The organism is Rhizobium sp. WYCCWR 11146, from assembly GCF_013591995.1.
GTDB classification, from domain to species: Bacteria; Pseudomonadota; Alphaproteobacteria; order Rhizobiales; family Rhizobiaceae; genus Rhizobium; species Rhizobium indicum.
The window spans coordinates 1-57,671 of record NZ_JACCEY010000023.1; the positions used below are offsets into that span (position 1 = coordinate 1).

42 protein-coding genes and 4 pseudogenes (1 of these 46 running past the window's edge) are annotated in these 57,671 nt (G+C 60.2%); 18 read left to right on the plus strand and 28 right to left on the minus strand.

Annotated features, from left to right (window positions below; genetic code table 11):
- Positions 1–28 precede the first annotated feature (28 nt).
- Positions 29–1,927 carry an ABC transporter ATP-binding protein gene (locus tag HX899_RS17580; RefSeq protein ID WP_171598153.1) on the minus strand — a complete coding sequence of 633 codons (1,899 nt, stop codon included), beginning with the start codon at positions 1,925–1,927 and terminating at the stop codon, positions 29–31.
- Between the two features lie 92 nt (positions 1,928–2,019).
- Positions 2,020–3,981, minus strand: a complete 1,962-nt coding sequence (locus HX899_RS17585; protein WP_181292959.1) for an ABC transporter ATP-binding protein — start codon at positions 3,979–3,981, stop codon at positions 2,020–2,022.
- A 122-nt stretch (positions 3,982–4,103) separates the two neighbouring features.
- Between HX899_RS17585 and HX899_RS17590 the strand changes: the two genes are divergently transcribed.
- From HX899_RS17590 to HX899_RS17600, 3 genes are all read left to right on the plus strand, one after another.
- Positions 4,104–4,721, plus strand: a complete 618-nt coding sequence (locus HX899_RS17590; protein WP_138389800.1) for a flavodoxin family protein — start codon at positions 4,104–4,106, stop codon at positions 4,719–4,721.
- Positions 4,722–5,073: 352 nt separating this feature from the next.
- A complete protein-coding gene (locus HX899_RS17595) occupies positions 5,074–6,480 on the plus strand; it encodes an FAD/NAD(P)-binding protein (protein ID WP_181292960.1) in 1,407 nt (468 codons plus the stop codon).
- Between the two features lie 68 nt (positions 6,481–6,548).
- Positions 6,549–8,477 carry a PAS domain-containing sensor histidine kinase gene (locus tag HX899_RS17600; protein WP_181292961.1) on the plus strand — a complete coding sequence of 643 codons (1,929 nt, stop codon included), beginning with the start codon at positions 6,549–6,551 and terminating at the stop codon, positions 8,475–8,477.
- Here the strand turns inward: HX899_RS17600 and HX899_RS17605 are convergent.
- The 5 genes and pseudogenes from HX899_RS17605 to cyoA form a co-directional block, all read right to left on the minus strand.
- Positions 8,472–9,295, minus strand: a pseudogene (locus tag HX899_RS17605) (SURF1 family protein). The gene HX899_RS17600 and the pseudogene HX899_RS17605 overlap by 6 nt on opposite strands.
- Positions 9,292–9,693, minus strand: a complete 402-nt coding sequence (gene cyoD, locus HX899_RS17610) for a cytochrome o ubiquinol oxidase subunit IV (RefSeq protein ID WP_129419331.1) — start codon at positions 9,691–9,693, stop codon at positions 9,292–9,294. Before cyoD ends, HX899_RS17605 begins: the two are co-directional and overlap by 4 nt.
- Positions 9,690–10,310, minus strand: coding sequence for a cytochrome o ubiquinol oxidase subunit III (cyoC, locus tag HX899_RS17615; RefSeq protein ID WP_028756183.1), 621 nt, complete (start codon positions 10,308–10,310; stop codon positions 9,690–9,692). Before cyoC ends, cyoD begins: the two co-directional genes overlap by 4 nt.
- A gap of 6 nt (positions 10,311–10,316) precedes the next feature.
- A complete protein-coding gene (gene cyoB / locus HX899_RS17620) occupies positions 10,317–12,320 on the minus strand; it encodes a cytochrome o ubiquinol oxidase subunit I (RefSeq protein ID WP_138331564.1) in 2,004 nt (667 codons plus the stop codon).
- Positions 12,321–12,362: 42 nt separating this feature from the next.
- Entirely contained in the window at positions 12,363–13,529 is a 1,167-nt protein-coding gene (cyoA, locus tag HX899_RS17625; RefSeq protein WP_181292963.1) for a ubiquinol oxidase subunit II, read from the minus strand.
- Positions 13,530–13,908: 379 nt separating this feature from the next.
- Between cyoA and HX899_RS17630 the strand changes: the two genes are divergently transcribed.
- Positions 13,909–15,240 carry an MFS transporter gene (locus HX899_RS17630; protein ID WP_138389793.1) on the plus strand — a complete coding sequence of 444 codons (1,332 nt, stop codon included), beginning with the start codon at positions 13,909–13,911 and terminating at the stop codon, positions 15,238–15,240.
- Between the two features lie 38 nt (positions 15,241–15,278).
- Positions 15,279–15,473 (plus strand): annotated as a pseudogene (locus HX899_RS17635) (hypothetical protein); the annotation flags it as partial.
- Positions 15,474–15,508: 35 nt separating this feature from the next.
- Here HX899_RS17635 and HX899_RS17640 read toward each other — a convergent pair.
- The 10 genes from HX899_RS17640 to HX899_RS17685 form a co-directional block, all read right to left on the minus strand.
- On the minus strand, positions 15,509–15,976 hold the full coding sequence (locus HX899_RS17640) for a cyclic nucleotide-binding domain-containing protein (protein ID WP_029872144.1): 468 nt from the start codon (positions 15,974–15,976) through the stop codon (positions 15,509–15,511).
- A 102-nt stretch (positions 15,977–16,078) separates the two neighbouring features.
- Positions 16,079–18,793 carry an ABC transporter transmembrane domain-containing protein gene (locus HX899_RS17645; protein ID WP_138331567.1) on the minus strand — a complete coding sequence of 905 codons (2,715 nt, stop codon included), beginning with the start codon at positions 18,791–18,793 and terminating at the stop codon, positions 16,079–16,081.
- 182 nt (positions 18,794–18,975) lie between these two features.
- Positions 18,976–20,121, minus strand: coding sequence for a glycosyltransferase family protein (locus HX899_RS17650; protein ID WP_246697131.1), 1,146 nt, complete (start codon positions 20,119–20,121; stop codon positions 18,976–18,978).
- Positions 20,118–21,365 (minus strand): glycosyltransferase, encoded by a 1,248-nt coding sequence (locus tag HX899_RS17655; RefSeq protein ID WP_181292965.1) that lies wholly within the window; start codon positions 21,363–21,365, stop codon positions 20,118–20,120. The genes HX899_RS17650 and HX899_RS17655 overlap by 4 nt, the downstream gene beginning before the upstream one ends.
- 9 nt (positions 21,366–21,374) lie before the next feature.
- Entirely contained in the window at positions 21,375–22,583 is a 1,209-nt protein-coding gene (locus HX899_RS17660; RefSeq protein WP_138389790.1) for a glycosyltransferase family protein, read from the minus strand.
- 96 nt (positions 22,584–22,679) lie between these two features.
- A complete protein-coding gene (locus HX899_RS17665; RefSeq protein WP_164067319.1) occupies positions 22,680–23,852 on the minus strand; it encodes an ABC transporter permease in 1,173 nt (390 codons plus the stop codon).
- Positions 23,852–24,850 carry an ABC transporter permease gene (locus tag HX899_RS17670; protein WP_003548391.1) on the minus strand — a complete coding sequence of 333 codons (999 nt, stop codon included), beginning with the start codon at positions 24,848–24,850 and terminating at the stop codon, positions 23,852–23,854. The genes HX899_RS17665 and HX899_RS17670 overlap by 1 nt, the downstream gene beginning before the upstream one ends.
- A gap of 3 nt (positions 24,851–24,853) precedes the next feature.
- Complete coding sequence (locus HX899_RS17675) at positions 24,854–26,761, minus strand: ABC transporter substrate-binding protein (protein ID WP_138331572.1); 1,908 nt, start codon at positions 26,759–26,761, stop codon at positions 24,854–24,856.
- Positions 26,761–28,650: an ABC transporter ATP-binding protein gene (locus HX899_RS17680; protein WP_181292966.1), complete on the minus strand. Its 1,890-nt coding sequence runs from the start codon at positions 28,648–28,650 to the stop codon at positions 26,761–26,763. The genes HX899_RS17675 and HX899_RS17680 overlap by 1 nt, the downstream gene beginning before the upstream one ends.
- A gap of 152 nt (positions 28,651–28,802) precedes the next feature.
- On the minus strand, positions 28,803–30,146 hold the full coding sequence (locus tag HX899_RS17685) for an adenylate/guanylate cyclase domain-containing protein (RefSeq protein ID WP_181292967.1): 1,344 nt from the start codon (positions 30,144–30,146) through the stop codon (positions 28,803–28,805).
- Positions 30,147–30,691: 545 nt separating this feature from the next.
- On the opposite strand from HX899_RS17685, the gene HX899_RS17690 reads away from it, so the two are divergent.
- Positions 30,692–32,029 (plus strand): nucleotide sugar dehydrogenase, encoded by a 1,338-nt coding sequence (locus HX899_RS17690; RefSeq protein ID WP_181292968.1) that lies wholly within the window; start codon positions 30,692–30,694, stop codon positions 32,027–32,029.
- Here HX899_RS17690 and HX899_RS17695 read toward each other — a convergent pair.
- A complete protein-coding gene (locus HX899_RS17695) occupies positions 32,019–33,245 on the minus strand; it encodes a DUF3095 domain-containing protein (RefSeq protein WP_181292969.1) in 1,227 nt (408 codons plus the stop codon). The genes HX899_RS17690 and HX899_RS17695 overlap by 11 nt on opposite strands.
- 173 nt (positions 33,246–33,418) lie before the next feature.
- Here HX899_RS17695 and HX899_RS17700 point away from each other — a divergent pair, with 173 nt between their 5' ends.
- Positions 33,419–33,898 (plus strand): class I SAM-dependent methyltransferase, encoded by a 480-nt coding sequence (locus HX899_RS17700; RefSeq protein WP_181292970.1) that lies wholly within the window; start codon positions 33,419–33,421, stop codon positions 33,896–33,898.
- A gap of 253 nt (positions 33,899–34,151) precedes the next feature.
- Here the strand turns inward: HX899_RS17700 and HX899_RS17705 are convergent, their stop codons facing one another.
- Together HX899_RS17705 and HX899_RS17710 are read right to left on the minus strand one after the other, a co-directional pair.
- The gene (locus HX899_RS17705; RefSeq protein ID WP_181292971.1) at positions 34,152–38,585 is read right to left on the minus strand and encodes an ATP-binding protein; all 4,434 of its coding nucleotides are present in this window, start codon (positions 38,583–38,585) and stop codon (positions 34,152–34,154) included.
- A gap of 7 nt (positions 38,586–38,592) precedes the next feature.
- Entirely contained in the window at positions 38,593–38,826 is a 234-nt protein-coding gene (locus HX899_RS17710; protein WP_181292972.1) for a hypothetical protein, read from the minus strand.
- 328 nt (positions 38,827–39,154) lie between these two features.
- Here HX899_RS17710 and HX899_RS17715 point away from each other — a divergent pair.
- Positions 39,155–39,313 (plus strand): annotated as a pseudogene (locus HX899_RS17715) (class I SAM-dependent methyltransferase); the annotation flags it as partial.
- 128 nt (positions 39,314–39,441) lie between these two features.
- Here HX899_RS17715 and HX899_RS17720 read toward each other — a convergent pair.
- Together HX899_RS17720 and HX899_RS17725 are read right to left on the minus strand one after the other, a co-directional pair.
- Positions 39,442–41,232: an ABC transporter ATP-binding protein gene (locus tag HX899_RS17720; RefSeq protein ID WP_181292973.1), complete on the minus strand. Its 1,791-nt coding sequence runs from the start codon at positions 41,230–41,232 to the stop codon at positions 39,442–39,444.
- A gap of 345 nt (positions 41,233–41,577) precedes the next feature.
- On the minus strand, positions 41,578–42,033 hold the full coding sequence (locus tag HX899_RS17725) for an Rrf2 family transcriptional regulator (RefSeq protein WP_168310369.1): 456 nt from the start codon (positions 42,031–42,033) through the stop codon (positions 41,578–41,580).
- A gap of 131 nt (positions 42,034–42,164) precedes the next feature.
- On the opposite strand from HX899_RS17725, the pseudogene HX899_RS17730 reads away from it, so the two are divergent.
- The 3 genes and pseudogenes from HX899_RS17730 to HX899_RS17740 form a co-directional block, all read left to right on the plus strand.
- Positions 42,165–43,067, plus strand: a pseudogene (locus HX899_RS17730) (NAD(P)/FAD-dependent oxidoreductase); the annotation flags it as partial.
- A gap of 250 nt (positions 43,068–43,317) precedes the next feature.
- Complete coding sequence (locus HX899_RS17735) at positions 43,318–43,761, plus strand: DUF805 domain-containing protein (protein WP_138389882.1); 444 nt, start codon at positions 43,318–43,320, stop codon at positions 43,759–43,761.
- Positions 43,762–43,947: 186 nt separating this feature from the next.
- Positions 43,948–44,280, plus strand: coding sequence for a hypothetical protein (locus HX899_RS17740; RefSeq protein ID WP_138389785.1), 333 nt, complete (start codon positions 43,948–43,950; stop codon positions 44,278–44,280).
- Positions 44,281–44,434: 154 nt separating this feature from the next.
- Here the strand turns inward: HX899_RS17740 and HX899_RS17745 are convergent, their stop codons facing one another.
- Complete coding sequence (locus HX899_RS17745) at positions 44,435–45,313, minus strand: FkbM family methyltransferase (RefSeq protein ID WP_181292974.1); 879 nt, start codon at positions 45,311–45,313, stop codon at positions 44,435–44,437.
- A complete protein-coding gene (locus tag HX899_RS17750) occupies positions 45,313–47,031 on the minus strand; it encodes an adenylate/guanylate cyclase domain-containing protein (protein ID WP_138389783.1) in 1,719 nt (572 codons plus the stop codon). Before HX899_RS17750 ends, HX899_RS17745 begins: the two co-directional genes overlap by 1 nt.
- Positions 47,032–47,210: 179 nt before the next feature.
- Here HX899_RS17750 and HX899_RS17755 point away from each other — a divergent pair, with 179 nt between their 5' ends.
- Both HX899_RS17755 and HX899_RS17760 read left to right on the plus strand, forming a co-directional pair.
- Positions 47,211–48,299: a glycosyltransferase family 4 protein gene (locus tag HX899_RS17755; RefSeq protein ID WP_138389782.1), complete on the plus strand. Its 1,089-nt coding sequence runs from the start codon at positions 47,211–47,213 to the stop codon at positions 48,297–48,299.
- On the plus strand, positions 48,299–49,051 hold the full coding sequence (locus tag HX899_RS17760; RefSeq protein WP_181292975.1) for a polysaccharide deacetylase family protein: 753 nt from the start codon (positions 48,299–48,301) through the stop codon (positions 49,049–49,051). The genes HX899_RS17755 and HX899_RS17760 overlap by 1 nt, the downstream gene beginning before the upstream one ends.
- Positions 49,052–49,061: 10 nt before the next feature.
- Here the strand turns inward: HX899_RS17760 and HX899_RS17765 are convergent, their stop codons facing one another.
- From HX899_RS17765 to HX899_RS17775, 3 genes are all read right to left on the minus strand, one after another.
- On the minus strand, positions 49,062–49,931 hold the full coding sequence (locus HX899_RS17765; RefSeq protein ID WP_171598137.1) for an alpha/beta fold hydrolase: 870 nt from the start codon (positions 49,929–49,931) through the stop codon (positions 49,062–49,064).
- A 24-nt stretch (positions 49,932–49,955) separates the two neighbouring features.
- Complete coding sequence (locus HX899_RS17770) at positions 49,956–50,330, minus strand: GFA family protein (protein ID WP_131713100.1); 375 nt, start codon at positions 50,328–50,330, stop codon at positions 49,956–49,958.
- Positions 50,331–50,587: 257 nt separating this feature from the next.
- Positions 50,588–51,418, minus strand: a complete 831-nt coding sequence (locus HX899_RS17775; RefSeq protein ID WP_171598136.1) for an MBL fold metallo-hydrolase — start codon at positions 51,416–51,418, stop codon at positions 50,588–50,590.
- 498 nt (positions 51,419–51,916) lie between these two features.
- Here HX899_RS17775 and HX899_RS17780 point away from each other — a divergent pair, with 498 nt between their 5' ends.
- The gene (locus HX899_RS17780; protein ID WP_029872168.1) at positions 51,917–52,585 is read left to right on the plus strand and encodes a GntR family transcriptional regulator; all 669 of its coding nucleotides are present in this window, start codon (positions 51,917–51,919) and stop codon (positions 52,583–52,585) included.
- A gap of 73 nt (positions 52,586–52,658) precedes the next feature.
- On the plus strand, positions 52,659–53,333 hold the full coding sequence (locus HX899_RS17785) for a GntR family transcriptional regulator (RefSeq protein ID WP_138331591.1): 675 nt from the start codon (positions 52,659–52,661) through the stop codon (positions 53,331–53,333).
- Between the two features lie 107 nt (positions 53,334–53,440).
- Here HX899_RS17785 and HX899_RS17790 read toward each other — a convergent pair whose 3' ends face one another.
- On the minus strand, positions 53,441–55,336 hold the full coding sequence (locus HX899_RS17790) for a bifunctional sugar phosphate isomerase/epimerase/4-hydroxyphenylpyruvate dioxygenase family protein (RefSeq protein WP_164026769.1): 1,896 nt from the start codon (positions 55,334–55,336) through the stop codon (positions 53,441–53,443).
- A 247-nt stretch (positions 55,337–55,583) separates the two neighbouring features.
- Here HX899_RS17790 and HX899_RS17795 point away from each other — a divergent pair, with 247 nt between their 5' ends.
- The 3 genes from HX899_RS17795 to HX899_RS17805 form a co-directional block, all read left to right on the plus strand.
- Positions 55,584–56,414 carry a transporter substrate-binding domain-containing protein gene (locus HX899_RS17795; RefSeq protein ID WP_062940503.1) on the plus strand — a complete coding sequence of 277 codons (831 nt, stop codon included), beginning with the start codon at positions 55,584–55,586 and terminating at the stop codon, positions 56,412–56,414.
- Between the two features lie 231 nt (positions 56,415–56,645).
- Positions 56,646–57,089, plus strand: coding sequence for a type II 3-dehydroquinate dehydratase (locus HX899_RS17800; RefSeq protein WP_138331593.1), 444 nt, complete (start codon positions 56,646–56,648; stop codon positions 57,087–57,089).
- A 31-nt stretch (positions 57,090–57,120) separates the two neighbouring features.
- Positions 57,121–57,671, plus strand: partial view of an amino acid ABC transporter permease gene (locus HX899_RS17805; protein WP_017991876.1) — the 5' portion only. The gene runs 118 nt beyond the window's last position; 551 of the gene's 669 nt are visible here — the first part of the coding sequence; its start codon is at positions 57,121–57,123; the stop codon falls past the right edge of the window.

Here is a 57,671-nt window from a genome sequence, read left to right on the forward strand (position 1 = left end):
GGATTCGATTTTCGGAAAGCACGATGCGCTAGGTCGCCGACTCCGCTGTCGTCGTCTCTTCCAGCACGTCTTCGGGAATGTCGTCGAAGGAGGAGTAGTTCAAATTGTAGAGCTTGGAATAGAGCTTGCCATTCTTCATCAGCTGGCGGTGGTCGCCGCTTTCGATGATTTCGCCGTTCTGCAGCACGATGATGCGGTCCGCCTCACGGATCGTCGCGAGGCGATGGGCGATGACGAGGCCGGTGCGGTTTTCGAGTAGCTTCACCAGCGCCTTCTGGATCAGCATCTCGGTATAGCTGTCGATATTGGCCGTCGCCTCGTCGAGCACGAGGATCTTCGCATCCGCCACCAAGGCACGGGCAAAGCTCAAAAGCTGGCGCTGGCCGAGCGAAAGGTTGCCGCCGCGCTCGCCGAGGACACTATCGTAACCATCGGGCAGGCGCATCACGAAATCATGCGCGCCGACCGCTTTGGCGGCCTCGATCACCTGTTCGCGCGTCGCCTCCAGCTTGTGGTAGCGGATGTTTTCGAAGACGGTGCCGGTGAAGAGGAAGGGTTCCTGCAGCACCATGGCGATCTGCGCTCCGAGCGAATCCTGCGTCAGATCACGCACATCGTCGCCGCCGACCAGCACCTGGCCCTGCTGCACGTCGTAGAAGCGATGGATCAGCGACATGCAGCTCGATTTGCCGGACCCAGTCGGCCCGACCAGCGCTACCGTCTCGCCGGGATTGACCTTGAAGCTGACGTGCTTCAGCACCGGGTGTTTCGGATTGTAGCCGAAGACGACGTCCTTGAATTCCACCGATCCGTCCATGTCGCGCGACAAGGCTTTGGCGTCGGGCGCGTCCTTGATGTCGACAGGCACGTCGAGCACTTCGGTCAGCCGCTGGCCGGACGCCATGGCGCGCTGCATCACCGAATATTGCAGGGTCAGCGAACGGATCGGGTCGAAGAAGCGCTGGATGTAGAACAGGAAGGCGACGAGCACGCCGACATCGAGCGCCTGATTGAGAACGCGGGCGCCGCCGACGACGATGACGAGCGCCATCGCCACGCCGGTCAGGCTGTCGACGATCGGCACCATCACCTGCGCATAGCGCGCCGCCGTCAGATGCGTCTTGAGGTTGGCATGCGCCTTGTCGTCGTAGAGCGTGAAGTTGACGCCCTGCCTGTCCATGCTCTGGACGGCGCGCACGCCATGGATCGCTTCTGCAAGCGCACCGTTCGCGACCGAATTGGTCTCGTGCGCGGCCATGAAGGATTTGCGGGCCAGCGGCAGCCAGAACAGCCGGACGATGAACAGCACCGGCAGCACCGAGAGCGTCAGCAGCCCCAATTTGAAATCGAGATAGAGCATCACGAAGACGATGCCGAAGAGCAGCACGATGTCGCCGACTGACAGCACCGAGGTTTCGAGGAATTCCTGCATCGAGTTGACGTCGCCCTGCAGGCGCGACATCAACCGGCCGACTTCGGTCTTGTCCATGAAGGACAGCGAGACGCGCTGGAGATGCGAAAACATCGCCTTGCGGATATCGAAGAGCACGTCCTCGGCCACGCCGCCGACCAGCGTCTCCTGCGCATAGCTTGCCGCATAGTTGATGAGGATGGCAATCGTGAAGGCGACGATCGACCACACCAGGGCCGAATGGTTGCCGCCCGGCGACATGCCGTGGTCGATGGCATAGCGGATGATCAGCGGGATGGTGAGCTGCATCATCGTGAAGGTCAGAACGGCGACGACTGACCACAGGACCTGGCGGCGATAGGGGTGAACGAAAACCCAGATGCGCTTGACGATATTGCCGTCGAAGGCCTTGCCAAACATCTCCTCCTCGACGCGATGCGAACCGACCACCGCCCGCGGCGGGCGGCGTCCATCCTCGCGAACGTCGGGACGCTCGGTTTCCAGTTCCTCGGCCATGCCATTCCTCCCGCGGCCATCACGTCCGGTGGCCTGCATAGTCATTGCTTGTCCGCTCTTCTCCCTGGTGGGCAGAAGAACGGAATTCATTGCTAGGCGCTCAAGACCTCGTCGCCCGGCCGCACCTGCAGGTCGTAGAGCGCCTTGTAGCGCCCGCCGAGCGAAAGCAGCGCTTCATGCGTTCCGCGCTCGACGATCCGGCCGTCTTCGACGAACAGGATCTGGTCGGCATGCATCAGCGAGCTCAGGCGGTGGGCGACGATGATTGTCACCCGGTCGGCGGCATAGCGGCGCATGGCGCCGCGGATGCGCTGTTCGGTGGCGGCGTCGATAGCCGCTGTCGAATCGTCGAACACCATCACCGCCGGTTTCAACATCAGCGCGCGGGCGATCGAAAGACGCTGCCGCTGGCCGCCGGACAGCGAAACGCCGCGCTCGCCGACGACGGTGCCGTAACCTGTGGGAAGGCCGAGCACGTAATTGTGAAGTTGGGCGCTTTCACTGGCGCGCTCGATGCGGCCTTCCTTCGCCCATGGGTCGCCATAGGCGATGTTGTTTTCGATCGTCGTCGTGAACAGGAAGGAATCCTGCTGCACGACGGCAACCGCCCGGCGCAGCGATTGCAGCGTCGCCTTGCGGATGTCCTGACCGTCGATCGTGATCTTGCCGCCGCTGACGTCGTAGAAGCGGGGAATGAGATGGGCGATCGTCGACTTGCCGCTGCCGGGCGGGCCGACGATGCCGATCGTCTGGCCACGCCTGGCTTCGAAGGAGACATCGTCGAGCACGGTGCGCTTTTCCGAACCGGGATAGGCGAAGCTGACATTCTCGAAGCGCAGCACGCCGTCCGTGACGTTCAGCTCTGTCGCATCCGGCGCATCCTTGATCGCGACGTCGAGGTCGAGAAGGGCAAAGAGGCGCGAGCCGCAGGTGGAGGCGCGGGCAAAGGCATTGACCATCAGGCCGAGCTGGCGCACCGGCATCTGCAGGATGGTCATGAAGGTCAGGAACGAGGCCAGCGTGCCGACGGTGATTTCACCCGACATTACCTTGCCGCCGCCGACCCAGAGCACCAGACCCATCGCAGCGAAGAAGGAGAAGGTCATGGCGCTGGTGTTGGTGACGCGGATGCCGACGCGCTGATGCGCGAGCGCCAGCGCGCTCTTCGACGCCGCCTCGAATTTCGAAATCTCGTGTTCGTGGGCGGCAAAGGCGCGCACGACGCGAATGCCGCCGAGATTTTCCTCCATGATGCGGGTCAGCACCGAAAGCCGCTCCTGCAGGTCGAGCCAGGTGGCGCGTAGCCTGAGCTGCGTCACCGATGAGCGCCAGCCGACGAAGGGCACGAAACTCAGCGCCAGGAGGCCGAGCACGACATCGGTCGACAGCAGCATATAGGCGCCGATGCCGATCAGGGTCGACAGCAGGATCATCCGGACGAGTGCGGTGGAAAAATACATGCGCACGCCTTCGAGATCGAGCAGGCCGACGGTGATCAGGTCGCCGGAATGAACGGTGTCATGAAAGCTGAAGGAGAGCCGCTGGATCTTCTCGTAGCAGGCCAGCCGCAACTCATATCCGATGTGATGGCCGACGGCTTCGCTGTAATAGTTCTGGACCATGGTGAAGAGGCCGCGCAGCACGCTGGCGCCAAGCAGCAACAATGCCGTGGTCAAAAGCGCGTCCTGTGCCAGCAGACCCGCCGCACCACCGCTCATCGCCATCTGCGTATGGTCGACGGCCTGGCCGAGAAGGCGCGGGATCATCAGCTGGAAGGTGGAGGCCACAAGCGTGGCGCCGATTGCAAAGCCGGATTGCCAGGGGTGGCGGAAGGCCATCATGGTGATGCGCACCAATGTGAAGAGGCCTCGGCCCCAGCCTGCCGCAGTTGCAAGCGCCATCGAAGCCGAAGGCTTCGTCGCGCGTGTTAACACATCGCTGCTCACGGTATTTTTTCCAATAGATGTGTGGTCGGACGCTGGCCCGAAAAGACGGCAAATCCATGAAGGGATTGATTGCACCTTCACTTTTGCCGATTCCATTTGGGGGTTCAAGTAAAGAATTCACCAGTTGGTTATTTTTACGTGAGGTCTCCTCGCATCCCGGCGGGAACAATCTGTGGGCGAAGGGGTTGCAGCAGGCGAATGCCAACCGCCGACCGGTGCCGGAGAGACCCATGCCGCTGAAAGCCCTCGCCCTCAACGCCACGCTGAAGAGCAGCGACGCCAAGGAGGCGTCCTCGACCGACCGGATGATCGGTCTTATCGACAAGGCAATGTCCGCACACGGCGTTGTGACCGAAGTGCTCCGCCTTGCCGATTTCAACGTCAAGCCGGGCGTAACCTCCGACGAAGGCCCCGGCGATGATTGGCCTGATATCCGCGCCAAGGTGCTCTCCGCCGATATCCTGCTGATGGCGACGCCGATCTGGCTCGGCCAGCCGTCCAGTGTCTGCAAGCGGGCGCTGGAGCGCATGGACGCCTTCCTCGAGGAAACGGACGAAGATGGCCGTATGGTTTCCTATGGCAGGGTCGCGGCTGTTGCCGTCGTGGGCAATGAGGACGGCGCCCATCATGTATCGGCCGAGCTCTTTCAGGCGCTGAACGACGTCGGCTTCACCATTCCGGCGAATGCGGTCGCCTATTGGGTTGGCGAGGCGATGGGTTCCACCAATTTCGTCGATCTCGACAAGGTGCCGAAGGTCGTGACGAAAGCCGTCGACATGCTGGCGCGCAACACGGCGCATCTGGCGGGCCTGCTGAAGGCAAAACAATATCCGGGCGAGGGCCGCTGAGGTCGCCGGCGATCTGACATTTGCAACGATCAGTTCGCAGTTCGGGGTGCAAAACTCGCCAGACTTCCACAGGAGAGTTCTAAATTCTAATATATTTCAATATCTTGAAGTGATTTAACAACAAACCTCTTGCCACCTGCGCCATTTAGCGCTTTCATACACTACTAGTTTGATAGACTATGGATGAGCGTGATTGCTCACCTAGTTCTCTTGCGGGGCCGCTGGTTCGGACCCGGATGCCGCGGCAGGTGTTTTGAATGGCCGCATGAACCTCATCAACGCGTGAACCGCTGTTTTATGCGTTGAAACCTCGATCGACCCACGGTGCGGATGAAGCCGCAAAGGAGTTGTGATGACGGTTCAGGGACTTTTTTCCGCCAGAGCCAATGCGGCGGCGCAGATATCAGCCGTACCGCGCATTGCGATCGTCGGGCGCGGCTTTTCCGGCATGATGACGGCTATCGCGCTGATGAAGACGGTGCGCGCGCCCTTCCACCTGCAGCTGTTCGATCCGAATTCGTCGGTCAGCGGTGGGCAGGCGCTGGCCTCAGTCCGTTCCTCGACGATCCTCAACACCCGCGTCCGCGATCTCTCGGTTTCGGTCGGCGACAACGACGATTTCAACGACTGGCTCTGCAGCAATGCCGCCTTCCGCGCCGCCGTGCCGGCCGCCATCCCCGGATTTCGGCAGATCTTCGTGCCGAAGGAGATCTTCAGCGATTATGTCTATCAGCGCTTTTCGGAGGCGCTCGCCGCGCGCAGGGACATCACCGTCCAGGTCTGCAACGATCCGGTGGTGGCGATCCGCAGGAGCCACGGCAACCGCTTCCTGCTCGAAAGCGCCAATCCCGCCAATCCGCTGTTCGATACCGTCATCCTCGCCACCGGCTACGGCCTGACCGCGCCGGATGCCGGCGGTGAGGACGCTTCGCCGGTCCGGGCCCAGCGCCTCGTTGCGCGGCCGCATGCGGTGCTGCTCGGCAGCGGCATCCGCGTCGTCGACCAGCTGCTGCAGCTGCGCGATTCCGGTTATGCCGGCCAGGTGACGATCATTTCCCGGCGCGGCTTCCTGCCCCAGAGCCATACGCCGAATTCCGCCGATCCGGTCTTCCCCGCCGAAGCGCTGCCACAGAGCCTGCCGGAGATCGTCCGCTTCATCCGTGAAGCCTGTCGCGAGGCCGAGGACGCGGGACGAAGCTGGCAATCGGTGATGAACGGCCTCAGAAAACATGCCCGCTCGCTCTGGCGCTCGCTGCCGGCGCGCGACAAGCATCAGTTCAACCGCCATCTCAGGGCGATCTATGACAGCCATCGCAACCGCCTGCCGGAAGCCATGCACCTGCGCCTGGGACGCGAACTCGCCGAAGGCCGCACGGTGCTGCGCCGCGGCCGGGCCGGCCGCCGGGGCCTGAGCGGCCTGTTCTTCACGCCGGCCGGTTCCGCTGCCGAGGAAGTCATCCATGCCGAGCGCATCATCGATTGCCGCTGTCAGGCGCCGGATCTTTCAGCGCCCTTGATGCAGAGCCTGCTTTCCGCCGGCCTTTCCATGCCGGACGAGCTCTCGCTGGGGCTCGCGGTCAACGCGCGCGGCGAGCCCTTCCTGGAGGATGGTTCGACAGTCGCCGGGCTCTTTGCCGTCGGTCCCCTCGGCCTCGGCAGTCTCCCCGATATCGATCTCGTGCCGGAGATCGTCTCGCAGGCCTATGCCGCCGCCGAACGTGTCGGCGAGCGGTTCTACCCGCAGGTCAAGGCCGTCTGAAATTCGGGCCGTTTCGGAACCATCCGCCCCCTGCTGCGTTATAAAGCGCTGGTGAATCCGAGGGGCCGATGGAAGTGCTGAATCGACATGACACGTCTCTTGACGAAGAGGGACGCTTTCGCCTTCTGGTCGATGCCATCACCGACTACGCTATCTATATGCTGAGCCCCGAAGGCATCGTCACCAGCTGGAATACTGGCGCCCAGCGCTTTAAAGGTTACAAGCCTTCTGAAATTCTCGGCGAGCATTTTTCCCGTTTCTATCTGGAAGAGGACCGCGCTGCGGGAATGCCAGCGCGCGCGCTCGCCACGGCGGCGGAGCAGGGCCGGTTCGAGGGGGAAGGCTGGCGCCAGCGCAAGGATGGAAGCCGCTTCTGGGCGCATGTGATCATCGATCCGATCCGTCGTCCCTCCGGCGAGCTCATCGGCTATGCCAAGATCACCCGCGACCTGACCGAACGCAGAGCAGCTGAACAGACTATCCGCCAGAGCGAGGAACAGTTCCGCCGGCTCGTTCAGGGCGTCTCGGACTATGCGATCTACATGCTCGATCCCCACGGCCATGTCAGCAGTTGGAATTTCGGCGCCGAGCGTATCAAGGGCTATCGACCGCAAGAAATCATCGGCCGGCATTTCTCGACCTTCTATACCCCCGAGGACCGCGAAGCCGGCGTGCCGGAGACCGCGCTCGGCATTGCGCGCGCCGAGGGCCGGTTCGAAAGGGAAGGCTGGCGCGTCCGCAAGGACGGCACCCGTTTTTGGGCCAGCATCGTCATCGACGTCATTCGGGGCGACGACGGCGATGTGCTCGGTTTCGCGAAGATCACCCGCGATATCACCGAGAAGATGGAGACCCAGCGGGCACTGGAGCAGGCGCGCGAAGAGCTCTTCCAGTCGCAGAAGATGGAGGCGATCGGTCAATTGACCGGCGGTATCGCCCATGATTTCAACAATCTTTTGATGGCTGTCCTCGGCAGTCTCGAAATCCTGAAGAAACGCATGCCGCAGGATCTCTCGCTGACATCGCTTGTTGATAATGCCATGCAGGGTGCCCAGCGAGGCGCGGCGTTGACGCAGCGAATGCTGGCCTTTTCCCGTCGGCAGGAACTGCACATGGAGCCGATCGACGTCTCCGGCCTGGTCCGTGGCATGATGGATATGCTCAGCCGTTCGCTCGGCCCGCTGACCGTGATCGAGACCTCTTTCCCCGTCAGGCTGCCGACGATCCTTACCGATCCGAACCAACTGGAGATGGCGATCCTGAACCTCGTCGTCAACGCCCGCGATGCGATGCCATCCGGCGGCCGGATCGCGCTTCGCGCTTCCGAGGAATCGGTGCCGTCAGGCAAGAGTCCGCTGCCGCCCGGCCGCTATGTGCGCATCGCGGTGGTCGATGAAGGCGAAGGCATGGATGCAAAGACGGTGGAGCAAGCAATCACGCCGTTCTTCACCACCAAGGGTATCGGCAAAGGCACCGGTCTCGGCCTTTCCATGGTTCAGGGCCTTGCGTCCCAGTCCGGCGGCCGCCTCATCCTGAAGAGCAGCCTCGGCCAAGGCACGACGGCCGAATTGTGGTTCCCGGTCGTCATTGCCGAGCAGGTGACCGCGGTAGCTGCAGACCTGCCGCAACGCGAGGAAAACGCGCCGCGTCGGCTGCGCATCGTCGCCGTCGATGACGATGGTCTGGTGCTGATGAATACGACACTGATGCTCGAGGATCTCGGCCATACCGTATTCGAGGCGATGGCGGGTTCCGAGGCGCTCGACATCCTGCGCAAGCAGCAGGTCGATCTGGTGATTTGCGACCATGCCATGCCGCGCATGACGGGCGCGCAGCTCGCCCAGGCGATCCGCGACGAATGGCCTGATATGCCGATCATCCTCGCAACCGGTTACGCCGAAATCCCCGAAGGGGCAGGCATCGTCGATCTGCCCCGCCTGGGCAAACCCTTCTCGCAGGCGCAGCTCGCCGAGGCGATCAGCCGGGTCGCTTCATAAGCGGCGTCGGCTATCCCTCTCACCGCGAAGAATGAACACCAGCAATGCCAGCACCATTGCCGCCAGCCCGTACCAGGTGATCGCGTAGACGAGATGGTTGTTGGGGAAAGCGATGACGGTGAGACCGCCGACAGGCAGGCCGCCCGGATTGGGGATGGCATCGGCGTCGATGAAATAGGGCGCGATCGCACCGATGCCGCGCTTTTGCGCGATCGCTGCGACATCGCGCGAATACCAGCGGTCGGCTACGACGTCGTTGGATTGCAGCAGCGATCCCTTCGGCTCCGTCATCCGCATCAGCCCGGTGATCTCGACCCGGCCTGATAGTTCACCCTCGCGGCGCGAGGCCGGGTCGCGCCGGTCGGTCGGCACGAAACCACGATTGATGAGGATTGATGTCCCGTCGGCAAGCGTCAGCGGCGCCAACACCCAATATCCCGGTCCCAGCGCGGTTGAGGCATAGACCAGCGTTTCCTTGTCGTTCGCCAGCATCCCGGTCGCGGTCACCCGCCGATATTCGTCATCGGTGGCATTGACCTTGTCCCAGTCGGCGCGCGCCGGGGCCGGCACGGGTGCCGCATGCACACGCTGGTCGACGCGGGCAATGAGGTCGCGCTTCCACGCGAGGCGCTCGACCTGCCAGGTGCCGAGTGCGGAAAGTGCCGCGGCAAGCAGTATCAGGCAGACGGCGAAGATCGCGCGTTTGACCTGATAGTGCCGCCTTTCCGATTTTTCCGAGGGAGCCTCGCTCATGCCTGAATCGCTGCTGGGCCGGACCGTTGGAGGCGACGCTGCCGCCGACCCTTCGTGACCGTCACGGCATGTTCTTCATCATCTCGGGGCTCATCGGCATCATGTTGGTGTTGAGATGATGCATGACCCAGAGCGAACCGGAGAGCGCGATGGCGACGATGATGAGGGTGAAGATCAGCGCCATGATCGTCCAGCCGCCCTCGCTCCTGGTATTCATGTGCAGGAAGAAGACCATATGGACGACGATCTGGATCGCGCCCAGGCCCATCACCAGCACCGCCGTCAGCGTCGGGCTGGCGAAGACGCCTGACATGACCAGCCAGAAGGGAATGGCGGTCAGGATGACGGAGAGCACGAAGCCCGTCATGTAGCTGCGGAACGTGCCATGGCCGGCCTGATGGCCGTGGCTGTGGCCGTGATGAGCCTCGTGGGCATCCTCATGTGCAGGTGCTTGCGAACTCATCCGAGAACTCCCAACAGATAGACGAAGGAAAAGACGCCGATCCAGACGACGTCGAGGAAGTGCCAGAACATCGAAAGGCACATCAGGCGGCGGCGGTTGGCCTCGATCAGCCCGTGCATCGATACCTGCACCATCAGCGTGATCAGCCAGATGATGCCGAAGGTGACGTGCAGACCGTGCGTGCCGACCAGGGTGAAGAAGGAGGAGAGGAAGGCGCTGCGCGTCGGCCCGGCGCCTTCATGGATCAGGTGGATGAACTCGTAGAGCTCGAGCCCGATGAAAGCCGCGCCGAACAGGCCGGTCACACCAAGCCAGAACAGCGTTTCCGCCTTTGCGTTCCGCTCCATCTGCAGCATGGCGAAGCCGTAGGTGATCGAGGAGAAGAGCAGCATCGAGGTGTTGAGGGCAACGATCGGTAGATCGAAGAGATCGGCCGGTGACGGGCCGGCGGCATAATTGCGGCCGAGCACGCCATGCGTTGCAAACAGCACCGCGAAAATCAGGCAGTCGCTCATCAGGTAGAGCCAGAAACCGAGATTGGTGCTGTTCTCCGGATGATGATCTTCCGTCAGGTAGAATTCAGGCTTTTCGGCCGTGTCGATGGTGTGATCGCTCATGGTCTCTTACACCTGCTCGGCAAGCAGCGCGGTGCGCTTGCCTTCCGTTTCGGTTACCTCTTCGGCGGGGATGTAGAAGTCACGTCTGTAGTTGAAGGTATGGCCGATCGCCACAGCCAGCATGGCGACGAAGGAGACGACGACCAGCCACCACATGTACCAGATCAGGCCGAAGGCGAGTGCGATACTGATGCCCGACAGGATCGCGCCGGTGCCAGTGTTCTTCGGCATGTGGATCGGCCGGAAACCTTCCAGCGGACGCGCGTAACCGCGGTTCTTCATGTCGTACCAGCCGTCATGATCGTGCACGACAGGCGTCAAGGCGAAGTTGTATTCCGGCGGCGGCGAGGAGGTCGACCATTCCAGCGTACGGCCATCCCAGGGATCGCCGCTGTCGTCGCGCAATTCCTCGCGCCTCATGAAGCTGACGACGATCTGGATCAGGAAGGCGGCAATGCCAAGCGCAATCAGGCCGACGCCGAAAGCGGCGATGATGAACCAGATCTGTATCGACGGGTCCTCGAACTGGCTCATGCGGCGGGTGACGCCCATCAGACCCAGCACGTAGAGCGGCATGAAGGCGAACCAGAAGCCGATCTGCCAGAACCAGAAGCTCATCTTGCCCCAGAAGGGATCGAGCTTGAAGCCGAACGCCTTCGGGAACCAGTAGTTCACGCCGGCGAACATGCCGAAGAGTACGCCGCCGATGATGACGTTGTGAAAGTGAGCGATGAGGAACAGCGAATTGTGCAGCACGAAGTCGGCAGGCGGCACCGCAAGCATGACGCCGGTCATGCCGCCGATGACGAAGGTCACCATGAAGCCGACCGTCCACAGCATCGGCACCTCATAGCGGATGCGGCCGCGATACATGGTGAAGAGCCAGTTGAACATCTTCGCCCCCGTCGGGATCGAGATGATCATCGTGGTGATGCCGAAGAAGGAATTGACGCTGGCGCCCGAGCCCATCGTGAAGAAATGGTGCAGCCAGACGATGTAGGAGAGGATCATGATCACGCAGGTCGCGTAGACCATGGAGGCGTATCCGAACAGGCGCTTGCCGGAGAAGGTGGCGACGACTTCCGAGAAGATGCCGAAAGCCGGCAGCACGAGGATATAGACCTCCGGATGACCCCAGATCCAGATGAGGTTGATGTACATCATCGGATTGCCGCCGAGGTCGTTGGTAAAGAAGTTCGTGCCGGCATAGCGGTCGAGCGACAACAGGGCGAGCGTTGCCGTCAGGATCGGGAATGAGGCGACGATCAGCACGTTGGTGCAAAGCGCCGTCCAGGTGAAGACCGGCATCTTCATGAAGGTCATGCCCGGCGCACGCATCTTGACGATGGTGGCGATCAGGTTGATGCCCGAAAGCGTCGTTCCCACACCAGCCACCTGCAGGCCCCAGATATAATAGTCGACGCCGACGCCTGGACTGTAGGCCGCGCCCGACAGCGGCGGGTAGGCGAGCCAGCCGGTCTGGGCGAATTCGCCGATGAACAGCGACAGCATGATGATGATCGCGCCGGCGGTGGTCATCCAGAAAGAGAAGTTGTTGAGGAAGGGGAAGGAGACGTCGCGCGCGCCGATCTGCAACGGCACCACGAAGTTCATCAAACCGGTGACGAAGGGCATCGCCACGAAGAAGATCATGATGACGCCGTGAGCGGTGAAGATCTGGTCGTAATGGTGCGGCGGCAGGTAGCCCTCCGAACCGTTGAAGGCGATCGCCTGCTGGATGCGCATGAGGATCGCGTCGGAGAAGCCGCGCAACAGCATGATGACGGCCAGGATCACATACATGATGCCGATCTTCTTGTGATCGACGCTGCAGATCCAGTCCCGCCAGAGCGGGGCCCAGAACTTGAAATAGGTGATGATGCCGAGCAACGCGATGGCGCCGATGACGACGCCGATGAAGGTCACGACCAGGATCGGCTCGTGATAAGGGATGGCATCGAGGGTCAACCGGCCGAAGACGAACTTCAGGAGGTCAGGATTGGAAAACATGGAACAACCCGTTCATTATGTCTTGCGACGCAAAGCGCCAGGTTAATTGTTATTGTTGAGCTGCGCCGGCGCCGGATCGGCGCCATTGCTCATGCCGGGCATGGAATGACCCTGATGTTGCATGTCAGTTCCGGGCATGTCGTGCTGCATGGTGTTGCCGTCGGTACGCTCGGCGGGCTCGCTTCGCGCCGGAGCCCCTGTCGCCGGCACGGTGGCGGCGGGCGCCACGATGCCTTCGTCGGCATAACGGTTGTCATATTGCAGCTTTTCGCGGTTCTCGGCACTTTCCTTGCCGCCGCCGCCCATCATGTCGATGTGCATCATCTCGTTCATGCACATCTTGCCGGGCGTGGCGCACATGTTGAGGATGGCGTTGTAAAGGTCGGCATCGGCGCCGGCATAATAACGCACCGGTTCCTTCTCGCTCGGCTTCTCGAGCTTCAGGTAGGCGTCGCGGTTGAGCATTGTGCCCCGCTGCTTGACCTGCGCCACCCAGGCGTCAAATCCCTCTTGGGTAAGGCCGTGGAACTTGAAGCGCATATGCGAGAAGCCTGCGCCGCTGTAATTGGCGGAGAAGCCCTCATATTCGCCTTCCTTGTTGATGACGGCATGCAGCTTCGTCTCCATGCCCGGCATCGCATAGATCTGGCCGGCGAGGGCAGGTATGTAGAAGGAGTTCATCACCGAGGAGGCGGTGATCTTGAAATTGATCGGCATGTCGACCGGGGCAGCGAGTTCGTTGACGGTGGCGATGCCGAGTTCGGGATAGAAGAACAGCCACTTCCAATCGAGCGCCACGACCTCGACGTTCAACGGCTTGGTATCGGCCGGAATGGCGCGCTCCGCATCGAGGCGGTCGAGCGGGCGGTAGGGATCGAGCTTGTGGGTGGAAATCCAGGTCACGGCGCCGAGCGCGATGATGATCGCAAGCGGCGCTGCCCAGATTACGATTTCGAGGCGGGTCGAATGGTGCCATTCCGGCGCATAGGTGGCAGCCGTATTGGAGCGGCGGTAGCGCCAGGCGAAGAACAGCGTCAGGAAGATCACCGGGATGATGATCAAAAGCATCAGCACCGTCGAGATGACGATGAGATCGCGCTGTTGCGCGGCGATGTCGCCGGAGGGCGCCATGACCACCATGTTGCATCCTGCCAGGAAAAGCAGCGGCAAGACGGATAGAAGGCGGGAAAACTTCACCAGTTTTAGCACGTCTCTAAGCTCTTGTTGTTTCGTTCGTTCCGCGACTAACGCACTGAACCGGATAGCGACATGAGGTGTTTGGTCGCAGTGCAGCAATCATGCCGCACTGCGGCACAAATCATGGTGCACTACAGCTTTGGAATCCTGATGAATTCAAAAAGGATTCTTTCGCCAGCGCTGTTTCAAATCAATATATCCGCAAGAGGCGGCCAAGCCAGCGTCTCCCGGGAAAAATCGCCGGGCCAATCACGCTATTTTTTCCGCCCAGGCCTCATTTTGAGCCGTGATGATGAACTATTTACGTCTTACGGACTTGATAAGCCTGCGGGTTTGATCAAGATCAGGCTGAGGCGCCTTGGCGAAAGCGCTTCATCGAGGGAGGCGTTTCATGGCTACAACATCGCATTACGGACCGTCATCGTCGTCGCTGGAACGCGACGCGCGGCGCATTCACGACGACAAGCCGGTTTCGCCGGGTAGTATCGCCATCGGCGTGGTGATCGGCCGCATGTCGGAATTCTTCGATTTCTTCGTCTATGGCCTTGCCTCGGTTCTGGTCTTTCCACAGCTGGTCTTCCCCTTCGCGCCGGACAGGCTGACGGGAACGCTCTATTCCTTCGCCATCTTCTCGCTTGCCTTCCTGGCCCGCCCCGTCGGCTCCGTCGTCTTCATGACGATCGACCGGCTGTATGGGCGCGGCACCAAGCTGACGATCGCGCTTTTCCTGCTCGGCGGCTCCACGGCCTCGATCGCCTTCCTGCCGGGTTACAACGAGATCGGCGTCTGGTCGATCGCATTGCTGGCGCTCTTCCGTCTTGGCCAGGGCTTCGCGCTCGGCGGCGCCTGGGACGGCCTTGCCTCGCTGCTCGCGCTCAACGCGCCGGCCAAGCACCGCGGCTGGTATGCGATGATCCCGCAGCTCGGCGCGCCGATCGGTTTTGCGCTGGCCAGTACCCTGTTCGGCTATTTCGTCGCCAATCTTTCCAGTGAGGATTTCCTCTCCTGGGGCTGGCGTTATCCCTTCTTCGTCGCCTTCGCGATCAACGTCGTGGCGCTCTTTGCGCGGTTGCGTCTCGTGATGACCAAGGAGTTCGGCACGCTGCTGGAGCAGCACGAGCTGGAAGCAGCCCCCATCCTTGACGTGCTGCGCGTTCATGGCCGCGACATTCTGATCGGCGCCTTCGTGCCGCTCGCGAGTTTTGCCATGTTCCACCTCGTCACCATCTTCCCGCTCGGCTGGATGAGCCTCTATGGCAACCAGCCGATCGGCGCCTTCATGGTGGTGCAGGTGATCGGCGCCGCAGTCGGCATCCTCACGATCATCGCCTCGGGCCTGATCGCCGACCGTATCGGCCGGCGCGCCCAGCTTGCCATCTGCGCCGTCATCATCGCCGTCTTCAGCTTTATCGGGCCGAGCCTGATCGCATCCGGCAACAGCGGCCATGACGCTTTCGTCATCATCGGCTTCGGCGTGCTCGGCCTTTCCTTCGGCCAGGCGACCGGCTCGATCTCGTCCCGCTTCGGCCGCGGCTACCGCTACACGGGTGCCGCCTTCACCTCGGATCTGGCCTGGTTGATCGGCGCGGGTTTCGCGCCACTGGTGGCGCTCAGCCTTTCCAGCCGCTTCGGCCTGACCTTCGTCGGCTACTACCTACTTTCCGGCGCTGTCTGCACGCTGGCAGCACTTGCCTTCAGCAGGGCGCTGGAGCAGCGCGAATAGGACTTTGCGAGGAAGCCATGCCCGGGAGAGAAGTGGGACCGGATCGTGCAGAGGCTTTGCGGCGAACTCACGAGGCGGCGGCATACGAGGGATGGTTTCTCGAACGGGTCGAGGAAGCAATCCGGGAAGCCGATGATCCGAACGCTGTCTGGATCCCGCATGAAGTCATTAAGGGAGAGATGGCGCGCGAGCGTGCCGAGTTGCTTGCCTTGCTCAAGGATGAGGCCAAGTGAGGATCGTTTGGCCACCCAAATCCTATAGCTGAATCCTACTGCGCCATCTGCGGTTGTTTCGCCGCCCGGGCTGCGGTCAGTTCCGCCGTGGTATGGTTCAGGCGGTCGGCCAGCACCCGCATGATTTCCACGGCCATCTCGGGGAAATCGCTGAGCAGCTTCAGAAAGTGTTCCTTGCTGATGCGCAGCACTTCGAGCGGCGAGGTGGCGCGCACCGTTGCCGTGCGCGAGACATCGCAGAGGATGGCGATTTCGCCGACGATGGAATTGGGTTCGACGTCGGCGACCTTGATCTCGCCCGCCGGCGAGTCGACGACGATATCGGCGGTACCCGAGAGGATGACATAGGCGGCATCACCGACATCGCCCTGATGAAAGAGGTTCTGCCCGGCCTTGTAGGTCATGCGATCGGAGGTAAAGGCTAAAAGCTTGAGCTTTGCTGGCGCGATCCTTGAAAAGATCGGCACCCTTCGCAGCATTTCGACTTCGTCTCTCAACAGCATGAGCGTTTCAATCCCCTGACGCAGGGTCCGCAGGACCAGGCATCTTCAAACTCCGAGGCGTTCCCCATCGGGAACACCCACCATCGCCGCCCCTATAGAATATTACGATAACAGTTCCTTGAACATCCCGTTTTTCTCGGAAAGTTCCGGATAGTTTCCGGCTTCCGCCAATCCGCCGCGGTCGAAGAGCAGGATGCGGTCGAACATCTCTGCCAGCCGGGCATTGGAGAGCACCCAGATGATCGCCGGCCGATGCCCTTCTTCGTGCAGGCCTTCGATGATGTTGCGGGTGATCTGATCCTGAAGGCGCTGGTCAAGCGCCGACAGCGGCCGATTGAAGATGAAATAGTCCGAGCGCTTCAACAGCGCGCGGGCCAGGTTCAGCTTCTGCCGCTGCACCATGGTCAGTCGCTTGCCGCCGGAGCCGACGTCGAATTCGAGACCGATCGACAGCACGTCGTCATAAAGATCGAGCGCATCGAAGAGTTCGCCCATGATGCCGCGGATGCGGTCGGAGGCGTCGGCCTGCTGATAGGCGATACGGCCGAAGAGCACATTGTCCATCAGGCTTGCCGACGGGGTGAAACGCTCGGCGTCGTAGCGCTCGATCAGCTCGGCGAGATCGGCCGGAATATGCTCGTGGAACTGCTTGCGGGCGCTGACGATCTTGTCCATGAGCTCGTCGGTCAGCAAGCCGAAGCGATGGCGCGGCTCGATATAGGCGAAACTCAGCCGGATGATGGCCGAACGTTCCTCTGGCGTGGCGTCCTCGAAGCGGCGGCTTTGCAGCTTCTGCAGCAGCGCCTGATAGGTCGGGATGTCGTCCGCCGTCATGAAGGTCAGCTGCTGGAAGAATGGATGGTCCGGCGGCAGGTCGTGGAAGAGTTCCACCGCATTCTCGGCGATCTCAAGGCCCATGGCGTAGAGATCGGTGCTGAGGCCTGTCTCACGGAAGAGCTGCTGGAAATAGGGATGCGCGGCAAGCCTGCGGTTGGTCATCAACGGCCGCTTCATCGTGCCGAAGAGCAGGTTCTCGCCGACCGTCGCCTGGCCGTTATAGGCATCGAAATCGAAAGGCACGACGATCGTGTCGAGCCCCTCGTCGCGCAGCCGGTCCCTGAGCGAGGCGCGTAGCGCCACGACATGGTCGCCGAGCGCCACATGCACGTCAGTGTTGACGGTCGAGCGCAGCGCCAGATCGAGGATGTCCTGCGAGATCAGGACGGCGTCGAGCACCGGGCGGATCGCTTTCAGAATGTCCTCGGGCCCGCTGGCGCCGGCGGCCTTGTAGTCCACCCAGTCGCTGTTGAGGTCGAGCGTCGGATTGCCGGCCTTCTCCGCCTCGGCGGAATGCCATTTATACTCCAGCGCTTCCCGCTCGTCGTAAACCGGATCGGTCATCGGCGCATGTTTCAGGCCGTAGAGCAGATTGCTGGCGAGCGTGCCGTGGAAGAAGAAGGTGTCGGACGAGGCATAGGAGATCCGACGGCCGGTGATCGATTCCGGCATGTCGAGGAGATCGCGGCCGTCGATGGTGATACGGCCGGAGTCCGGCCAGACCATGCGGCCGAGCGCTTCGGCGAAGGCTTCCGCGCCGCTGCCGTTCGGCCCGACGATCGCCACCGTCTCGTTCGGCTTGATCTCGACGGAGACGTGGTCGACGAGGCGGGCGCCGCTGTCGTCGGAGAGCGACAGGTTGGTGACGACGAAGGCGCCCGTCAGCGCGCCGACCGGGGCGGTTGCGAGTTCCTGGATGCGGCTGTCGATCAGCGGCTCGACATTGAACTGCTCGTAGACCTGCTGGTACTTCACCTGCACGTCCTGGCGCATCTGGTCCCAGTCGATCAGTTCCTTCAGCGGGCCGGGCAGGTCCTTGTAGGCTGATATGACGGCGACGAGCTGTCCGATGTCGAGCCGGCCCTGCAGCGCCAGGTAGCCGCCGATCGCATAGAACAGGAAGGGCGTGACCTGGGCGAGGAAGTTGTTGATGAACTTCACCAGGAACTTCCACTGGTAAAGGTCGTAGCGGATCGAGAAGATGCGGCCGAGCCGCGAGGCGATGTCGGCGCGTTCGAGGTTGGATGTGTCGTTGCCGTGGATCGTGCCGATGCCCTCGACGATTTCGCCGACCCGGCCGGAGAGCTCGCGGGCCGTCAGCTGCCGCTGGCGGCCGAGATCCAGCAGGCGCTTGCGCATGCGGGGAATGACGATCGCCTGCACACCGACGATGCCGGCGGCGATCATGCCGAGCCAGAAATTCTGGACGATGATGAAGGCGAGCGCCGTGATCGCCTGGCCGCCGAGAAGGGCAGGGGAGACGAAGGCATCACCGGTGAAGCCGCCCATCGGCTCCACCTCGTCCTTGATCATGGTGGCGATTTCGGCCGATTTCACCCGCTTGAAGTGAATGGGCGGAAAGCGCAGCACCCGGTCGATCAGCTCGAAGCGGATACGGCGCAGCATGCGCTCGCCGAGCCGGCCCTTATAGGTGTTGATGTAAAACTTGAAGAGGCCGTTCAGCACCACCAGCGCCAGAAACACCAGGCTGAGGGCCATCAGCATCTGGAAGCGGTTGAGCTGCAACCCTTGAAAGAACTCGACATGGCCGATCAGCGGCAGGTCGTAGGCAATGTGCATGAAGGTCTGCGTTGCGCCAGGACCTTCGAAGCCGTCACCCTGGATCGGTCCGTTGACGATCTGTTTCGGCAGGTCGAAGGACAGGAAGTAGGGCACCATCGAGGCGGCGACGACAGCCAGAATCCACAGCTGCTGCAGCCGCGTGTTCTTCCAGATGTAGCGGGCGAGGCTTTTTTCCATGGCTAACCGTCAGCTTGCTGGGAAATTCCGGGGGCGCGATCCGGGCGCCGGGACGGGAAGGAATTTTGAGAACAGGATCATGCAGCCGGACCGCCGATATCGCAATGAAAACAAGGCGAAGCGACCGGCTGCAAAAATGCCGATTCTCGCCGGAACATTGCTTATATCACAGGAATTTTGGATTAGGCGAGGGATTCGGCAATCATGGAGCGAATGATGAGGGCGGTTTTCTCCGCCCCGTCGAGGTCGAGCAAGACCGGCCCCCGTGGCTGTGCGGCGAGTGCCTTTTCGACCGCCTCTTTCACATGGCCCGCCGTCAGTCCGTTTTCCGGCAGGATATCGGCGAGGCCGAGCGCCTGCAGCCGTTCGGCGCGCACCGTCTGCTCGGTCTCGCCACCGGCGACGAAGGGGATGAGGATCGCCCGGCATTCGGTGCGCAAGAGATCGCCGACCGTGTTGTAGCCTGCCTGCGAGATCGACACCTTGGCGCCGCGCAGCAGCGAGGGAAAATCCTTGCGGAAACGCACCAGCGTCACATTAGCCGCCGCGTCCTCAGACAGCGCGGCGAAATCGGCCTCCGGCAGGTTCGGGCCGGCGACCAGCAGCCAGCGAAGATTGTCCGGCAGCAGCGTTGCCGCCTCTTTGGCCGCGCCGATCAACGCGGCGCCGACCGCGCCACCGCCCGCCGATGCGATGATGTCGAATGTTTCGGTCGGTTCCAGCGCCGGCGGGGCTGCGACGAGGCCGGTATAGCGCAGCCTGTCGGCGATCTCTGACGTCAGCGGGAAGGTGTCCTCGAGCCTGACGAAACCGGGATCGCCGTGGACGAGCACGGCATCGAAATGGTCCTTGACCAGCGTGACGGTCTCCGCGTCGCGGCCGGCCTTGCGGTTTTCCTGCAGGATGTCGCGCACCGAGCTTATGAGTTTCGGCCGCGGTTCGGCCTTGTCGATGGCCTCGAGCAAAGGCAGCAGTTCGAAGCGCATCTGTCGCCGGCCGAAGGGGAAGGCTTCGATGATGACGACATCCGGCCTTGCGGCATGGAAGGCATCGAGTAGCAGCTGGCGGCGGGCATGGAGGAAATCCTCGCCGGCCGGCCGGCCATCGGCATCAGCGAGGCCGGCGAAACCGGCATTGTTGGCGACGACCGCCGGCAAGGCTACGGTCTTCACGCCTTCGCCGGGAAAGCCCGGCACCGGCAGGCCGCCGGTCACGACAGTCACGTCAAAACCGTCCTTGACCAAGGCATTGGCGATGCGGCTGGCGCGGGCTATGTGGCCGATGCCGAGCAGATGCTGGACATAGAAGAAAATACGCGGTGCCGTCATGACGCCTTCTGCCATTCGGCCTCGAACAGGCCGGTGAGCTGTCTGATGCTGGAGTGATAGTCGAAATATTCGCGCACCTGGCTTTCGGCGGCGTCGCCGAGGCGCTTGCGCAGCGCCGGGTCGCGGATCGCCGCCTCCAGCGCGCTGGCCAGCAGTGCCGGGTCCTCCGGCGGCACGACGAGGCCGTTTTCACCGTTCTTCAGGAGCTCCGGCACGCCGGATACTTCGGTCGAGAGGCAGACGAGCCGCTGGCTCGAGGCTTCGACCAGGACGTTCGGCAGGCCGTCGCGGTCGCCGTTGGCGGCGATGCGGCAGGCAAGCGCGAAGAGGTCGGCACGGCGGTAATGATCGAGCACGTCTTCCTGCGCCATGGCGCCCTTCCAGACGATGCGGCCGGAAATGCCGAGTTCGGTGGCCAGCGCCTTCAGTTTCGCAAGCTCCTCGCCGCCGCCGATATGGTCCATGCGCCAGTGAAGGTCGGGGGGCAACAGCGCCAGCGCGTGCAGCAGCACGTCGTAACCCTTCTTCTCGACGGCGCGGCCGACGCTGAGGATGAAGGCCGGATCGTCGGGGTCGCTGCCGGTGCGGTCCGAACGCTCGCCGGCAAAATGGCCGAAGCGGGCGAGATCGAGACCGTGGTAACTCAAGTGCACGGCCTCCCTGCGTGACGTCAGCGTCCGCATATGGTCGTAGCCCATCCTGGTGCAGGTGACGGTCCAGCGGGCGCTGCCGAGTTTCTCGTTCAGCTCCCAGTCGGGCGACGTCCAAATGTCCTTGGCGTGCGCCGAGCAGGTCCAGGGCGTGTCCGTGAGGATGCTTGCATATTCCGTCACCGAGGCCGGCGTGTGGATGAAATGCGCATGCAGCCATTCACCCTCGTCCGGCCATTCGCGGCCCAGCACCAGCGCCTGGCCGAGACGGCGGAAGCGGTTGCGGGAGATGTCGCGCTTGAGGTCGGCGAGGAAGCGTTTCATCAGCGCCTTGAAGCCGGGTTTGGAGAAACCAGCGATGAGGCCCTTCAGCACGCGGATCGGCTCCTCGTGCAGATATTCCGGCAGATAGACGACACGCGCCCGGATCTCGTCATGCACAGGATGGCGCTTCTTGTCGGTCGGCCGGCGCATCGAAATCAGCGTCAGGTCGAAGCCGGCCTTTTCGAGGCCGAGCAGCTCCTGGGCGATGAAGGTTTCCGAAAGGCGGGGATAGCCTTTCAGCACGACGAGGATCTTGCGGCGTGGCGGCAAGGCTGTGCCCTATTCCGCGCCGACGAGGGAAAGGTGGCTGCCGCGGCCGTCGATCCACCGGCCGACGGTCTGCGAGATATGGTCCAGTCCTTCGAGACGCATATTGCCGCCGCTCTTCGACGGTGGCTGGCGGGAGGGCAGGCGCTTCAGCGCCTCGGCCATGATTGTGGGGTCGACCGACTGTTCCGGCAGCAGCATGTCGACGAGGCCGAGTTCGCTTGCCCGCTGGGCGCGCAGCAGCTGTTCCTCGCGCGGCTTGACACGCGGCACGATGAGGGCCGGTTTGTCGAAGGAGAGGATCTCGCAATAGGTGTTGTAGCCACCCATGGCGACGACGCCGGTGGCGCTGTCGATCAGCTCTTCCATGTGATTGTCGAACTCGATCACCTCGATATAGGGGATGGCTTCCCCCTTCTGCACCAGCTTGGCGCGCTCGGCGGCCGGCATATAGGGCCCGAGCACCACGAGCGCCTTCTGCGTCAGCGTCGGATCGGCCTCGTAGGCGTTCATGACGTCGTGGACGAGATCGGAGCCGTCGCCGCCGCCGCCTGTGGTGACGAGGATGTAATTATCCTTGCGGGCGTTGATCGACGTCTTGCCCCTGGAGACGCTGCGTTGCAGGAAGCCGACGAAATCCATCTTCCGGCGCAGGCTTTGCGGCACGTCAAGGCCGATCAGCGGATCGTAGAATTCCGGCGGACCGTAGACCCAGACGCTGTCGTAATACTGGTCGATCTTCTGCATGATGCTGTTTTTCTTCCACTCGGCCTCGAGCAGATGCGGCGCGTCCATGATCTCGCGCAGGCCGAGCACCAGAACGGTGCCGCGGGCCTTGAGATAGGCAAGCGTATCCTCGACCTCGCCCTTCAGTCCCATCGGTTCCTTGTCGACGATGAAGATATCGGGCTGGAAGGTCTCGGCCGTGTGGCGAATGCTCGATTCGCGCATCTTCAGCGTCTCGTGCAGGTCGATATGGCTGGCGAGCGACGTATATTCACCGTTGCGGAGCTTGATGACGCTCGGGATCTTCACGAAGTCGACACGGGCGCGGTAGTCGAAGGCGCCGGCGATCGTGGCACCCGAAATGATCAGAATATTGAGGCCGCGATAATCCTCGACCAGCGCATGGGCGATGGCGCGACAGCGGCGCAGATGGCCGAGACCAAAAGTATCGTGGCTGTACATGAGGATGCGCGCATCTTCGAGACGTCTGGACATGGGCATCCCTTCTGGGGTCAGCAACATAGTTAGTACCCCCACCGTCCGGAGGCCAAGAGGTGGGGGCGGTGCCGTGATGCGCCGCCGCGTTTCCTGCTATTTGTAGGGATCTGCCGCATCACGCAAGCCGTCTCCCAGAAAGTTGAACGCCAAAATGACCAGAACAACAGGAATGATCGGATAGAGCAGCCACGGATAGAAGGCGATGACGCTGACGCTTTTTGCCTCGGTCAGCAGAATGCCCCAGCTGGTGATCGGCGGACGAAGGCCGAGGCCGAGGAAGGAGAGCGCGGTCTCTCCAAGGATCATGCCGGGGATCGAAATCGTCGCCGAAGCAATGAGATGCGACATAAAGCCCGGCACCAGGTGCCGGCCGATGATGCGTGGCGTGCTGGCACCCATCAGCTGTGCGGCCTGGACATAATCCTCCTCGCGCAGCGCCAGGAGTTTGGAGCGCACGGCACGCGCCAGCCCCGTCCAGTCGATGATGCCGAGGATGACGGTGATGCCGAAATAGATGACGATCGGGCTCCACGTTACCGGCATGATGGCGGCCAGCGCCATCCAGAGCGGCAGGCTCGGCAGCGATTGCAGCACTTCGATCAGGCGCTGGACGATGAGATCGAAAATGCCGCCACGATAACCGGCAAGGCCGCCAATGACGATACCGAGCACGAAGCTGATCGAAATGCCGATCAGACCGATGGTCAGCGATATCCGCGCGCCGTAGAGGATGCGCGAGAGCACGTCACGGCCGAGCCGGTCGGTGCCGAGCAGGAACATCTGCCCGCCGATCGCCGGGCAGACGAGATGATAGTTCGAGGCAACAACGCCCCAGAATTTGTAGGCATCGCCGCGGCAGAAGAATCGGATTGGCTGCACGTCGTTCGGCCTATCCGTATAGACACGATGCAGCGTGTCGAGATCGAGCGTCATGCTGCGGCCGTAAACGAAGGGACCGACGAAGCTGCCCTTGTCGAAGAAGTGGATGGGTTGCGGCGGCGCGTGAATGAAATCGACATTGCGCGTGTGCAGGCCGTAGGGCGCCAGGAACTCGACGATCAGGATCATCAGGTAGACGACGGCGAGAAAGATGCCGGAGATCAAGGCCAGCTTGTGCTGCTTGAACTTCCACCACATCAGCTGCTTCTGCGAGGCGAGATGAATGCGCGATTGCGCCGCCGTCATGCTTTCGGTCGCAAGCGGATCGAAAGGCGCGGTCGAGACGTAATGCGGCAGCGGCGCGCCGGGTGCGGGAAGGGGCGACATTATTTGGTGCTCCTGCCTTGCAGACGGATGCGGGGATCAAGGAAGCCGAGCGCGATGTCGGAGATCAGCACGCCGATGACATTGAGGAAGGCCAGGAACATCAGGAAGGAGCCGGCGAGATACATGTCCTGGCTCTGCAGCGCCTTGATGAGCATCGGCCCCGTCGTCTCCAGCGACAGCACGATGGCGACGATCTCGGCGCCCGAGATGATCGACGGCAGGATCGAGCCGATATCGGCGACGAAGAAGTTGAGCGCCATGCGCAGCGGATATTTGACCAGCGCCTTCAGCGGCGGCAGGCCCTTGGCGCGGGCGGTGACGACATACTGCTTCTGCATCTCGTCGAGCAGGTTGGCACGCAGCCGCCGGATCATGCCGGCCGTGCCGGCCGTGCCGACGATGATCACAGGGATCCACAGGTGAGAGAGGATCGACCGCGCCTTCTCCCAGCTCATCGGCGCCGAGATATATTGCTGGTCCATCAGATGGCCGATCGAGATGCCGAACCAGATATTGGCGAAATACATCAGGATCAGCGCCAGCATGAAGTTCGGAATGGCGATGCCGAGCAGGCCGAGGAACGTCAGCCCGTAATCACCCCAACTGTACTGGTGCGTGGCCGAATAGATGCCGATCGGAAAGGCGATCAGCCAGGTGAGCAGGATCGTCGTGAAGGAGACGAGCATCGTCAGCCAGAGGCGATCGCCGACCACGTCGGAGACCGGCAGCTGATATTCGAAGGAATAGCCGAAATCGCCGTGCAGCATGCCGCCGACCCAGTAGAAATAACGCACGATCTCCGGCTTGTCGAAGCCGTATTGCTGGCGCATCTCCTCGATTTCCTGGAGGTTGGCGGTCTCGCCGGAGGCACGCAGCTCGGCGATTTGGCTCTCGAAGAAGTCGCCGGGCGGCAGCTCGATGATGGTGAAGACCAGCGCCGAAATGACGAAGAGCGTCGGCACCATGGCGGCGATGCGCCAGAGAATGTATCTGAGCACGCCTCAGGCCTCCTTGTACCAGAATGCATCCGGCATGTAGACGCCGAGATAGGAGGTGGGATCGAAGCCGTAGAGCGCTCTCTCCGGCAGGTTCTGCAGCTTGGCAGCGCGAAGGATCGGCTGCAGCGTGCTGTTGATGAGGCCGATCGAGAATACCTGCTGCGTATAGAGCGACAGCATCTTGTGCCAGATCACCTGGCGCTCCTCGAATTTCGCCGTCGAGCCCCATTGGCTGAGCAGGTTGACCAGCTCGGCTGCCTCCGGCAGGTCGGGTGCGACCCCCTCCTGGCCGGCGGAGAGGTAATGCATGCCCCAGAGCGGCCATTGCAACTGATCGTCGAGTGTCGGCGCAAGGCCGGCCGGCGACATGTCGGCCGTCGGCACGCCATTGTCGAGGCCGTACCAGATCGACATCATGATCGAACCGCTCATGGCGCGATTGCGGAAGACATCGCGCTGCGAGGTCCGGGTATAGAGCGCCAGGCCGATATTGGCCCAGTGATCTCGCACCAGTTCCAGCACGTCGGTGTCGAGATTGCTCTCGCCGGCGGTCTCGACGGTGATCTCGGCGCGACGCCCGTCCGGCAGCAGCCGAATGCCGTCGTCACCGCGTTTGGTCAAGCCGAGTTCGTCGAGCAGGCGGTTGGCCTCGTCGGGATCGAACTTCACGAAGGCATCGGCATATTCCTGCTTGAAGAGCGGGCTATCGGGCAGGACGGTATCGGCGCTTGGCGTGCCGAGGCCGTAGAAGGCGACCATGTTGATCTCGTGCCGGTCGATCGCCAACGACAAAGCGCGGCGCAGGCGGACGTCGCGGAAAAGGCCGCGCCACACTTCGTCAGCACAGTTGAGGTTCGGCAGCAGCGTGATGCGCGAGCCGCGCGCGAGCTTCCAGAGATTGACCTTCACCGGGAAGCGCTTCTCGGCCTCCTTCAGGAAGGTGTAGTCGTTGAAATCGATGCCGGTCACCTGCAGGTCGGCTTCGCCTGCCCCCGCCTTGGCGGCGATGATCGATGAGGAGGAGACGTTGAGGATGAAGCGGTCGAGATAGGGTAGCTGCCTGCCGGTCTCGTCGATGCGGTGGAAGAACGGGTTGCGCTCGAAGACGAACTGCTCGGACGGCAGCGGCGTCGTATTGCGCCAGGGATCGAGCGTCGGCAGGTTCGGATTTTCCGGACGGTAGGAACGCGCCATCTTGATGTGCAGATCCTGCCATTTCTTGACGCGGTAGGTCTTCATCAGCTCGTCCATCTTCGCTTGGTCCGGCTGGAATTTCTTGTGGAACTGCTTGAGATAATGACCAGGGCCGAAGATGACGAGCGGCTGCGGGCCTGCCAGCGTCGGCAGGAACATCGGGTTGGGTTTTTCCCAGGTGTAGCGCACGGTCAGCGGATCGAGCATCTCGAAGCGCGGCAGGCTGCCGTGCGGACGAAGCTCTAGCGCGCCGCCGCCGGGCGTCAGCTTGTCGTTCAGGATGACGTCTTCCCACCAGTAGCGGAAATCGTCAGCCGTAAACGGCTGGCCGTCGGACCATTTATGGCCCTCGCGCAGTGTGAAGGTGAAGACCGTGTCGTCCTCGGACTGGAAACCGGCCAGGATGTCCGGCTGGAACTGCAGGTGCTTGTTGTAGCCGACCAGGCGGGCATAGCCGTAGATCGTCATGAAGCGGATGTCGCGCTGGCTGCCGATGATGGTGCGCACCGTGCCGCCGTAGGCACCGGGTTCGAGCCCCATCTCCTTCAGATTGACGATACGCGGGCGGACGGGAATGCGCTCCGCCATCGGCGGCAGGCTGCCTGATGTCAGCCGCTCCTTCAGGAATTCCGGCTCGCCGACCTGTCCGGCGCGAAGCACCGCGGGCGCGATCGCCGCGCCGACGAGGCCGCCGAGAAAAATGCGACGCGTCACCATCAGCGCAACTCCTTGGCATCGGCGCCTTTGCGGGCGCGCACCAGATGGCCGTCGCCGAGGTCGGCATAGGCAAGTTCGGAAGCGTCGTCATGCTCGGCGGTGAAGGTCGCGCCCCAGTTCTGCTTGTCGGCGGCGCCGTTTTCCCTGAGCGCCTTGAAATCGAGCGGCCGGTCGAGATCGGGGAAGGGGACGGCGGCGAGCAGCGATTTCGTATAGGGGTGCACCGGATCGCGCAGGATGATCTCGCGCGGCGCGATCTCGACGATGCGGCCCTTGCACATCACCGCGATGCGGTCGGCCATGTAATCGACGACGGCGAGATTGTGCGAAATGAACAGATAAGTAAGCCCCAGCTCTTTCTGCAGGTCCTTCAACAGGTTGAGGATCTGCGCCTGCACGGAGACGTCAAGCGCCGAGACCGGCTCGTCGAGGATGACGAGCTTCGGGCCGAGCGCGAGCGCCCGCGCGATACCGATGCGCTGGCGCTGGCCGCCCGAAAAACTGTGCGGGTAACGGCTGAGATAACGCTTGTCGAGGCCGATTGCCGCCATCAGCCCTTCGACCTTGCGCTTGCGCTCGTCGCTGTCGCCGCGGTCATGGATCTCAAGAGGTTCACTCAGGATGTTGCGCACCGTCATGCGCGGCGAGAGCGAGGAGACCGGGTCCTGGAACACCATCTGGATCTTGGTCCGCATGTCCTGCAGTTCGGCGCCTTTGACGGAGAGGACGTCGACGACCTCCTTGCCGTCGTTGAACACCACTGCGCCGCTGTCCGGCGTGATGGCGCGCATCAGGATCTTGCTGAGCGTCGTCTTGCCGCAGCCGGACTCGCCCACCAGGCCCAGACATTCGCCGCGGCGGATGTCGAAGCTGACGTCGTCGACGGCGCGCAGGACGGTGGCTTCATGTTTGCCGAAGAAACTGCGCTTGCGCGTCTTGTAGGTCTTCGAGAGATTGGCGACGGAAAGCAGGATGCCCGGCGCCTCTGCCTGGAGCGGCTTCTTCTTGCCGACGAGGGACTCGAGATTGACCGTTACCTCCCGCAGCGCTTTCAGCCGCTCGCCGGGTTTCATGTCGAAATGCGGGACGGCGGCCATCAGGCCCTTGAGATAGGGATGCTGCGGATTGCGGAAGATATCCTCGACCGGTCCTGCTTCCATGATCTCGCCGTGATAGATGACGACCACCTCGTCGGCCATGTTGGCGACGATGCCGAGATCGTGGGTGATGAGCAGCATCGCCATGCCGAGCTTGGCCTGCAGCTCGCGGAGCAGTTCGAGGATCTGCGCCTGGATCGTCACGTCGAGCGCAGTCGTCGGCTCGTCGGCGATCAAGAGCGCCGGCTTGCAGATCAGCGCCATGGCGATCATCGCGCGCTGGCGCATGCCGCCGGACAGTTCGAACGGATACATGTCGTAGGTGCGGTGTGGATTGGAGAAGCCGACAAGGCCAAGCATCTCCTCGGTCTTTTCACGGGCTTCCTGCTTGTCGACTTCGGTATGGATCAGCAGCACTTCGCTGATCTGATTGCCGATCGTATGCAGCGGCGACAGCGAGGTCATCGGCTCCTGGAAGATCGTCGCCATGCGGCGGCCGCGCAAGTCGCGCATTTCCTCGCTGTCGCGCGGAAAGGACAGGATATCGGTCGTGCTGCCGTCGAGCGGATCGGTGAAAAGGATGCTGCCCGAGGCCTTGGCCGGATTGGGCAGGATGCCCATGATCGACTGGCTGATCACCGATTTTCCCGAGCCGGATTCACCGACGAGAGCGGTGACCTTGCCTGGAAGAATGCGAAGATTGGCTTGTTTTACGACGCGTAGCCGGTCACCGAAAACCGAGAAGGAGACGTCGAGATTTTCAATACGCAACAGATCCGCTGCAGACGCCATACCAATGAAATTCCCCAGTCTTCTATGTTCCCGTTAAGGCACACTATCGTACCGCAAACAGGGTGTCTAGCTGATGACAATCATAGATAAACCAGCATGTCCCGCCGAAGTTCCCCGGGCGAGACGCACAGATTATGACAGGGGTTGTAAGCTTACTGGATGAATTTCTCCATGCTGGTGCGCTTGACCTGATTCTTGGCGTCGCGATGCAGGAGAATGACCTGCTCGGCTTCTGAAAGTCCGTTCTGCACGGCCTCGCGGAAGCTCTCGTCGACATTGATTGCCGGCGCCGGCGCGCGCGGCTGCAGCACGGTCACCTTCTGACGGATGCCGCGCAGCTTCTCTTCGCCGAGCGTCGTCCATTCGCCGCCGCAATAGCCGGCGAAGGCCTGGCTGGCGACGACCTCGCGGCCGTATTTCTTGGTCAGGATCTGCAGACGTTGGACCTCGTTGACCGCCGAGCCGAAGGCGGAGAAGGTCAGCCGATCCTTGAGGCCGACATTGCCGAACATGACGTTGCCGACATGCAGGCCGATGCCGTAGCCGACCCTGGTCAGGCCCTTCTGCTCGCGGTCCCTGTTGAGCTCGGCGACCCGCGCCTGCGCCTGATGGACGGCCGAAAGAGCCGCCTCGCAGGCAATTTTCGATGGGTCCTTGTGGCGTCCGCAAGGATAGACGGCGAGGAAGCCGTCGCCGAGGAAACTCAGGATCTCGCCGCCGTTACGGTTGAAAGGGGCGGCGATCGCGTCGAAGAACTGGTTCAGCGTGTCGATATAGGCCTGCCGGCCTTCCTTTTCGGCATACATGGTGGATTCGCGCATGTCGCCCATGACGAGGGCCGCGCGGATCGTCTCACCGTCGCCGCGGCGGATCTGGCCGTTCAGCACCCGCTTGCCGGCGTCGCCGCCGAGATAGGTGGTCAGCATGTTGTTGGCGAGCTTGCCGAGCACCGCCATCTTGGCGGCAACCGCCAGATGGTTCTGCATCCTCAGCAACGCATCGATCATATCGTCGGAAAAGCCGGTGTTATGGTCCGTCGACCAGGAGCCCATCATGCCCTGCACCGAGCCGTCGCCGAAGGGCTGCACGAAGGCGAGGTAGTCGGTGATGCTGTCCTTGCGCAGGTCCTCGAAAATTGGGAATTCGTTCGGCCCATCGTGCATCAGCCGGCGGCGGATGTGCTGCAGATTGTTGTCGAGCAGGTAATAATAGGGACTCTGCAGGAAGCGGTCCGGCTTTTGGCCGGCGGGCATGCGGAAGCCCTCGATGGTGACGCCGCTGGCGCGCCGCCAGGTGAAGCTCAGCGCATCGTAGAGCGGATGCAGCATCGAAAAAGAAAGATGCACGCGCGCAAGCGGCAGGCCCGCAGCGGTGAGCCTTTCGCAGAAACCGCGCACGATGTTTTCAAGCTCGTCTCCGGCCAGCGAAGAGTTCGTCAGCCATTCAGCGACCCGGTCCAAGAGGATGGAGGATACGCTGGATTCGATCGTGCTCATTCTCGGTATGATCCTCATAAGGCACGCCATCCCCAAGAGCCAAAAGTCCCTCGGCCGACACATTTTTCATGCGCAGGTCACAAGGAAATCAGGATGTACGAGCGGTATTATTGTGTCAACGGATCTGCCGAAAGCCCGGCAGCGGCGCCCCTCAGCTCCCCATAGCGGGATCGGACGGGTAGTCCTTTCACGGTGGTTCATTATCAAAAGTCAAAATAGGGATGCTGCAAATGCGAAACAATGGGATCGGCATTTTTTTGTGCGCTGAAGTTGCAGCAAACGGCGCGGCCTGGGTCATTTCCGCCACACCCGGCTAAGGGTGTTGTCCTGTCAGGAAATAGGCGCCAGAAAGTGTGACGCATCATCCGCTGCGCCGACGGTGAGTTTGAAAAAACAGGCCCCGGCGGCGGCCGAGTGAGGGGCAGCCACGGGGCGCGAACAGGACAGCACATCGCCGGCGATAAGAGGAAGATCCGCGCCCGGGTTTAATTTGCCCGGATCATGCATTAGATCAGCCTTCTCTTCCCCGTTTGAAAGATCCCGCCTTGGCCATCTCCCCCTTCGATACGCTTTTGCAGAAGATCGAAACCCGCGCGGCCCGTGCCGGCATCATCGGCCTTGGCTATGTCGGCCTGCCGCTGGCGATGGCGGTGGCGCGCAGCGGCTTTGCGGTCACCGGCTTCGACATCGATCCCGGGAAGATGGTGGCTCTCGATGCCCGCCGCTCCTATATCGATGCGGTGAGCGACGAGGCGCTGTCGGCCGAGATCGATGCGGGCCGCTTCAAGGCGACGACCGATTTCGCCGGCCTTGGCGAGTGCGACGTCGTCATCATCTGCGTGCCGACGCCGCTCACCAAGCATCGCGATCCCGACCTTTCCTTCGTCGAGGCGACGTCGCGCTCGATCGCCGCGCATTTGCGCCCCGGTCAGCTCGTTGTGCTGGAATCGACCACCTATCCCGGCACGACTGACGATGTGGTGAAGGTCATTCTCGAAGGCACCGGGTTAAAATCCGGGTCGGACTTCTTCGTCGGCTTTTCGCCGGAGCGCGAGGATCCCGGCAACCAGCATTATCATACAGCCACGATTCCCAAGGTCGTCGCCGGCGACGGGGCCGAGGCACTGGCGCTGATGAAGGCCTTCTATGGCGCAGCGGTATCATCGGTCGTTCCGGTCTCGTCGAATGCCACGGCCGAGGCCGTGAAGCTCACCGAAAACATCTTCCGCTCGGTCAACATCGCCCTCGTCAACGAGCTGAAGACCGTCTATGCGGCGATGGGCATCGACGTCTGGGAAGTGATCGACGCGGCCAAGACCAAGCCCTTCGGCTACATGCCCTTCTATCCCGGCCCCGGCCTTGGCGGCCATTGCATCCCGATTGATCCTTTCTACCTCACCTGGAAATCGCGCGAATACGAGCTGCCGACCCGCTTCATCGAGCTTGCCGGCGAGATCAATTCGGCAATGCCGCGTTACGTCGTCGGCAAGCTTGCCGAGGCGCTCGATATCCGCGCCGGCAAGGCACTGAGCCGCAGCAAGGTGCTGGTGCTCGGGCTCGCCTATAAGAAGAACGTCGCCGATATTCGCGAAAGCCCGTCGCTGCGGTTGATCGAGATCATCGAGGAGCGTGGCGGACACGCGGATTATCATGATCCCCTCGTCGCCGAGATCCCACCGACGCGCGAATACCAGGCGCTGAAGGGCCGCAAATCGGTGGCGCTGACGCCTGATACCATTGCCGGCTACGATGCTGTGCTGGTCGCGACCGATCACGACAGGGTGGATTATGCGGCGCTCGCAAAAAGTGCCTCGTTGATCGTCGACACGCGCAACGTCTTCAACCGGCTCGGCCTTTCGGCCGATCACGTCATCAAGGCATGACGGAAACAGCCGAAAGCGACTTGCCGGTGATCTGGCTCGCGGCCACCGCATAACCGCCAGCGGCGCCATCGATGAAATGGATGTGATCGCGTGCGATCGGCGTCGGCACGAAGCAGGTCATCAGCGCCGAGGATTGCCGATGCAGGCCGTAGCGGGCCACACCCTTGGCCTGTGCCTGTTGAAGCAGGGTCTCGATGCGCTTCAGGTGTTCGGCGTCGACGTCGATCGTCATCTTCAGCCCGTCGTCGAATTTGCGGAAATCGGAATTGTCGGCGACGTCGCGCTTGTAGCGGCGTGCATCGAAGCTGCCGAGCGGAATGCCGAGCCTGTAGCACGCGACCGTGATGCCGAGCTGCAGGAAGATAAAGAGCTTCTGCCACAACCGCCGGCGCGGTGGCGCGGTTGCTTTGGCCTCGCGATTAATGCCATGCAGCGAGAAGGCAAGGTCCGGACCGTCGGCCGGCACCGGATGGCTGTCTCGGTTCTGTTCGGTGGTGATGGCGACGATGCCGCTGACGAGCTCTTGAAATTCCCGGCCTGGCCGGCCTTCGCCGGGCACGGCGATAATCGAGACGATCTCGCCGTTTCGGGCATCGATCGGGCTCCACCGGCAGGAGAGGCCGGTGAGATCCGGGCGGGTTCCAGCGGGCGCGCGGGCGATGCCGTAACGACCGACCTTCATCTGTCTTTCGGCCCAGCTGGTGCCGCCGCCCCAGAACATCGCATAGGTGACATAAGGACTTGCGGAGTAACGCGCGACGCGGACGTCGAGGCCCTCGGCGCGGGTGTCGGCGACCGGCACGATGGCGATGCGCAGCATCAGGCCCAGATCTTCCTCGACCCAGACCTGCGCGGCAGCAAGGGCGTCGCGCGCCGCCGCCGCCAGCGAACCCGGAAGCGCGATCAGCGCGCCGTCGCCGCCGAAGACGAAGGGATAGTCGCCCTTGCCGACGGAGTTCAAAACCGCTGAAATGACGCTGGCGCCCGCCATGTTGACGTCCTTGTAACGGCCGGCGTCGATCGCCTGCGTCGAGCCGACGATGTCGGCGAGCGCCAGCACCCATCCGTCCGGCAGCGGCCGATAGTTGGCGGCGTCGGTCACGCCCTCGAATTCGGTGAAGAGCGGCACTTCGGCAAAGAAATCTTCGTCGGTCACGGTTTTCATATCGTCCAGCTTAGCACAGACCCATGTCGCCACTGCAACGCCAATTCCCATTTACGGCAATCGACTTGGCAAGGTTTCATGTGTTAGAGCCTTTCCTGGTTTCCGGGACGCACGGAAATGCCCTATCTTTTTGTTTTTACGCAATTCCGAACGCAAAACCGCTCCCCGCACTTTTGCTGGAATTGCTCCAGGACCGCTAACGACTTCATGACGGATACGGATAGATGAGCCGCCTCGACAGCTTCATTCGCCGGTTGACGGCTCAACGCGACATTCTGAACTCGATCATCGATCTGGTGGGAGAAATACAAGGCCCGGTGCTGGAGTTCGGCCTCGGCAACGGCCGCACCTATGATCACCTGCGCGAGAATTTTCCCGGCCGGCGCATTGTCGCCTTCGATTGGGAAGTGCGCTCCTATTCGGCCTCGACACCGGAGGCAGAAGACATGGTTACCGGCAATATCCGCGAGTCCGGCCAGGCCTTCGTCGGCATCGGTGCAGCCCTTGCCCATGCCGATATCGGCACCGGCCATGACGAGATCGACGCGGTGACGCTGACCTGGCTGCCGCAGCTGATGGCCGGCGTCCTTGCCCATAACGGCGTCGCCGTCAGCGGGCTGCCGCTGGAGCATCCCGAGCTGATGGCGCTGCCGCTGCCAGACGGCATCAAGGAAGGCCGTTATTTCCTTTATCGGAGAACATGAGCGGCGTCAGGCGGCAGCAGCGCATCGATTGCTCTCGGCTTTGGATAAAATGTCAGTGGCAGGTCGATTATAATGGCTTACAGCAGGTTAGATGGAACTCATTCGAGTAAAACAATCATTTCGGCAGGTCAGCTTATGAGACACTGAACATCCACGAAACGCTGGATGCTCGGCTATTTCAGTTTAGTGAAACCCAGTGTCGAAGAATGAAACGACTGTCGTTGGAGAAACCTTCACGACCTTGCCGGACGAGCTAATTCCATCTGGCGATAACATCGTCGATAGCTTCGATAACACCATCTATTCTTGCTTCGCGATCACGTCCATCGCTAAAAGCGTAATGTACCTTACATAGCTGCACCAAACTCACGGGTCGTAAAGATTTCGCGATCAGATCGGGCAAGCTAGCGGTGAAGGACCCAGACAAACTGTTTGGAATATCGAGCGCCCAAATCTCAAGTGGCGAGTTCCCCGGGAGGCTGAAATCAGGTCGCGCGGCTAGGGACATGATCTGCTCGAAATGATCATTAAGAATCACTTCCAATATTGGCCGGCAGCCGTTTACATCGCTCCGGAGTTGTTCCGCGACTATCTGAAATAGAGGCATTTGGTGAGGATAAGCCGGAGACTCTGCCGCATCTAGCAGCGCACGAAGTACAGGTGATATATCTGGCTCCCTTAGATACTTGATAGTGTAGGCTAGTTCCATCAAATCTTCCCAAGCGGCTCCGTTGCTATTCGCAATGGCGAGATCAATAAGTTCAGATCGTGAGGACTCATCCGAATACCGGGCCAAGTGCGAATAAGCCTCTACTCTTAGGAGAGGAGTCTCAATTTTTTGTATAAGCGCAATTGTCTCAATCATTAGATCTCGGGGAATTGTAACGGTGAGTGATTGAATAACCCGAACCTTCTCTTTGTCGCCTAAATTTCTAGTTGCTAATGATATAAAGCCATTTATTTGCTTTCTTCTGAGTGACTCATCGGAGTGAGCAATAATATGAATGAGCGCCAATGCTTTGAAATAATAATCTATTTTCCCTTTGCTGACGTAGGCGCCAAGTTCATGCTTGTTTGAAACTGATAAATACCTAATAGATCTCCGTATAATTGAATCGTTCTGCCAATTCAAATCAATATGTTGAATTAATTTAAGTAGTTCACCGGATACCTCACTTGGCACGGATGAATTGCCTTCTAGATCTAATATATCTAGAATAACACGCGCTCGATCAAATTTTGAATTTATCGATTTTGTCCTAGATATCAGATCTGCAATTAAAGGTTTGTCGGCACCCCTAGCTAATTCTTTCAGGATTTCGCCGTATTTGTATTGAGAGTTCAATCCGCCAGCAATATTCAAAGCGGACTGCTTGAGAGGAGTTGCGAGTTGCTTAGGGAGATGCCTTGCCAATTTGGCGATGATAATGCCCTGGTCTGCTTTGGGCAATTTTTTTGTTTCGATAGTGATCGCATCTACCGTTGCTTGCATGTCTTCTTCGGACACCAATTGGCAGACTGTAACCATTGCGCGAAGTTTAAGGTTCAAGTCATAAATACTACACGCGAGGGCCCATAGGCGCTCAGTGAAGCCATGTGGGCATGCCTCAACGAAAAACTTAACTAATTGAAATTTTGGAAGGTCATCATGGACCCCCGCTGCAATATCAATTGCCTGGTCGACTAGCTTTTCCGATTTCGGTTTTGATAAATTCGTAGCAATATGTGTAAGCGCCTTCGCGTGCTCCAATGAATCACCAATTCCTTCAAATGCTGTGAGAGCAGCATCCAGTGATCCAGAGTCAAGTGACGGCACGATTTCGGATAAAGTGTGCCGCCCTTCCGGGCTTGTGCGCCTGACAATGGAAAGGACTCTTTCAGAATAACGAGCGTCGAGACGAGGATGTAGATCCACGATAGCATGCGTTCGCTGCCAATTCTGTGAAATCCTCTCTACGAAACATAAGGCTCTTTCGAGCATGTCGTTGGGAAGCGATGTAACCGCATATCCAAACATTGTTGTGCCCAGAGCCGAGTTTTCAGCCTTTTCAGACGCCGTTAGCAATCGGACAGGGTTTGTGGTGGCGAGACGTTTGGAAAAATATCGGACAGCTGAAATTGTGGCGTTGTCGTAGTCTTCGGCTTCCTCAATTGCACGAAGCGCTATTTCAATTTGGCTTTCGTCAGAAAGTTCAAAGCGAATTCCAGCGTCAGCAAGTACGATTTTGCGAAGGACTGGATTCGAGATCTGTGAAATCCCAGCAATAACACGGTCTGCCACCTTTTGAGGAAGGTAGTCTAGCATTTTATGATATGAATCAGACCAATATGCTGCGCTGGCCATAGCCTCGATAATATCGAGAGTTCGTTCAATCTGTTGGTCAGAAAGCTTTGGTGCGAGCGCGCATACACAGTCCTCTTTTAGGAAGCCCGGCTCCATTATTTCGGTAAGATCGAGCGCGGCCTGTAAGAACTTCTCAGGGATAGTCGCAAAGAGGCCAACTACTGCACCATGGTGGGCTAAGCTTCTGCTTTCTGGATCGTGCGCAATCTGCTCTGCCGCATGCATAGCCATTTTAAAAATAAAGTTCTGATGGCGTAGTGGGAATAGCTTAGCTATGGCGGTAAGAGCGGTGACACGAGCACCGCTCTCTTGGATCTCTCGAGCTGCTCTTAATGCAGATATTTGGTAGGGACCATTTAGGTGGTTCGAAATATACTCAAACAGATGAGCCCTTCTCCACTCGTCTCTAATTCCGGACAGTTTGCTAATTGCATATCTGTAAACCTCGTCCTTGTTTTCCGGCGCTACCTTATGTGCCAATGCTATCAACGAAAAAACATTCTCACGTTTATGCCAGTTTTGATGAAATATATTTTCCATTTCAGAGCGAACCTCGTCATCCGATAGTTCCCAAAGGTCTGAGAGAGAAGCAAAAAAACGACGGCGATCAAGAGCGCCAAGCCTCTTGAGACCCTGCCGGCTGGACATGCGTTTTTCTTCAACTAATCGAATAATAAGGTTTGTAGGCACATATGTCCCAAGAGTATTTATAGATGACAGAATCAAAGAGGCTTTTACTCGCAATGTAAAAACGAGATCCTCATCAACTTGGCCCTTCGGGTGTGCCAGCAACGCGAGCAGCGTATTTATCTCCGTAGAATATCGTGAATAATCGGCGTCCCGCTCGAACCATGCTCTTTGCCACCCTTCTCGCAAAAGGCACTGGATGACAGAAGTGCGTGTGTAAGGCGCTTCGACGAGGTGATGGGTAAGGTTTAGGAGTGCGTAAGGCGGCGCATCCTTAACGGGCAATAATCCCGTGTCCAGCTGTCGCGCGACGTCTTTCCCCCAATCAATGATAGCTTCTTTTGCATTCGCAAGCCGGGTACTTCTCTTGAAAAAGCTATCACGAAAGTATTGAGCGAACCTCGGATGCTGAAAGGAATATCCATAAGTTAGTCCATCGCCCAGGATAAAGCGCCTCAACGGCTCAAGATCTATGGACGAAATCGCCGCTATTCCCGAACTACTTAATTTGCAACAGATCGCTTCAAGCTCGTGATGGAGAAGTGGACTTAGGGATACTGATAGAATCGACAGAATACACTCGAGGGTCTCACGACGGTTGTCATTTGGTGAGGTCCATTGTCCGCTTTGGTGAGCAAACCACCTTGTGAAATAGCCTTCAAGGCCTGGAGCTATTTCGGCCAACTCGTCCGGAGTTATTTCGTCATCGCTTAACTGAGATAAGCGCTCCGCATACATCCGTATAAGAAGTGGATCTCCCCCTGTCAGCCGTTCCAGCGCCGCTATGATCTCATCGCTGTCATGGAGCGATGACGTGGGAGGCCCCAGCGATTGTAAAACATCTTTGATTCCATCCCGAAGCAGGGGCCTGATAACCATGGAATGTCGATATTGTGCGTCGTAAGGCCAATCGAGACGAGAAAGCCAGCCGTCGGGGCTCTCGTTATCTCCTACTATCGTTCGGGCTGACACTAGGACGCGCAGCGTGTCAGTCTTTGACTTACGAAGAATGCTATTATCAACCGTCCATCCAACGGCTTCGTCCAGGCCGTCAAATACCAGCAATGTTTTAATTTCCGCTTTCTCAATCTCGTGAATTAGTTCGAGGGAACGGTCCCGGAAGTACAGAGCTGCATCTCGTTGAGTGTGTCCTACGGAAACGTCGAGTATTGCAGCAAGCTGCGTGGCGAGAGATTCATAAAAAATAGTAGCATGGTTCGTCTGAAACCTGATGCTTATTGGTACGAATACAATCTTACAGCGGGTACCAATCGTACACATCCATTTTATCACGAGCGCAGTCTTTCCCCTGCCGGCTGGGCCTGTGATGAGAAGAACTGGGCTGGCGGCTGAATCCGACAGCCAGCGTGTTAATTCGTCTAGCTCTTCGTCTCTCCCACCAAAAGGCGCGGGATTATCGCTGGTTCCCAGATAATGCTCGAAAAATCGCTGAATAAGAACGCGATAAGTGGTTTGAATTGGGCGAATAATATCAATCAGTTCCTGAAAGTAGACTCCCTCTGCAGCGGATTCAATTTTAATTGTGCTGTTTATTATGTCTCTGCCGACAGCGATACTTCTACGATTGGACGTTATACTATGCCGTTCGCTACGATTAAAAATCATTTTTAGGTACTTGAAGAGGCGGCGTAGCATAGGCGCCTCATTTATTCTTAATTTCTATATCGCTATTTCTTATGTCTCTGCCGACCGATATGCTTTTATTGCTTGCGCTCACCATTGCCGCCTGGGAGTCCTTTTTTTCTTCCTTGTCCCGCCGGTGAAACTTATACGCAGCCCAAAGCGCACCTATTGCTATTGCTAATCCGCCACCGATCCAACTGAGGATAGAGCGATTTCCTTCGTCACTTAAGACGTTCCAGATGCCTTCAATCATTGCTTTCTCATCCGCATATTGAACCTACATTGCAATTAAACCGATTACTCTACTGGAGACAAATCACCTGCCGTTGTCAATCCGACGATGTTCTTAGCCGGGGGAGGTTTCAGGCGCTAATCACGGGGGGCGGTATCGCGCACCTTGCGCAGGAGGCAGCACCAGTTTGTCTGCAAGCTCGGTGGCGAGTTTTCTATCCAGCTGCCGATTGCGGTAGCAGCCGCAGCCGGCGGCTGGTGTCACGCCTATTCCGGCGCGTGTTGAGGCCGAGGAGCGCCATGAGGCCGTCATCGACGAACTTGTCGAGCCGCCGCCCGTCTGCTCCATCGAGATCGACGCGGTGACGCTGACCTGGTTGCCGCAGGGCGTCCTTGCCCATAACGGCGTCGCAGTCAGCGGGCTGCCGCTGGAGCATCCCGAGCTGGTGGCGCTGCCGTTGCCAGACGGCATCAAGGAAGGCCGTTATTTCCTCTATCGGAGGACGTAAAGGACAGCATCAGCCCTGCTGCATAATTCCTTAAATCGGAATCGATTTAAGGAATTATGCAGCAATTCAAAGCGCTACAGCGTCCTTTGCGGCTCTCGAAAAGACGCGCGGCGCTGTAGTGTTTCGGTTCACGCCACCAGACCCTTGGTCAGCTCCAGCGCCTGCCGTTCGAACAGCCGGCGATAGATGCCGTTATTGAGCCGGATCAGCGCCTGGTGGTCGCCTTCCTCGACAATCTTTCCCTTATCGAAGACCAGCAGCCGGTCGAGCGCTCGCACCGTGGACAGCCGGTGGGCGATCACCAGCGTCGTGCGGCCGTTCATCAGGCGTTCCATGGCCTGCTGGATCTGCACTTCGCTCTCGCTGTCGAGGCTCGATGTCGCCTCGTCCAGGATCAGCACCGGCGCATCGGCCAGGAAGGCCCGGGCAATGGCGACACGCTGCCGCTCGCCGCCCGACAGCTTGACGCCGCGTTCCCCCACCATCGTCTCATAGCCCTTGGGAAGGTCCAGGATGAAGCCGTGGGCGCTCGCCTGTTTCGCCGCCTGCTCGATCTCGCGCCGCGAGGCGTTCGGCCGGCTATAGGCGATGTTTTCCGCCAGCGTGCGGTGGAACAGGATGGGCTCCTGCTGCACGATGGCGATCTGGCCGCGCAGGCTGGATTGCTTGACCGCTGCGATATCCTGCCCGTCGATGCGGATTTCGCCCGAGTTCACGTCATAGAGGCGCTGGATGAGCTTGACGAAGGTCGTCTTGCCAGAGCCCGAATGCCCGACCAGGCCCACGCGCTCACCCGGCTTGATGGTGACCGAAAAATCCTCATAGAGCGGGGTGGGATGCGCGCCATACTGGAAGGTGATGCGATCGAAGACGATCTCGCCTTCGCCAATCTCGATCGGCTTGGCGTTCGGCTTGTCCTCGATGCCGAGCGGCATCTTGTCGAGCAGCACCAGTTCCTCCATGTCGTTGACGGCACGCTGCAGATTGCGGATGTCCTGGCCAACATTACGCAGATAACCTTGCAGGACGAAGAACATCGCCAGCACGAAGGTGATGTCGCCAGGCGTCGCGAGCCCCTGCCGCCACATGATCAGGCCCGTTCCCAGAATACCGGCCTGCATGGAAACCATCAGGAAGCCCTGGATCGTGCCGCTCAAGGTGCCGCGCTTCCATGTCCGCCGCGTGCGGCTGTCCCATTTCGCCATCACATGGCGCAGGCGCACCTCTTCGCGGCCTTCGGCGCCGAAGGCCTTGACCACCGAATTGCAGCTGATGGCATCCGCCAGCGCGCCCCCAAGCTTGGTGTCCCAGGCATTGGCAAGTCGTGCCGCCGGCGATACGAAGCCCATGGAAAGCGCCACCGTCACGCCGATATAGATCAGCGAGCCCGCCGCCACGATCAGGCCCATGATCGGCCAGTAGCTGCCGAGCACGATGCTGGCGCCGACCAGCATGACGATGGACGGCAGCAGGGCGACCAGCAGCAGGTCGTTGAGCTGGTCGAGCGCCCACATGCCGCGGGTGATCTTGCGCACCGTCGAACCGGCAAAGCTGTTGGCGTGCCAGTCGGTCGAAAACCGCTGCACCTTGTGGAAACCGTTATTCGTCACATCCGCCATGGTGCGCAGCGTCAGCCGGATAATGCCGTTGAAGATGAACCAGCGCAGAGCCACGCTGGTCAGGCCCAATGCCACGACGACGACGAAGGCGCGCAGCGCCCTGTCAGCCGCATTGCTGCCGGCAATGGCATCGACGATCTGACCGGAAAACACCGGCACCATGACTTCGGCCAGGGTGCTGGCAATGACCAACACGATGATGATGCCCACCAATAAAGGCCGATGGCGCCAATGATGGAAAACAAAGCCGAGCACATGGCGATAGGCATCGGCGCGGAAATCGAGCTTCTTGCGAGTCATTTTAATCGCTCGGCGCCGTGTCGGCGACCGGTCCTCAAAATAGAGAGTTGGATGGCACAGCCCAAGCGGGAGACGAAATGATCCCGCCGGATCAATCGGGCTATGAATTAGGGGAAAACCGCATGTCGGGCGCGCTTAAGGCGGGCCGCGAATGGAAATGACCTAGTGTCAGGACATTCCGCACGGGAAGGTTTCGATGATCGCTGGTGTCATGCAACGCCTCCCTTATGTTCGAACTAAAGCGGTGAGCGTTTTGTACCGAAGCAATTCGCCATTGCCAAGCGGATATTTGCAACCTTACGGACAGTGATGCGGAAACGACACACCTTGTGAGCTTGCGACCGCTCAGGAGGCGCAAGAATAGGATGGGGCCGGGCGCGTGGCCAGTTTCGCCTCGAAGTCGGCCGCGATCTTGTCCAGCGTCACGCCGCCCAGCCGCTGGAGGAGCAGGGCCTGGGCCTCCTTCATCGCGTCGCCGAGAGCGACATTCACCGCCTGTTCCACCAGGCATTGCGGCTGATCGTCGGCCGGGCCTATGGCGAAGAGATGCGGTTCGCCGATGGCGTTGTAGACGTCGAGCAGGGTGATGTCGGACAAGGGACGCACCAGCGTCCAGCCGCCGCCATGGCCTTTTTCGGAGCGGACGTAGCCCTGTTCGCGAAGGCCGGCCATGGTGCGGCGGACGACGACGGGATTGGTGTTCAGCATTTTCGCGATCATGTCGGAGGTTGCCGAATGCTGGTGCTTATCCATGTGGATCAGCACGTGCAGCATGCGTGAAAGGCGGCTGTCATTGCGCATGGGTCTCTTCCTGTCGATCGGGCGGGTCATTATCGCAGGGGGATCGTAACAAGACAAGTAACATGATGCTTGACGGCGTTGGTTCATGTAACTTATGTTGAGTCGTGAGTTCGATATCAAGGGAGAGTTCCATGTCGTTCGAAGCCATCGTCATCGGCGGAAATTTTGCCGGCCTTTCGGCAGCGATGCAGCTGGCCCGGGCACGGCGGCGGGTTCTGCTCGTCGATGCCGGCGCGCCGCGCAATCGGTTTTCTGAAGCGTCGCACGGGTTCCTCGGCCAGGACGGCCAGACGCCGGCGGCAATCATGCGGGAGGGAAAGCGGCAGCTTTCGCTTTATCCGACCATAACCATCCGCGAGGGGAAGGTCGTCCGGGGCCATAGCGATGGTGATGCGTTCATCGTCGGCACCGAAGACGGCGGCGAAGAACGAGCCGCGCGCATCGTGCTCGCAACCGGCGTCAGCGACACGCTGCCCGAAATCCCCGGCCTCAAGCAGCGATGGGGCCGCTCCGCGCTGCACTGCCCCTATTGCCACGGTTTTGAGGTCGGCGGCGGCAAGCTCGGCGTTCTCGCAAACCATCCGCATTCGGCGCATTCGGCCATGATGATCCCGGACTGGGGAGCAACGACCTTTTTCACCCAAGCGCTGTTCGAGCCCGATGAAGAGCAATTGGTGAAGCTGATCGCCCGTGGCGTCTGGATCGAACGCAGCCCTATCGTGGAATTGTTGGGCGACAATCCGAAGCTGGAGGCGGCTCGCCTCGCCGATGGCCGCGTCGTGCCGCTGGACGCCGTCTTCGTCGCGCCGAAAACGACGATGGCGAGCCCTGTTGCCGAACAGCTCGGCTGCGCCTTCGACGACGGCCCGTTCGGGCCAATCATTCGGATCGCCGATAACAAGGAAACCACCGTCAAGGGCGTCTTTGCCGCCGGCGATGCGGCAAGCGCCATGCACAATGCCACGCTCGCTTCTGCCTCGGGCGTGCTTGCCGGCGTGCACTGCCATCAATCGCTTGTCATGCAGTCGGTCGCATCGGGCAGAAACAGCACGTTAAACGGGTGGAATTCTCCCCAGCAGGTCAGGGATACGTGCACCTCGCGGTCATCGAGGTGAAAATCTCAACGCGTTAATCATTGCTTTTAAAATAATGAGCCGATGCAACCGACTTATTGCAATTTCTACGTTTGAATTGTAGCTGTTTTCATCTGAATGACTATCAAGCAAGACGATGGTGAGACCGTGGATCACCGCGCTTGCAGCAAGCAGAAATGGGGGGATTTCAATGGGGTTTACTGAAGCTGTTCGGACTGTTCTGAAGCAGAAATATGCGACCTTTTCTGGCAGGGCTTCCCGGTCGGAATATTGGTGGTTCGTGCTATTCTATCTGCTGGCGCTGTTCGCACTCATAATTCCGGCCTTTATACTCGCCTTCGCTACCAGTGGCGGCGGAGCCCCGTCACCGGTTCACTATACCGTGGTCATCTGGATGTTGTTCACACTCGCAATTTTTTTGCCGCTGACATCTCTTCAGGTTCGCCGCTTCCATGATCGCAACATTTCCGGTTGGTGGTATCTCGCGCTGTTTATCGGGAGCTTCGTTCCCTATGTCGTTCTCGTCACCGCCCCAGTGACTATTGTTATTTCCGTGCTCCCGGGCACAGAAGGTCCGAACAAGTTCGGGGCGGATCCGCTGCGTCCGGAACGAAGCGCGGAGGTCTTTGCTTAGAGCATGACCATTCGCAAGGCCGACCTGCTGTGGCTGTGTGCTCGCCGCAAATGATGATTGGACGGTGGGATCCGATCCCTCCTATCGATGTAACTCTGAAAGAATAGTGGTTCTGAGCGGCGAATTGACTTCGGAAATTCGCCGAGGTGTATGGCGCCGAAGGATTGTATTTTAAGGGCAGGGGTAATGAAGCTACGTATTTTAGGGGCTTTCGCGCTTGTTCTTGCTGCTACGGGTCACGCTCAGGCTGGCGATCGCACAGCCGCGGCAGCAACCTTCTTTCGTGATGTGACGAAATCGACATGCGGTTTCAAGATGACGCCAGAGTCGGCGTTAAAAGCTGCAACCACTCTTGGAATGTCGGATCCTATTAGCGAGCCATCGCTTTCTGCGGTGGTTGCAATTTGTGGAGAGGTAAAAAAAGGAAACAAAAGCAAAACCATTGTAATCCAGGTTCCCGACAACCGAAAAGTGCTTCGGAAAGTCATGATTGAAAGAGCCAAGTGGTGGCAAGCATGATGAGAGCGGCAGGGCTTGGCGGAGATGACAAACCTGCTGTAACTGCTGGATACCCAAGGAAGTGACAAGTGCTGCATATTCACCGCGTGTCTTCGCGGTGAATGACTCAATTGCCGCAGGGGAAATAGTCTCTCCGGCATTCACGGCCGAACATCTAAGGTAAAAACAGCACGTTATACTGATCGACATCGCTCGGCAGGTCCCGCACCCTCATCTCCTCCTCGCGATCCTCGAAGAGGACCAGGCAATCCTCGTAGAAGCCTGATAGCATGGATATGAAGGCTTTCGTTCCTTCCGGGCCGTAGAAGAGCGGCGTGAATTCCATGTAGAGCGGCACGCGGCGGGCAAGCAGCGGCTGCATTGAGCGGCAGGCGACCGGCTCGTAGCCCTCGATATCCATCCAGACGAGGCCGATTGCGACCGGGTCGATCGAAAGTCCGGCAAGGATCTCGGAAATCGGCTTTACCGGCACGCTGATCTTCCTGTCCGTCGGGCTTTGGCGGATGGCGCTGCTCTTGCCGTGATTATTGAGGTTGAGAAAAAAGTCGATCTCGCCTTCGCTCTCGCCGGCGGCGCAATTGACGAGTCGGACTTTTTCCTCCAGCCGGTTCTGGCGAATGTTAAGTTGAAGCAGCGGGAAATTACGTGGATCGGGCTCGATGCTGACGATCTTGATGTAGGTGTCGCTGAGGGCGAAATAGACGGTCTGGGTGCCGATATTGCCGCCGATCTCGAGCAGCGTCGCGTCTTTTCGCAAAAGGCCGCGCTCGCGCAGGATGACGATCAGCCGGTCGACGGCCTCGCGCTCGAAATGGCCCTTCCGGAACACCTTGCGACCGATATAGTCGGCCGGCGAGAAGGTCATCAGGTGGTCGCCGGCATCGACCGTCATCGAGACGACGCGCGGGCCGATATTCTCGATCAGCAGGCGGCGGCCGAAGCGGGTGTCGAAGAAGCGCGAAGCGGCCGCATTGCGCGCCTTGCGCAGCCGGCGGCTCCAGTATTTGGCGGTCAGCCAGGGCTTGCCAGGCATCAGGCTTTTCCTTCGAGCGGCTCTGCCGCTTTCTCTCTCGGAATGACGTAGACTTTCAAGGGCAGGGCCCGGCCGCGCACACTGATTTCACGGCTTTCGATGCCGGCGAGGTTAGCACCCGAAAGGCTCGCCACCGGCTCGGAGATGACGATCGCCGCCTCGAACTCCTTGGCAGCACTTTCCAACCGGCTCGCGACATTCACGGTATCGCCGATCGCCGTCATGCTGCGCACCCGGCCGTATCCCATCGTGCCGACGACGGCCGGGCCGGTGTGAATGCCGATCGCGATGCGCAGCGGCAGCGCCAGTTCGTCGGCCAGCTCGGCGGCGAGTTTCTCGATCTCGGCGACGATCGCCGCGGCCGCGTTGAGCGCCTGGCGACAGGCTTCCTCCGGTGCGGTGTTGAGCCCGAAGAGCGCCATGGCGCCGTCGCCGATGAACTTGTCGAGCCGCCCGCCCGACTGCTCCACCGCCTTGCCGATGATGGCGAAATAGCGGTTCAGCAGGAAGACGACGTCGAAGGGCAGGCGGGTTTCCGTCAGCGTGGTGAAATGGCGGATATCGACGAAGAGCACGGCGATCTCGCGCTCGCGGCCGGGGCTCGTCTCCTGGCTGTTGGCGGGAAGGGCCGCCTCGATCGCCGGCACGAGAAGCGGCGCGACGGCAACGTTGCCGTTCGGGCGAAGCTGGCAGGCGAGCCGGACATCCGGGCCGGCATTGATGCGCCTCAGTGTCGTCTGTTCCATCTTGTCGGGGGCAGGCAGGCTTTCGTAATCGCCAAGGATCTGCACGCGACAGGTGGAGCACTGGCCCTTGCCGCCGCAGACGGCATAATGCGGCAGGCCGCCGAGCCGGCTTGCCTCCAGCACCGAGAAGCCGCGCGGCACACGGATCACCTCGCCGCCCGGATAATTCACGGCGACCTGGTCAAGCCGCTCCTTCAACTTGCGCCGGGCGCGGGCGACGACGACGATGAGCAGCGAGGCCGAGAAGGCGCCGTAGAGCCCGGCGCGGATCATGGCGACCTGACGGTGAACCTCCGGGTTCGAGGCGTAACGGGTGTTGACGCCCTCCTTGTAAGCGCTGACCGTCATTGACTGCTGGTAGGAAGGGTCGGCGAGCGTCCTGCCCATTTCGACGAAGCCGAGCAGCGAGAGCACCGGCACGAGGATGGCGAGTGCCAGCATGAGCGGTGCGAAGTCCGGGTACCAGGAGCGGTAGCGCAGCCAGAAATGGATGCCGATGCAGCCGTGGATCCAGACGGCGACGACGGCGAGCGCCTGCCGCGCGCCGTTCGCCGGAGACCTGATCCACAGCGAACTGACGACCGTCTCGTAGTCGTCGATATAGCCATAGAACTCGTGGGCGATGCGCGTGCCGATGACATGATCGAGGAGAAGCAGCGGGATCATCAGGCCGAGCACAATCTGCGCCATTTCCCCCTTCGGCATGACCAGGCTGCGGCGCATGTAGATGGCGCGCAGCACCAGCGCGATATGGATTAGCACCGACGAATAGAAGACGGTGGTCCCCAGGGGATTACGCCAGATCGCCAGGAAGAGGTGGGCGGCTTTATCGGCGGCTGCGACGGAAATCAGGCCAATCGCATGGTTCGACAAATGCAGCACGACGAAGATGAAAATGACGAGGCCGGAACCGAGCCTCGCCCTTCTGATCGTACGTTCCGAAAAAATCCCTGTGGCCGAGACCGTCGTCATTCATTCCCGTTCTTGTCGATGTAACCGCAGGCCCATAGAGATTGGGAAAGAGGCGGAATTGCTTCGATGGCGATCACATTCCATATGCTTATGCGCAAGTTTTCGGCAAAGGGACAATAGCGGAATTTTCCCGACAGGCGCGAAAGTTGTAAACAGTGTGTCTTACCTGAGGTGTCCCAATGCAGGTGGCTTTCTACGCGCCGATGAAATCGCCGAACCATCCGGTGCCGTCGGGCGACCGTTTGATGGCGCGGCTGCTGATCCGGGCGCTGGAGCTTGGCGGGCATCAGGTCGAAGTCGCCTCCGAATTCCGCACCCATGCCTCGACACCGGAGGCGGCAGCCGCGCTCGAACCCGCCATCGGCGCCGAACTGGAGCGGCTGCGGCTGAGATGGAAATCTGGGCCGCGACCGGAACTCTGGTTCTGCTACCACCCCTATTACAAATCGCCCGATCCCTTCGGGCCGGCGATTTCTGCCGAATTCGCCATTCCCTATGTCACTGCCGAAGCCTCCTATGCGGCAAAACGCGACCGAACCGGCTGGGCAACATCACAGAAGCTGGTGGGCGAGGCGATCATGCAGGCGGCGGTCAATATCAGCTTCACCGAGCGTGACCAGGCCGGGCTTGCCGCCGTCTTTCCGCAGGCGGGCCTTGCCAGGCTGAAACCCTTCATCGACACGGCGTTGTTCGAGAACGTGTCGCCGGCGCCCGATCCGCGCCGGCTGATGACGGTCGCGATGATGCGGGCCGGCGACAAGATGGACAGTTATGCGATGCTTGCGAGAGCATTGCGGCTGATCGAAGACCGGCCCTGGACGATTGCCGTCATCGGCGATGGTCCGATGCGCCAGGAGGTACAGGCGGTGTTTGCCGAGTTTCCTGGCCGGATCGAATGGCTGGGCGAGCGCAATGCCGTCGAGATCGCCGAACTGCTCGGGCGCGGCGGCGTCTATGTCTGGCCCGGATGCGGTGAGGCCTATGGCCTTGCCTACCTGGAAGCCCAGGCCGCCGGCCTGCCTGTCGTCGCTCAGGAAACGGCAGGCGTGCCAGCGGTGGTCGAGGCTGGCGTGACCGGCCTGCTGACGCCGGATGGCGATGTCACTGCCTATGCCGAGGCCCTGGCTGCCCTGCTTGACGACAGGCAAAGGCGCGACGCCATGGGGCAGGCGGCGCGGCGCTTCGTGCTCGGCGAGCGATCGCTTGCGACGGCGGCGCAGGTATTGAACGGAATTTTGCGCGACAGCGCAGCAACAGGAGTGACGTGATGACCGACTGGATAGCCTGGGACCCCCTGCACCATGAGCTTGACCGCTGGCAGGCCGCCGACCGGGTGGCGCGGTTCTGGCTGCGGGACGACGACGCCGTTGAGCCGACCCAGGCGCTGGAGACGTTGATGGCGCTCGCCTGTCAAAGCGAGGTTCCGCTGACACTCGCCGTCATTCCCGGCTTGACCGGCGAGGCATTGGCCGCGCGCCTGGTGGAAGACGCAGCCGTCGCTGTCGCGGTGCATGGCTGGTCTCATACGAACCATGCGGGGCCGGAGAGAAAAAAGCAGGAACTCGGCGGCGACCGGCCGGCAGATGTCGTGCTCGGCGAGTTGGGTGAAGGGTTCCGGCTGCTGCAGCGGCTGCATCCGGCCCGCTTCCTGCCGGTGCTGGTGCCGCCGTGGAACCGGATCGACGCGGCCCTCATCCCGGCGCTGCCCGGTCTCGGATTTGCAGCACTGTCGGTCTATGGGCGGGCAAAGCAGGACGGCCCGATGCCGCTTCTCAACACCCATGTCGACATCATCGACTGGCATGGCACGCGCGGCGGACGAAGCGAGGCGGACCTGGTGGCCGAGCTGGTGGCCGAGCTTCGCCACCGGTTTGCCGGGAGCGACGAGCCTGTCGGCGTGCTCACCCACCATCTGGTGCATGATGCAGCCGCGTGGGACTTCCTGTCGGCCTTGTTTGCAGTGACGGGCCGGCATCCGGCCGTCCGCTGGTCGCCGGCGTCGGAACTGCTAGGGCCTTAGACATTGCCGATCAGGCGGCGTGAACGCGTCCGAGGAACTCTCGCATGAGTGCTACGACATCATTGAGATGCGTCTCCAGCAGCCAGTGCCCGCCGCCGAGCAGATGGAGTTCGGCATCCGGCAGATCGCGCAGATAGGCCCGAGCCGACTTTTCCGGCATGTAGTGGTCGTTCGGACCCCAGACGATCAAGGTCGGCGGCCGGTATTCGCTGAGATATTTGCGGTGTTCCGGGAACCAGGCCCGGTTCTCCTTCAGTCCGGCGATGAGGTCTATGGCGATGTCCTTGCGCCGCGGCGTGATCAGCGACCAATGCAGCTTCCAGAGATCGGGCGGGATCGTATCGGCCAAAGCAGGCGGCAGATCGTTGAGGAACTCCTCCTTGAAGGCCGCCTCGCTGATCGCCTCCGCCAGCACCTTCCTCATCTCCGATCTCGGAAGCGTCCATGTCGCCTCGATATCCGCATATTTCGGTCCGAGGGCATCTTCATAGGGGATATCGCCATTCTGGATGATCAGCCCGGCGACGCGGTGAGGGTCTTTGATTGCCAACCGCGCACCGATAGGCGACCCGAAGTCGTGGAGGTAGAGCACAAACCGGTCGACATGCATCGCATCGACGAAGGCCTCCAGCCAGGCGGCATATCCATCGAAGCTATAGTCGAAATCATCCGGCGTACCGCTATAGCCCGCACCCGGGAAATCCGGCGCAATCAGGCGCCAACGGTCGGCAAGGCGCGGCATTAGATTGCGAAATTCATAGGATGAGCAGGGATATCCGTGCGGCAGCAACAAGACCGGTGCATCTTCCCGGCCGGCCTCGCGGTAAAAAGTCTCGACGCCTGCAACCGTCATCCAGCGATGTCGGACGAGAGTGGCCATCAGAAAGCTCCTCAGAACCGTTCTTCACTTTCGGTCTTCGTCATATTGCTTGGCGCCTTCCACCGGTCGCAGCCACGGTTCACGGCGTTTGATCCAGAGTTCGTAGCTCGGCACCAGAGGCGTCGGCGCCTCGGAGAGGATGCCAAGCTTGATTTCCGCCTCCCGGTCATCGGCGGAAAACAGCCGCGAGCCGCAACCGGTACAGAAATGCCGACCTTGGAACGCGCCAGTTTCCCCTGAATGTTCGAATTGGCCGGCGGGCCAGATCCCATAAAAGGTAAAAGCCGAACCGCTTTCCTGCCTGCAGTCCGTGCAATGACAAATTCCAACGCGCAAGGGTTCGCCCCGGACAGAAATACGCACCTGCCCGCAAAGACACTTTCCGGAAAGCACGGTCATGACGGATCCCTGTTTCGTTGATTTGCGCTGCCGGGAAAACGGTCCGGCCCGGCATCTGTTCCTTCGTGACGTCGCCGGCATGCCAGTTCGACGAATGGGCTCTCTGTCGAAGAGCTTCGGACTGGCAAGATGAAGGCGGCCTTCGGCGGCCTGCAAAAGCATGTCGCGCAAAAGTGTGCAGCGGTTTTGCGACAACGACATGCGTAAAAACAAAGATCTAAAGCGCGACGAGCGAATCTGAAAGATCGCGACGTGCTTTAGATCACCACGGTCTGATTGTCGCGGGCGGCAAAAGATTCGGGGAAGGCGGCCTGCGCCTGCATTTCCATCTCCGCCAGCTGTTCGTCCGTGCGCGAGGGGGCGTGGTGGAACAGCGCGAAGCGCTTGGTGCCCGCCATTTTCGCAAGCTCGGTGCCATGCTGCCACGTCGAATGGCCGAAGCCCTTGAAACGCTGCATCTCGTCTTCATTGTATGTGCAGTCGTAGACGACGAGATCGGCGTCCCGCATCATCTCCAGCGAGACCGGATCATAGCTGCCGGGAATATGCTCGATATCATAGACGAGAGCGACCGAACGGCCCTGCCATTCGATGCGGTAGCCGATGGCGCCGCCCGGATGGTTCAGCATGAAAGTCTTGATCTCGATGCCCGCATGCGGGGTCAGCACCTGACCGGCATGGAAATCGCGGAAGTTCATCGTCGCCTGACAGATGTCGGTCTTGACGGGAAACCAGGGCGGGCTGATGAACTGCTCGACCATTTCCCGCGTGCTCATCTTGCCATCGAGATGGCCGGACCAGATGTTGACGTTGATCGAGGGATAATAGATCGCCTTGAAGAAGGGCAGGCCAATGATGTGGTCGTAATGGCAGTGGCTGAAGAACAGGTCGACGTCGCTGACGCCGTCGGCGAGCATCGACAGCCCGGCCTCGCGCAGGCCCGAACCCGCGTCGAAGATCATCCGATGTTTTCCGCAGCGAATTTCGATGCAGGAAGTGTTACCGCCGTAGCGATCGAACTCGGGGCCCGACACGGGAATACTGCCGCGGACGCCCCAAAATTTTATTTGAAACAGTTCTGTCGTCATCGTTCTTCAAACCGGCCTTCCCGCATCGCCATCGTAGTCATAGTTCGTCTCTATGCGAAGCAGCAGAATTCCACGGGTTTGTCTGTTCCCCTTTGTATTCTCCTAACCGCTAGCGGAAGAAGAAGTAGATTTTCCTAAGCAATCGGCTTTCGGCTCGGAAAGCAACCCGGTATGGTTGGTTTTCGGTAAACAGGCTGCTGAGGACGGGGGACATTTTCCCGTAAGTCATGCCTATTAGATGGTTGCGCGCGATTGAAAAAACAATTGCCGCCATGTTGAGCCGAAAATCCCGTCTTGAAAGCAGCACGAACGCGGCGCCGAAGGGGCTGTCCGAAACGACATGTGGCGCGTGGATTCTCGTTCGGCCCGCTCGCCCGGTTCTCCGGGAAAACCGCCATCATATGAGAAAATTGTGCTTCCTATTCCGCGAATGTTTCCTTGATTGGGAATGGCAAAAAGCGATATATCCGACGATACAGGAAATATAAGAGACTCGCCATGTTGCAGCCGGTTATCAACGAGACCATCGCCGAAAGCAGCTACAGGCGCATTCGGGCCGACATTATTTTTGGCCGGCTGGCTCCCGGACAAAAGTTGAAGCTGGAAAGCCTGAAGGAGAGCTACGAGACCAGCATCAGCACACTTCGGGAAGTGCTGAACCGGCTCTCCTCCGAGGGGCTTGTCCTCGCCGAGGGGCAAAAAGGTTTCGAAGTGTCCCCGGTGTCGGTTTCAGACCTCAAGGAGACGGCGGCGCTAAGGCTTCTCCTGGAAACACATGCGCTGGAGCAGTCGTTCGTGCATGGCGACGTGGAGTGGGAAGCTCCGCTGGTATCGGCGCATTACAAATTGGCGCGGATGGAACAGGTGATGGCCTCCGGTGATACCAGCCGGGCCGAGGACTGGAAGCGCTACGACTGGGAGTTCCATCAAGCCCTGATATCCGCCTGCGGGTCGAAACTGCTGATGGAGACGCATTCGGTGATCTTCGACAGATATCTCAGATATCAGATGGTTGCCTTGTCCTATCGAGGCGATGTCGCGGCCAATGAACACCAGCAGCTTTTGGATGCGGCATTGCGACGGGACGCGGAGACGGCCAAGCGGGTGCTTGTCCTGCATATTCAAGGCGGGGTCGAACATGCGCTGGCGAGAGGGACGCTGAGATAGACATGGTTCGGACGTTTCTCTTCGAGCTTCAGGTCCCGACGTAAATTGCATTTCGGCGAAATCAGGAAAAGCCATGCTCAAGCAAGTCCACGACCCGGCGGAAACAGTAAGCGATGTCGTCTTCCGACAGATCCGCGAGGATATCATATCGGGCACATTGCCGCCGGGGGCCAAGATCAAGCTGGAGCAGGCAAAGGAGCGCTACTCCATCGGCATTTCATCGCTGCGCGAAATTTTGAGCCGCCTGACCACGGAAAACCTCGTCGTCGCCGAGGGGCAGCGCGGTTTTGAAGTCAGCCCTGCTTCGCGCCGCGAACTCCTCGAACTCGCCGACCTCAGGATTGTTCTGGAAACACATGCGATCGGCCTTGCCTTCGCTGCGGGAAATCTTGAATGGGAAGGGCGCATCGTCGCCGCCCATCACCGGCTGGCTGCCGCCGAACGCAAGCTCCTTGCCGGCGACGTCTCGCGGACAGTCGACTGGGTTCGATACGATTGGGAGTTCCATCAGGCGATCGTCTCGGCCTGCAATTCGGCGACGCTGATGGCGACATTGTCATCCGTCTTCGACCGCTTTCTCCGCTACCATATGCTGGCCGAGAGTTTTCGCGGCAAGCCCGTGGTCGATGACCACAGGCTTTTGTTCGAGCTTTCCATTCGGCGCGACGTCGCCGGCGCGACCGACATCGTCAGGCGGCACGTTCAAAGCGGCGTGGACCATGTGCTGAAGAGCGGCCGGATTACTTAGCTCAATTCCAGGAAAAGTGCGACGCGGTTCCGTCCGGAATGCGCGAAACAAGAGGTTGGAGCGGCTCTGCGTTTTCATGAAAAGCTGAGCCGCTCCTAAACCATGGCTCAAGAGGCGTCTTTAGGAATTCCTTCCGGACGCATCTGTTTCTTCAGAGCGGCGATCCGGAAAATTGCGTTCGGGGCGCCGTAGCCGCGGTAGCCGCGGCGCTCGACGATCTCGAAAAAGAAACCCTCTCCATAGGTTCCGCTATAGAGCTGGAAATATTCGCCATGCTCGTCGCGGTCATAGAGGATGTTCTCCGCCTTCAGCCGCTCGGTCAATGCAGGATCGAGGCCGAAGCGTGCTTCGACGTCGTCATAGTAGTTCGGCGAAATGTGCAGTGATCTGAAACCGCAAACACGAAGGCTTTCGGCGGTCGCGAAGATGTCGTCGGTCAAGAACGCCAGATGCTGGATGCCGGCCCCGAATTTCTCGGCGATGAAATGTCCCGCCAGAGTGCGGCGATTCTCGGCGCCGTTCATGGTAATGCGTAGCGCCCCGGTGTCGTTTTCGACGACTTGACTGCGCACCACCCCGGCCGGATCGATGATATCGACCATCGGGGTCTTCCGCGTCTCGAAAATGGACGTGTAGAATAGAAGCCAGGTGAGCATTTCATCGTAACCGACCGTCTGGGCGACGTGATCAATGCGCAAAAGGCCTGCAGGCGGCGCGTCGCTGTCGTCGGTGACCGGCTGAAAGTCGATTTCGGAGAAGCGACCCAATGCGCTCTTGTCGTCGATGAGATAGACGATTCCGCCCCCGACACCGCGAATGGCGGGCAGCTCAAGCTCACCGTCTGCCACAGGCTGGGTGAATGGCTCGGCATCCAAGGCGAGCGCGCGCTCATAGGCCTTGGCCGCATCATCGACGATCAGGGCCATGGCATAGGCAAAAGTACCGTGAACGGCGTAGGCGGCGTTGGCGAATCCTGCCTGATCGACATTGACGAGGATGCGGATCTCGCCCTGCTCGAAGAGGGAGACTTTTTTCGTGCGGTGGACCGCCGTCTTTTTGAATCCGAGCGTGCGCAGCAATGCAACCAGCTCGACTTCGTCTTCCTCGTCTGTGGCAAACTCGACGAAGCCGACGCCCTTGACGGAAGGCCTTTCCGGCATCGCCGCCCCGGTCATGCTGCCGATGCCGAGATTGCGTCGTACCTGATCGCCGAGATAGATCAGGGAGCGGTGGCCATCGGCCGCGATCGCGCGCGACAAACCGCCTCGGAACTGGTCGTTGAAGATCTCCAGGGAGAAATATCCGTCGTAACCTGTTGCCGCGACGGCTTCGGTGAACGCCGTGACGGGAAGGTCGCCTTCACCCGGCATGTTTCGGAAGTGGCGGCTCCAATAGAGCAGGTCCATGTCGATATCAGGGGCATCGGCAAGCTGGACGATGAAGATTTTCTCTTTGGGAATTGAGCGGATCGAATTGACGTCGATCTTCCGCGACAAGGTGTGGAAGCTGTCGAGGATAAGACCGATATTCGGATGATCGGCGCGACGGACGATCTCCCAGGCGTCGCGATGGTCGCTGATATGGCGGCCCCAGGCAAGCGCCTCATAGCCCACCCTCAGTCCACGCCGGGCAGCACGCTCGCCAAGTTCATGAAAGTCCGCTGCCGCCCGGTCGATGCCGCCGATAGCGGCCGGCGAGACGTTGGAGCAGACAAGCACCAGATCCGTTCCGAGCTGCTGCATCACGTCGAACTTCCGTTCCGCGCGGTCAAACGTACGGCTTCGCAAGGGCTCCGGCATGCCCTCGAAATCACGAAATGGCTGAAACAGGGTGATCTCCAGGCCATGGTCGCGGACGAGTTTTCCGACATCGGCCGGGCTTCCGTCGAAGGCGAGGAAGTCATTTTCGAAGATCTCGACGCCGTCGAAGCCCGCCCGGGCGATCGCCTCGAGCTTCTCCGGAAGTTCGCCGCTGATCGTTACAGTCGCAATCGAGGTCCTCATGTCAAACCCTTCCGATATCCGTGCGAGATTAAACGAGCGCCGAACACCACGATGCGTCACGGAAAATCGCTCGCTACTATTATGGCAAATGTCGTGAGGAATTCAAATAGCGTGTCTTATTATAAATTCTCATATGATTTTGAAAAACTCTGTTGATTTGACCGCTCGTCTCTGGCAATCATTGCTCACACAGTCAAAAGGTGAGGTGGCTGTCCGGTCGAGTGACCGCCAAAGGAGGAGGAATCACATGTTCAAATCTATGCTGACGCGCCGAAACGCGATGCTCGGAGCCGCGGCCCTGGTGGCTGCCGTCACCCTAGCGCAACCGGCCGCCGCCATCACGCCTGATGAAATCAAGGCTCGCGGCAAGATCATCGTCGGAATTCAGGGTGACAACCCGCCTTGGGGCTTCGTGACCAGCGGCGGCAAACAGGACGGCCTCGATGCCGACATCGCGACGCTGTTTGCCAAGGAACTGGGTGTTTCCGTCGAGTTCGTGCCGCTTGAAGTCAACAACCGCATTCCCGCACTGACGGCCGGCCGCGTCGACGTTCTGTTCGCGACGATGGCGATGCTGCCGGATCGCGCAAAGGCCGTGCAGTTCAGCAAGCCCTATGTTGCTAATGCCATCGTTCTGATTGGTCCGAAATCGGCTGAGATCAAGAAGAATGACGACATGGCCAAGTTCACGGTCGGCGTCGCCAAGGGTGCAGCCCAGGACACGCAGGTCACCAAGAACGCGCCGCCGAGCACGACCATCCGGCGCTATGATGGAGACGCCGCGAGCGTCCAGGCCCTGGTGTCCGGCCAGGTCGAGACGCTTGGTGGCAACATTTTCTACATGGACCGGGTGGAGAAGGCCCGTCCGGGCGAATTCGAAAACAAGCTTGAATTCCAGAAGCTCTACAACGGTGCTTGCACGCGTCTCGGCGAAAAGGAAATCAATGCGGCGCTCAACACCTTCATCGACAAGATCAAGGCAAACGGCGAACTCAAGGCAGTCTACGACAAGTGGATGAAGGTTCCGGTCCCGGAATTCCCGGAAACGCTGGAAGGCATTCCGTTCGCGGCGAACTGAGCGAACCGCAAAGGCGGACGAGGCCCGGCCTTCCGGCTGATGACAGGGTCTGCCAACCGCTCGCCGTCATGCTCGGGCTCGTGTCCCGAGCATCTACGGCGGCAGATCCCCGGCACAGGCCGAGGATGACGTCCAGAAAGAGGCAGTCTCTCACCAAGCAAGGCCGGGCATGCCAATGCCCGGCAACGCAACCGCCATGCTTAAGGCTCTGCCCCGTTTGAGGTGCGCGACATGACCAAAACCATCTTTGTGCTCAACGGACCGAACCTGAACCTGCTGGGCCAGCGCGAACCGGCGATCTATGGAACCACGACGCTGGCCGACATCAGGAAACGGTGCGTGACCAAGGCAAAGTCCTTGGGATTCGACGTCGAGTTCCGGCAGACCAATTTCGAGGGCGAACTGGTCGAGAGCGTGCACCAGGCCCGGACCGACGCCTGTGGCATCATCATCAATCCCGCCGGCTATACCTTCACATCGATCGCTCTTCTCGATGCGTTGAAAATGTTCGACCCGCCGAAGATCGAGCTGCATATTTCGAATGTTCATGCGCGCGAAAGCATCTACCACAATTCGCTGATCTCGCGCGTTGCCACGGCCATCATGATCGGCTTTGGAGCGGATGGCTACGAGCTGGCTATCCAGGCGATGGCTGGAATGGTCAAGCAGGACTGAACTTTCAGGAAGACGGACCAGAAGGATCGCCATGAATTATAAGTTGGATTTCACCCCGGTCATAGATGGCCTGCCGAGCCTTCTGCTCGGCTGCCTCGGGACATTCTTGCTTGCCATTTGTGGGATGCTGCTGGCGATCATCATCGGAATTGGCGGCGTCGCCTTGCGCGACTCCGCCCTGAAGCCGGCGCGATGGCTGGTCATCGCCTTCGTCGAGTTGATCCGTAACACGCCGTTTCTGGTGCAGATCTTTTTCATCTACTTCGCGCTTCCGCTGACAGGCATCAGGCTGGATCCGACACCGACGGCGATTATCGCGCTCGGCATCAACGGTGGTGCCTACGCAATTGAGATCATTCGCGGCGGCGTCCAGTCGATCCCGAAGGGACAGATGGAAGCGGGTCTGGCGCTTGGTCTGCACAAGGCTCAGGTCTTCCGGCTGATCATCCTCAAGCCGGCATTACGGGCGATCTATCCGTCCTTGACCAGCCAGTTCGTTCTTCTGACGCTGACCACCAGCATTGCGTCGGCAATTTCGGCCTACGAGCTGACGTCGGTTTCGCAGCGCATCGAGTCGGAGAG

Coding starts and splice junctions, on each gene's coding strand:
- HX899_RS17580 (WP_171598153.1), bottom strand. CDS start 1,927: ATGGCCGAGGAACTGGAAACCGAGCGTCCCGACGTTCGCGAGGATGGA.
- HX899_RS17590 (WP_138389800.1), top strand. CDS start 4,104: ATGCCGCTGAAAGCCCTCGCCCTCAACGCCACGCTGAAGAGCAGCGAC.
- HX899_RS17595 (WP_181292960.1), top strand. CDS start 5,074: ATGACGGTTCAGGGACTTTTTTCCGCCAGAGCCAATGCGGCGGCGCAG.
- HX899_RS17600 (WP_181292961.1), top strand. CDS start 6,549: ATGGAAGTGCTGAATCGACATGACACGTCTCTTGACGAAGAGGGACGC.
- cyoD (WP_129419331.1), bottom strand. CDS start 9,693: ATGAGTTCGCAAGCACCTGCACATGAGGATGCCCACGAGGCTCATCAC.
- cyoC (WP_028756183.1), bottom strand. CDS start 10,310: ATGAGCGATCACACCATCGACACGGCCGAAAAGCCTGAATTCTACCTG.
- cyoB (WP_138331564.1), bottom strand. CDS start 12,320: ATGTTTTCCAATCCTGACCTCCTGAAGTTCGTCTTCGGCCGGTTGACC.
- HX899_RS17630 (WP_138389793.1), top strand. CDS start 13,909: ATGGCTACAACATCGCATTACGGACCGTCATCGTCGTCGCTGGAACGC.
- HX899_RS17640 (WP_029872144.1), bottom strand. CDS start 15,976: ATGCTGTTGAGAGACGAAGTCGAAATGCTGCGAAGGGTGCCGATCTTT.
- HX899_RS17645 (WP_138331567.1), bottom strand. CDS start 18,793: ATGGAAAAAAGCCTCGCCCGCTACATCTGGAAGAACACGCGGCTGCAG.
- HX899_RS17650 (WP_246697131.1), bottom strand. CDS start 20,121: ATGACGGCACCGCGTATTTTCTTCTATGTCCAGCATCTGCTCGGCATC.
- HX899_RS17660 (WP_138389790.1), bottom strand. CDS start 22,583: ATGTCCAGACGTCTCGAAGATGCGCGCATCCTCATGTACAGCCACGAT.
- HX899_RS17665 (WP_164067319.1), bottom strand. CDS start 23,852: ATGTCGCCCCTTCCCGCACCCGGCGCGCCGCTGCCGCATTACGTCTCG.
- HX899_RS17675 (WP_138331572.1), bottom strand. CDS start 26,761: ATGGTGACGCGTCGCATTTTTCTCGGCGGCCTCGTCGGCGCGGCGATC.
- HX899_RS17680 (WP_181292966.1), bottom strand. CDS start 28,650: ATGGCGTCTGCAGCGGATCTGTTGCGTATTGAAAATCTCGACGTCTCC.
- HX899_RS17685 (WP_181292967.1), bottom strand. CDS start 30,146: ATGAGCACGATCGAATCCAGCGTATCCTCCATCCTCTTGGACCGGGTC.
- HX899_RS17695 (WP_181292969.1), bottom strand. CDS start 33,245: ATGGGAATTGGCGTTGCAGTGGCGACATGGGTCTGTGCTAAGCTGGAC.
- HX899_RS17700 (WP_181292970.1), top strand. CDS start 33,419: ATGAGCCGCCTCGACAGCTTCATTCGCCGGTTGACGGCTCAACGCGAC.
- HX899_RS17705 (WP_181292971.1), bottom strand. CDS start 38,585: ATGCTACGCCGCCTCTTCAAGTACCTAAAAATGATTTTTAATCGTAGC.
- HX899_RS17710 (WP_181292972.1), bottom strand. CDS start 38,826: ATGATTGAAGGCATCTGGAACGTCTTAAGTGACGAAGGAAATCGCTCT.
- HX899_RS17720 (WP_181292973.1), bottom strand. CDS start 41,232: ATGACTCGCAAGAAGCTCGATTTCCGCGCCGATGCCTATCGCCATGTG.
- HX899_RS17725 (WP_168310369.1), bottom strand. CDS start 42,033: ATGCGCAATGACAGCCGCCTTTCACGCATGCTGCACGTGCTGATCCAC.
- HX899_RS17735 (WP_138389882.1), top strand. CDS start 43,318: ATGGGGTTTACTGAAGCTGTTCGGACTGTTCTGAAGCAGAAATATGCG.
- HX899_RS17740 (WP_138389785.1), top strand. CDS start 43,948: ATGAAGCTACGTATTTTAGGGGCTTTCGCGCTTGTTCTTGCTGCTACG.
- HX899_RS17745 (WP_181292974.1), bottom strand. CDS start 45,313: ATGCCTGGCAAGCCCTGGCTGACCGCCAAATACTGGAGCCGCCGGCTG.
- HX899_RS17750 (WP_138389783.1), bottom strand. CDS start 47,031: ATGACGACGGTCTCGGCCACAGGGATTTTTTCGGAACGTACGATCAGA.
- HX899_RS17755 (WP_138389782.1), top strand. CDS start 47,211: ATGCAGGTGGCTTTCTACGCGCCGATGAAATCGCCGAACCATCCGGTG.
- HX899_RS17760 (WP_181292975.1), top strand. CDS start 48,299: ATGACCGACTGGATAGCCTGGGACCCCCTGCACCATGAGCTTGACCGC.
- HX899_RS17765 (WP_171598137.1), bottom strand. CDS start 49,931: ATGGCCACTCTCGTCCGACATCGCTGGATGACGGTTGCAGGCGTCGAG.
- HX899_RS17770 (WP_131713100.1), bottom strand. CDS start 50,330: ATGACCGTGCTTTCCGGAAAGTGTCTTTGCGGGCAGGTGCGTATTTCT.
- HX899_RS17775 (WP_171598136.1), bottom strand. CDS start 51,418: ATGACGACAGAACTGTTTCAAATAAAATTTTGGGGCGTCCGCGGCAGT.
- HX899_RS17780 (WP_029872168.1), top strand. CDS start 51,917: ATGTTGCAGCCGGTTATCAACGAGACCATCGCCGAAAGCAGCTACAGG.
- HX899_RS17785 (WP_138331591.1), top strand. CDS start 52,659: ATGCTCAAGCAAGTCCACGACCCGGCGGAAACAGTAAGCGATGTCGTC.
- HX899_RS17790 (WP_164026769.1), bottom strand. CDS start 55,336: ATGAGGACCTCGATTGCGACTGTAACGATCAGCGGCGAACTTCCGGAG.
- HX899_RS17795 (WP_062940503.1), top strand. CDS start 55,584: ATGTTCAAATCTATGCTGACGCGCCGAAACGCGATGCTCGGAGCCGCG.
- HX899_RS17800 (WP_138331593.1), top strand. CDS start 56,646: ATGACCAAAACCATCTTTGTGCTCAACGGACCGAACCTGAACCTGCTG.